The following is a 57,671-nucleotide window of genomic DNA, read 5'->3' as shown; positions in this document are numbered from 1 at the left end:
TTAGATATTTGATTTGGGGAAAGAAATTACAGTTTACTTAAATCAGATTAAAATTTTTACAATTTATTTTCGATCTGATGAAACCTTCATGGTAAAACATCTGTCCAACTAGAACATATAACAACATACAAAAAGTTGTCGGGAGGTCTTGTGAGAGTTTTTCCTGTCTATGCACCAAAGCTAATCGTTAAACACGCGCGTATCTTTTTAACTGGGGTGATCTGGGTAAAAGACCTAGGTCGAATTGAATTTGATAAAGGGCGATTCTTATTACCAAGGAAGAGCTTACCAAAAGTTAAGCAAGCTATATTGGAACTCAATGAGTTAATTGAGACGCAAAATAGTGACATGCAGATGGCATAATAACGGCCTTATGCATTGGCCATCGGTAACATCGCAGCATGGTTTTATCGCGAGTAGTCGATTTGGAACATCAAAGCGGATGCTCGCAGCTCCATAGGATATATCGAAAGGCTGAGCTTAATTGCTCAGATCCACTTTATGGCTAGTAATCATTTTCGCAGGTGTCGCTATGTGAGCATATTTAGCGACACAGCTGCAAAAATAACGATTACGTAAACTCACCTAAAAAGGTTAGCCAACCTCTTCGTTAAGCAAGCCAACCAAACCGGTTACTTTTTCGTTCCAAGAATTCAATTCTTGTTGTAACTGTTGGTTTTGTTCTGTCAAACTGCTGCTCGACTGTTTCTCTTCTTCAAGCTCCATTTTAAGTAGCTCAATCGTTTCAAGCGCAGCTTGGATTTTTGTTTCCAATTTTGACAATAGTTCAAGGCTCATGGCGAGTCCCTTTGGTAGCATGATGATAGCTCCGATTCTAGCAGCGAGGGGGTCTTAGTGAATAGTTAATTATGCTAAATTGACTAAAATCTTATGATAATAGTTGTGAGATTGGCCTTTTTTTGTACTTATTACTAAGTCGTTAGTATTCTTCCCTTTATTTCTACAGGAATTACAGGCATGTGGGCCAATATCTTAATGCTTACTCCGTTGGTGTTAACCTTAGTGTTAGCTCTAGTTTTGCGACGTACGCTTGTTGCCTTAGGGGCCGGTATTATCTCTGGCGCACTTATTATCAGCGAATTTAATCCAGTTAATACGGCTGTGTACTTATCGTCAAAAGCTTGGATGCAATTTTACGCTAATGGTCAGTGGCAAGCTTGGCATCTTAACGTGCTGGCTGCGATGGTACTGCTGGGCGTGATGACACAACTGCTTGCCAGAGGTGGGGCGGTGAAATCATTTGCTGATTGGTTATATCATCGCATTCAAAGCGGTCGGCAAGCGCGAGTGGGCGTGGTGGTGTTGGGTTGGATGGTGTTTATTGATGGGATCTTTAGCTGCCTCGCAGTGGGTCATGTATGCCAGCCACTCAGCCAGCGATATAATATGAGCAAGGAGCAGATCGCTTATCTCGTCGATTCCAATGCCTCCCCCTTGTGTGCATTACTGCCATTTTCCAGTTGGGGCCCCTATGTTATGGCTATTTTAGCCAGCATCACACTATTGCCTCTCTCACCGCTGGAATCTTTTATTGAAATCGCAAAACTCAATTTTTATGCTATTACAGTGATTATATTGTCGCTATTGGTTGCCTGGTTTGGCATCGGTTTTACCTACACCGGGGTAACTGAACAAGATATTACCGAAGTTGAAGCGGGTAACCCATGGTTATTAGGAGTTCCTATGGCGAGCCTGTTGGTTGCGTCCGTGGGCTTTACGTTATGGTCGGGGGCGGCTAACTCTCAATCAGCTGATATTACTCAGTGGATCACCTCGGCAGATATTGGCGCCGCCATGCGCGATGCGTGTATTTTAGCGACGACTATCGCGGTATTGATGTTGAAGCTTTCCGGGCGAACAGCTTTTCAGCTCGTGGTTGACATATTTGTCGGCATTAAGATCATTAGTTTTGCGATATCGATTCTGCTATTTACCTGGATGATTGGCGCGGTGATTGCTGATTTAGGCGTGTCCAAGTTATTGGCAGGTTGGGCGGAGCAATTTATCTCAAGCAATTTGCTCGTCGCTGGCATATTTATTCTATGCGCTGTGATGGCATTCACCACTGGCTCAAGCTGGGGTACGTTCGCGATAATGATCCCCATCGGTGCTGAAATCGCCGCTGCAGTGGATATCGTGTTATTGCTGCCGGTGTTAAGTGCGGTGATGGCAGGCTCTGTATTTGGCGACCACTGCTCTCCGATATCTGACACCAGTGTCATTAGCGCGACCAGTTCAGGTTGTGAACCCCATGCACATGTGGTGACTCAGCTTCCCTTTGCAATGATCGCGGCATTAAGTGCGCTTATCGGTTTTCAGTTAATTAACCTCGGCATTGCCGCTATATGGAGTTGGTTAGTGGTATTGATTAGCGCCGCAACGCTGCTTGGCTTGTATCATAAGCTCAGCACTTATGAGGCTAACTTTACCGTTAAGGCGTAATCTTGAAGTGCTGAAAGCTTGCATCACTGTCGGCCTTGTGTTCATGATTAAATAGAGAGCGGTAAGCCTGCTAGCAGTGAGAAATCTGTAGTGAAACGATATTTACTAAAAGTGATGATATGCTAGCCCTCTAACGAATTAATCAGGTGATATTGATGGCGCTGTTTTTAAGTCTGTCCAACCCAATGTGTAAAATGCTTAAGCAGCCCCTTGAGCGAATGACAGACGCCGATGGCAACAATCCCGGTGTGCAGTCCATTAGTACCAATGCCAATCGTGTGAGCTGGCAAGGGCAGGTTATTCACTTGTCGGGTCGTCAGTGGCAGCCCTACGATGATGGTAGTTGGGTAGTGGTATTTATGGAGTCTTATAGTCGTTATTGCATGGTGCTTCACTACCCATTCAAGCCCAAATGGGAACAGCTACAGATAGATTTTTATAACCATTGGAAATTACATGCAGTTGGTTGGTTTCGAGCCGAAGGGATCATAACAAACGATGATGATGGTATGCAGATACTCGATAATATTGAGCATTATTTTGAGCAAACCAAGCTGCATTGTTTTCGCAATTTAGACCGCAGCATCGGCGCTCATGTCGCAGAGGTACAGTACTATCTGCAATCACTGTTTGAAGATCATCAACCACGCTATTTTGACAGCGAGGAGGCATGGGAGCTGAGTATGTATATCAATCAACAGCCGCGAAAAATCAATGGCCAGCGCAGCAAAAAGCATCAGTTCTTTCCGGTAGAGCGTTTTATCGAAGATAGTTTATATCGCTTCGCAAGCGGGGTTAGCATCAGTGCATACCCGAATGTTGAGCCGGGGAATTTCCCTTGCCCTTATCCAGAAAAACCGATACTACGATTGCTGAAGTGATTGAATAACTCGGGAGTGTGAGCTTAACGATTCAATATTTTGATTTTAAATATCGCTCATATGCTTTATTTGAAATCTTTTTTTTCACACGCTGTAGCGTGTAAAAACCTGTTTAACGGCTATAGCGTGTAAAGTGGGTTTAGGAATTGTTTCTAATCGGTAAAGCTATCAAGAAGGTGATCAACTCAAAGCAGCTTAGCGCGTATCTCAAAGATGTACGATTGAATATAAAATTGTCGCAAGGCAAAGTAGCGAGTAAGGTAGGTATTCGTCAGGATACGATTTCAAGCTTTGAGCAAAACCCCGATCCCACCAAATTAGAAACGTTATTTAAGATTTTATCAGCTTTAAATCTTGAGCTAGACATTAAGGTTAGGAATCCAGAACTGACGAGTAAGCTATTGGACGATAGAACCATGAACTCAGACCGTGAATGGAAGGAAGGGTGGTAATGGCTGTTCTCGATGTTTATATAGTCGACATGAAAGTATGACATGTCGACAGAACACAGAAACATCGACATGTACTTAACTCTTAGGTCTAGGAAGCTTGTTAGCTGTCTCAGACGGCCTTGAAAACAAGGCCACAAATAAAGGGCTTTAAGGTTTCGTCGGCAGTATCAAGCTGCCGAAAACTCTATTCTACGTTCTGGATCTGAATGTGGATTGTTTTCAAGGCCGTCTGAGACAGCTAACAAGCTTCCTAGACCTAAGAGTTAAGTACATGTCGATGTTTCTGTGTTCTGTCGACATGTCATACTTTCATGTCGACTATATAAACATCGAGAACAGCCATTACCACCCTTCCTTCCATTCACGGTCTGAGTTCATGGTTCTATCGTCCAATAGCTTACTCGTCAGTTCTGGATTCCTAACCTTAATGTCTAGCTCAAGATTTAAAGCTGATAAAATCTTAAATAACGTTTCTAATTTGGTGGGATCGGGGTTTTGCTCAAAGCTTGAAATCGTATCCTGACGAATACCTACCTTACTCGCTACTTTGCCTTGCGACAATTTTATATTCAATCGTACATCTTTGAGATACGCGCTAAGCTGCTTTGAGTTGATCACCTTCTTGATAGCTTTACCGATTAGAAACAATTCCTAAACCCACTTTACACGCTATAGCCGTTAAACAGGTTTTTACACGCTACAGCGTGTGAAAAAAAAGATTTCAAATAAAGCATATGAGCGATATTTAAAATCAAAATATTGAATCGTTAAGCTCACACTCCCGAGTTATTCAATCACTTCAGCAATCGTAGTATCGGTTTTTCTGGATAAGGGCAAGGGAAATTCCCCGGCTCAACATTCGGGTATGCACTGATGCTAACCCCGCTTGCGAAGCGATATAAACTATCTTCGATAAAACGCTCTACCGGAAAGAACTGATGCTTTTTGCTGCGCTGGCCATTGATTTTTCGCGGCTGTTGATTGATATACATACTCAGCTCCCATGCCTCCTCGCTGTCAAAATAGCGTGGTTGATGATCTTCAAACAGTGATTGCAGATAGTACTGTACCTCTGCGACATGAGCGCCGATGCTGCGGTCTAAATTGCGAAAACAATGCAGCTTGGTTTGCTCAAAATAATGCTCAATATTATCGAGTATCTGCATACCATCATCATCGTTTGTTATGATCCCTTCGGCTCGAAACCAACCAACTGCATGTAATTTCCAATGGTTATAAAAATCTATCTGTAGCTGTTCCCATTTGGGCTTGAATGGGTAGTGAAGCACCATGCAATAACGACTATAAGACTCCATAAATACCACTACCCAACTACCATCATCGTAGGGCTGCCACTGACGACCCGACAAGTGAATAACCTGCCCTTGCCAGCTCACACGATTGGCATTGGTACTAATGGACTGCACACCGGGATTGTTGCCATCGGCGTCTGTCATTCGCTCAAGGGGCTGCTTAAGCATTTTACACATTGGGTTGGACAGACTTAAAAACAGCGCCATCAATATCACCTGATTAATTCGTTAGAGGGCTAGCATATCATCACTTTTAGTAAATATCGTTTCACTACAGATTTCTCACTGCTAGCAGGCTTACCGCTCTCTATTTAATCATGAACACAAGGCCGACAGTGATGCAAGCTTTCAGCACTTCAAGATTACGCCTTAACGGTAAAGTTAGCCTCATAAGTGCTGAGCTTATGATACAAGCCAAGCAGCGTTGCGGCGCTAATCAATACCACTAACCAACTCCATATAGCGGCAATGCCGAGGTTAATTAACTGAAAACCGATAAGCGCACTTAATGCCGCGATCATTGCAAAGGGAAGCTGAGTCACCACATGTGCATGGGGTTCACAACCTGAACTGGTCGCGCTAATGACACTGGTGTCAGATATCGGAGAGCAGTGGTCGCCAAATACAGAGCCTGCCATCACCGCACTTAACACCGGCAGCAATAACACGATATCCACTGCAGCGGCGATTTCAGCACCGATGGGGATCATTATCGCGAACGTACCCCAGCTTGAGCCAGTGGTGAATGCCATCACAGCGCATAGAATAAATATGCCAGCGACGAGCAAATTGCTTGAGATAAATTGCTCCGCCCAACCTGCCAATAACTTGGACACGCCTAAATCAGCAATCACCGCGCCAATCATCCAGGTAAATAGCAGAATCGATATCGCAAAACTAATGATCTTAATGCCGACAAATATGTCAACCACGAGCTGAAAAGCTGTTCGCCCGGAAAGCTTCAACATCAATACCGCGATAGTCGTCGCTAAAATACACGCATCGCGCATGGCGGCGCCAATATCTGCCGAGGTGATCCACTGAGTAATATCAGCTGATTGAGAGTTAGCCGCCCCCGACCATAACGTAAAGCCCACGGACGCAACCAACAGGCTCGCCATAGGAACTCCTAATAACCATGGGTTACCCGCTTCAACTTCGGTAATATCTTGTTCAGTTACCCCGGTGTAGGTAAAACCGATGCCAAACCAGGCAACCAATAGCGACAATATAATCACTGTAATAGCATAAAAATTGAGTTTTGCGATTTCAATAAAAGATTCCAGCGGTGAGAGAGGCAATAGTGTGATGCTGGCTAAAATAGCCATAACATAGGGGCCCCAACTGGAAAATGGCAGTAATGCACACAAGGGGGAGGCATTGGAATCGACGAGATAAGCGATCTGCTCCTTGCTCATATTATATCGCTGGCTGAGTGGCTGGCATACATGACCCACTGCGAGGCAGCTAAAGATCCCATCAATAAACACCATCCAACCCAACACCACCACGCCCACTCGCGCTTGCCGACCGCTTTGAATGCGATGATATAACCAATCAGCAAATGATTTCACCGCCCCACCTCTGGCAAGCAGTTGTGTCATCACGCCCAGCAGTACCATCGCAGCCAGCACGTTAAGATGCCAAGCTTGCCACTGACCATTAGCGTAAAATTGCATCCAAGCTTTTGACGATAAGTACACAGCCGTATTAACTGGATTAAATTCGCTGATAATAAGTGCGCCAGAGATAATACCGGCCCCTAAGGCAACAAGCGTACGTCGCAAAACTAGAGCTAACACTAAGGTTAACACCAACGGAGTAAGCATTAAGATATTGGCCCACATGCCTGTAATTCCTGTAGAAATAAAGGGAAGAATACTAACGACTTAGTAATAAGTACAAAAAAAGGCCAATCTCACAACTATTATCATAAGATTTTAGTCAATTTAGCATAATTAACTATTCACTAAGACCCCCTCGCTGCTAGAATCGGAGCTATCATCATGCTACCAAAGGGACTCGCCATGAGCCTTGAACTATTGTCAAAATTGGAAACAAAAATCCAAGCTGCGCTTGAAACGATTGAGCTACTTAAAATGGAGCTTGAAGAAGAGAAACAGTCGAGCAGCAGTTTGACAGAACAAAACCAACAGTTACAACAAGAATTGAATTCTTGGAACGAAAAAGTAACCGGTTTGGTTGGCTTGCTTAACGAAGAGGTTGGCTAACCTTTTTAGGTGAGTTTACGTAATCGTTATTTTTGCAGCTGTGTCGCTAAATATGCTCACATAGCGACACCTGCGAAAATGATTACTAGCCATAAAGTGGATCTGAGCAATTAAGCTCAGCCTTTCGATATATCCTATGGAGCTGCGAGCATCCGCTTTGATGTTCCAAATCGACTACTCGCGATAAAACCATGCTGCGATGTTACCGATGGCCAATGCATAAGGCCGTTATTATGCCATCTGCATGTCACTATTTTGCGTCTCAATTAACTCATTGAGTTCCAATATAGCTTGCTTAACTTTTGGTAAGCTCTTCCTTGGTAATAAGAATCGCCCTTTATCAAATTCAATTCGACCTAGGTCTTTTACCCAGATCACCCCAGTTAAAAAGATACGCGCGTGTTTAACGATTAGCTTTGGTGCATAGACAGGAAAAACTCTCACAAGACCTCCCGACAACTTTTTGTATGTTGTTATATGTTCTAGTTGGACAGATGTTTTACCATGAAGGTTTCATCAGATCGAAAATAAATTGTAAAAATTTTAATCTGATTTAAGTAAACTGTAATTTCTTTCCCCAAATCAAATATCTAATACCGACCAGCATAAAAATGTCGCTTGCCAATTTTTTGACACCCTGTTACCGTTTAGGGGTTACTCAGGGTAACGTTGAGCTTTTTAGCTCCGTAGCCGTGTTTCTTGCGACCAAGAAGCACGGTTTTTTTATGGCTGCGATTTGCCGCAGGCACAAAAAAGGAGCCCTCAGGCTCCTCAATACTCGCGAGGACGCATTTACTTCATTGTGGTGAGGTAATATGCGATATCAAGTAGTTCGTCGTATGACTTGATTGCACCGGTTTCTACACGGTACTTACCATTAACGACTAGTGCTGGTACGCCAGAAATCTTGGCATTCTGAGTAGCACGCTTCATTTTCGACATTTGCGCGTTCACCATGAATGAGTTTGCCGCTGCATCGAATGCTTTCCCATCTACGCCATTGGCCACAAAAATAGCTTTTACATCATCACGATTAGTAAAATGCTGCTTCTTGTCGTGAATGGCTGAGAAAATGGCAGTTTCCATTTTCCCATCCACTTTTAGCTGATGTGCCACGGCAAAAGCACGAGACATTTCCACGCCCATGTTGCCATTGATGAAATCAACGTGGTTTTGTTTGAAAACAACCCCTTCAGGTAAGCTAGCCTTAATTTTAGGCACTTCTGATTTTGCAAAGGTGTAGCAATGTGGACAATAGAAAGAGAAAAACTCGGTAATTTCAGGCTTTGCAGTTGCAGGGCCTTCATTAACAACGGTGTAATGAACACCCTCTTTGTAATCTGCTGCCATTGCAGCCATAGGCGCGACTAAAAATGCTAATGCGACCAATAATGTTTTTTTCATGTGAATTCCTTGGTGATGCTTAATGCATCTTGAATTATTTTCAGGATAATTTAATGCCATTTTGAGTCGAGCTCAAGTGCATAAGTTCATTTTTTTGTTACAAGATGAGAGTTATCACAAACTTAATATTGTGGCATCAGACTTAAGGGTGGCTCATCTAGTGCGGCCAACTGCTCTTTGAAAGCTAAGATTTGCTGTTCCCAGTATTTATCTTCCGCAAACCATGGGAAATTCATAGGAAACGCCGGGTCAGCCCAGCGACGGCTTAACCATGCATTGTAATGTAACATCCGCATCGCTCTTAAAGGCTCTATGAGCTGTAACTCTCGGGTATCGAACTCACAAAACTCTTCGTAAGACTCCAGTAGCACTTCGAGTTGCAAAGTCTGCTGCTGCCTATCACCTGCTAGCATCATCCAAATATCTTGTACCGCGGGCCCCATTTTCGCGTCATCTAAATCGACAAAGCCTGGGCCGTCAGGTGTCCACAATATATTGCTTGGGTGCAGATCACCATGGAGCCGAATGTTAGCGTATTTCTTTGGCTGCCACATCGCGCTAGATTTCTCTAGGATTTGCTCAACCACGGTAAAATAGGGTAATGCTAGGCTTCTTGGGATGTGACCGGACTCTTTTAGCCACTTAAGTGAGTCATCACCCAGTAACTGCGGTGACATCGTATCGCGATAGGCAAAATCTGCCTGTTTCGAGAACTGGTGAATACGACCAATAAAACGACCAACTGACTCTAACTGCTCGAGGTTATCAACTTCAAATGCTCGACCGCCAATAGAGGGAAATAGCGCAAACCTAAAGCCTTTATATTCGTGCAGGGATCGCCCATCAACAATAACAGGGGTGGCAATTGGTACCTCTTCCTCCACCAGCGCCGCAGAAAAGTCATGCTCCTCTTGGATCTGTTGATCTGACCAGCGCTCAGGCCGGTAAAACTTCACCACATAACGCTGACCGCTATCACAACGGAATTGATAGACTCGGTTTTCGTAACTATTGAGTGCCAGCAAGCCCGTTTCAGGGTAGATGCCTAACGTTTCAATGGCGGTCAATATAAGATCCGGTGTCAACGCTTGATAATGAAATGCTGAATCTTCATCTGCGGTGACTATCGCGGTCTTAATGGGCTCTATTCTATTCATTTATTCATGCTCTAGCTAAAGGTGACTAGGTGTAACTCATGCTGATGCTATATTTGTGATGCTAAGTAGGGCTTCATCAGCTCGGCTAAATAGACCAGCACATCGAACTCGTCTTCTTTCTCAGTGGAAAGCCAACATATGTCGCCATAAAACTCATAATGCAGTTGCAAGTGGGCGCCTTCAAACTCCAATAACCATTGATGCCTATCGGCTCCCCATTGTCTTTCTACCACTGTGCAATCTATCGCTTGTGCAAATGCTTCTGCAAAGTCGGCAAACAGTTCAAAATCAATATCAGCTTGCACCGACAAGCTCAAGGTTTCACGCTCTAACTTAATAGCATTTAGTTTCATCTAGCTGACGCTCACGACTCTGTTATATTGGAACGACCTGTGACAGTCATCGACAGCCAGTTATTGGGCAGATGATACTAGGTTTTGACAAACCAGTGCTGTTTCATCGGCAACACATAGATGGCCGCAGACATATTCTGCATTGTTATCGCCACTCAAGCGCAATAAGCCTTTGCCTTTAGCATGGCATTGTTCAACCGATGCATAGTAACCACTGATAAACTCACCAGATTGCTCGACACTCGGCTTTGCTGCCGCGTTGGGATAATAGAGTAGTGTCCACTCGGGTGAATCTGTGCACGCTGTTAAACCAAGAGATAATAATGAAATGAAACAGACTAGACGGAGTTTCATGCTAAGGGTCCTCTAAATAAAAAAGGCGAACAAATGTTCGCCTTTTAGTAAGCTACTCAGCTTATTCTACACCGCTTCAACAGCGGAGTATGAACTTTACTGCTATCACTTTATTTATTTGCTTTTGCTTTAGCCTTTTCTATGCGGGTAATACGACCTTCAAAGCCTGTCACGGTACCATCACTTACACCGTGTTTAATGGCTGTTTTGCATATCTCGATAGCAGCATCAAACTCAGCATTATCGTTAAGTAAAGTCGACATATGCATTAGGCCAACCCCTTTGACTTCAGTCTCAGGGCTATCGGCTTTAGTTTCAGCGGCATAAACGGTAAAAAATGCCGTATAACGCTTAGACAAGCTCGCACCATACGTTACATAATCAGCTTGTTTACGCTGCTTATAACACTCAGCAACTGCCACAGACATGGCCGTATATTGCGCCGCGGTATCTGTTGCTGCAGTGGTGTCAGCAATGGCCTGGGTTAACTTGGCATTCGCCCAAGCTAAATCAACCTCTGGCTCTGGCTCTGGCTCTGGCTCTGGCTCTGGCTCTGGCTCTGGCTCTGGCTCTGGCTCTGGCTCTGGCTCTGGCTCTGGCTCTGGCTCTGGCTCTGGCTCTGGCTCTGGCTCTGGCATGATTTCAACAACCTCACCTTCAATATCAAGCTTTTTATCAAAGCTCACCCCTTCATCTGACGGGCTCGATATCTCACCCATCGTATCTGGAGTCACGTCTTTTACTTCTGCCTCAACCGCTTCACTCGCGGCTTGTTCATCTTGAGCTCTTTTATCATTTTCTTCATTTGCTAGTCGCTGAGTACGCTTATAGAGATAAACGCCTATGATAACGAGCAAAATAATGGCAATTACTTTCATTATGTTCCACCAGTGGTTAGCCAGAGACTCAAAATGTGAGTCTTTTTATGCATTAAAAAAACGCGCGAAAATAGAACGTTATTATTAATGCATTCTCTCTCATAAAATCAAGTATTTATATCTCATTTTTAACCGGGTATCAAAAATAGTGCACTATATCGGCTAAATTTAGCCAAAATGCACCTTATTAGCGAACATTCAGTCTATTTTGATTAAAATGGCTAACCGAGAACTAAACTGCATTTAAAAGCACTATTTTGTGCGCACCTTCAAATTTTCAAACATGAATTTTGTTTGTCACGCTGTAGACTTTTATGATGTCAATAACCCAGTAGCTCACTAAGGTATACCATGGCTTTCGAACAACTTTTAAAGGGCAAATTGCTTAGGGAGTTTAGAACCCTCTTTGCTATGGTGGAAATATACTGCAAAGCACACCATGAAAGCGCTACTGATGGCTTGTGCCAAGATTGCCAAGATTTCACTGAGTATGCTCATATCCGATTAGATAGATGCCCTTACGGACAAGATAAGCCCACTTGCAATAAATGCCCGGTGCATTGTTATAAACCCCATATGAAAGCCAAAACTAGAGAAATAATGATCTATGCAGGCCCGAGAATGATGCTGCCTCATCCCATTATGGCAATAAGACATCTTCTATCAGAACGTAAAGACACCCCAGGAAAACCACCAGCGGGATGTTCAAATCGGCACCTAAGGATCAAAGCAAGCATTAAAGATTAAGGTTTATTCGAACATCCAAGTTAACGATTCAGTATAACTACAGCGCTATACTCGCCTAATTTTAAATAGAAAAAACAATAGCTCGCACGATTACTTTAAATAGTATCGTGCGCTTTCTTGTTGTATCTGAATTTCACGTCTAGACTTTTGGGAAGTAAATGGATTTATTTGAACAGCAGCGCATTTAAAGATGTCGCTCGTTGGGAACTATCAGCATGGAGGCTGCCGCTTTGACTAAAGAGATCCTACTCGTAGAAGACAACAAAGTCATGTTGATGATGATGTCACAGATGTTATCTTCCCGTGGATACCGAGTCGTGACCGCTAAACATGGTTTAGACGCGTTAACCCAACTAGACTCGCACCCTGATATTCAATTCGTGCTCAGTGATTGGATGATGCCAGAATTAAACGGTATCGAACTCTGCTATCAACTAAAATCCGCCGAATATAACCGCTACATATTTTTCGTATTGCTCTCGGGTCGTGATGATAAAGAATCCATTGTTGAAGGTATTAACGCCGGCGCCGACGACTTCGTTGCAAAAGATACTAATATCAATGAACTGGATGCAAGGATCAAAGCTGGGTTTAGAACATTAGAGCTGCACAATCAACTCGTTGCCAAGAACATCGAACTCGATTGTGCTTATGCGACCATTAAACAAGATTTAGAATCCGCCAGTGAGCTCATTCAACGCATGCTACCTAACCAAACCCGTTTTAAGGGCGTTGAAATTAACTATACCCATATTCCTAGCGCACAGATTGGCGGCGATATGCTTGGCTGTATGCAGTTAGACGAAGAGCATATTGCAATTTACCTGTTTGACGTGGCGGGTCACGGCGTCGCCTCAGCCTTAATGTCGTTCTCTATTCAACAAAGCATCAGTTCAAATTCCGGTACCGCCTCGAATGTAAAACGTAAAAAAGATACCGACCCTTTTTATAGCCTTATCGAACCCAGCGAAGTGATTGCGCACCTCAATCAAAGCTACATAAGCCAAGACCAAAATAACCTTTACTTCACTATGGTGTATGCCGTTTTAAATACCAAAAGCGGCTTACTCACCTACTCATTTGCAGGACATCCACCAATGATCTGGCTACAAAAATCAGAAAGTCACTGTGAATTTATCGCACAGGACAGCTTTGTTGCTGGCATGTTCGACTTTGCTGAATACCAAACAGAGCAAGTACAGCTTAAGCCTAATGATAGGGTTTTCCTCTATTCAGATGGCATAACAGAAGCGGAAGACCAACAAAAAAACCAGTACTCAGAGGTTGGACTAAAACAACTCGTTCTAGCGCTGAGTAATCAGCCCGGCGATACGCAGACCGACACCATAGTTTCAACAGTTAGCGCATGGTGTGGCGCGGCGCAATTTGATGATGACATAAGCCTCCTTGTCCTTGAATGGCAAGGTGAATAAAGAGGAAATATTATGCAATTTGATATTATTGAGAAAGGCCAATACACCATAGTTCAAGTTAACGAAGGCAGATTTGACGCAAAGCTGGCTCCGGCATTTAGAGAGCAGCTAGAGCAAATCAAAGGCAATGTTCGCACGCACTTAGTGCTTGATTTGGGTGAAGTTCGCTTTATGGATAGCAGTGGTCTAGGGGCTGTAATGGGCGCCTACAAGATGCTGCGCAACACCAAAATTAGCATTGTTAACCCGCAAAAACCAGTCACCGATCTTCTCAAGCTAACGCGTATGGACAAGCTCATTTTGAGCCACCCAACAATTGAAGATGCTCTGGCTCCAACCGCTTAAAGAGGTAGATGTTATGAAAGGAATGATTCTAGCCGCAGGGAAAGGCACTCGTATTAAGCCGATATCTTACGCGATCCCAAAGCCGATGGTACCAATATTGGGTAAACCGGTAATGGAGTCAATGATCCAATTATTCGCTAAAAATGGCATAGATAAAATAGTGATCAATACCAGTCACCTAGCCGAAATCATCGAAAATTACTTTGGCGATGGTCACCATTTCAATGTGCAGTTGTCCTATTCATATGAAGCAAAAGAGGTCGCTGGAAAATTTGTCAGTCAAGCGCTCGGATCTGCTGGCGGCATGCGAAAAGTACAAGATTTCTCAGGTTTTTTTGATGAAACATTTGTCGTTGTATGTGGCGATGCATGGATTGATCTCGATCTTAAGCAAGCCGTCGCTCAGCATAAAAGCCACGGTGGTCTGGCAACGATTATCACCCGTGAAGTGCCCTCATCAGAGGTCTGTAAATACGGTGTGGTTGTTACCGACAAATATGAACAGGTGGTTAGCTTCCAAGAAAAGCCACTGGAGTCAGAGGCACTATCTAACAAGATCAATACTGGGATCTATATCTTCGAGCCTGCTATTTTTGATTTTATCCCTAAAGATGTCGAGTTCGATATCGGCAGCGACCTGTTCCCTCTTCTTGTGGAAAGAAAAGCACATTTTTATGCGGTGAACATGGACTTTCAGTGGCTAGATGTCGGTAAAGTCAAAGATGTTTGGGAGGTGACTAGCGATATTTTAAACGGGAAAGTGAAGGGTTACCCGATTCCTGGCACACAGCTCTCACCGGGTGTTTGGGTGGGCATTAATACTCAAATCGATATCTCTAAATGTAAAATTACCCCTCCGGTAATTATAAGCAGTGGCTGCGAGATCCAAAACGGTGCAACCATTATCGGCCCAGCTGTTGTCGGTGCTAACTGTAGAGTTGATGCCAAAAGCTTAGTCAGCAACACCCTAATTTGTGATTACATTCATTTGGCTGATGACGCCTACATTGCCAATAAAACCATGTTTGGTGATTACCTGCTAGGCCACGACGGCTATACCCAACTGCTGGCCGATTGCCAATACGTACACATTCTTAAAAATCGTAACGTTTCTAGACCCTTGACGGGTAGAGCGAGCATTAACGAAATTTACAGCACTCTGCAGTCACCAAAGGCAGACCCAACGCCGCTACAGCAAATTAAATAGGGCTAACTTATGGATGTGAGCACAGGGACGTTTCACAAACAATACCTTAGTAGCTTAGAGGCATCCAGAGAGGTCGCTGAAGATATTGTGCCCTACTGGAATAGCCTAGGACTTGATGAGTCGATAGTCGGGCAGATGGAGCTTTGCTTAGTTGAAGTCGTTAACAATGTTTTTGAGCATGCCTATGGCAACAGGGACGGTGACAAGTTCGAAGCAACATCGTACCTGAGTAGCGCCAACGTTCTTATCGTCGAGATATCGGATTTTGGTCAATCCATGTCTAATGATGTGCTTGAAGACTTACTCAGCACTGATTTTGTTGAACCGGTAGCGGATGATCCAGAAACCTGGCTACAAAGCCGAAGGGGATTGAAGATCATTCAACAGTTATCCGACAAATTGGAATATTTTTCGCACCAAAATCGCAATACATTAAGGCTAGAGCGTAGCGCCAGCTAACCAAGTAAACAATAACCGTTTAGTCGACAGAGCCCGACTCAATGCTGCTAGGAAGATGGATATGTGCCTTACCAATAAGTGCACGGAGATAAGAAAATGGATTTTTACTTCAATGAGTTTGAGAAACGCACTCCACCTCAACCTGCAAGCTACAGTCCTTCGCGGGAGTTGCTATATCAATATTTGGCGACGTGTAACATTGCACTAGGAGTATGGTACTTGGTTTGGCGTTGGGGCTTTGCGCTCAACTACGATGCAATGTGGTTTTCACTGCCTTTGGCCTTTGCCGAATCTTGCGCCTTTGTTGGTTCCGTCCTATTTGCCTTCAATTTATGGAAAACGGCAGATGAGCCTATCAAAAGCCCACCAGCCACCATTAATGAGTGCATAAATGATCCGCTGGACGATAGGCCTATCGGGGTCGACATCATGTTTCCCACTTATGACGAGGAGCCGGAACTCGTCGCTCTGAGTATTAGAGATGCGCTAAAGGTTCGTTATCCTCATGAGATAGAGATGAGGATCTTTATACTCGATGACGGCAGACGCCCCGAAATGGCGCAACTAGCCGCCGACATGGGAGTTGAATATATCACTCGCGATAATAACGTCGGCTACAAAGCGGGGAATTTACGTAATGCGTTAGAGCAGACCTATGGCGACTTTATCGTTATTTGTGATGCAGATACTCGCCCCTTCCCTAGTATCTTAGAAAATACCTTAGGTTACTTTAAAGATCCAGATGTGGCTTGGGTACAAACACCACAGTGGTTTTTTGACCTGCCCGCCGGTGAACGGCTCCCTGCGTGGCTAAAGAAACGCTTAGGCACACCAGTAGGCTGGCTTGGTAGCGCGTTTGAAAAAATCTACGGCCCAGTGACGTTAGGCCGCGACCCCTATGCAAATGATCCACAAATGTTCTATGACGTCATTCAGCGCCGTCGTAATTGGGCCAATGCGTCATTTTGCTGCGGAGCAGGCTCGATACACCGCCGAGAAGCGGTAATGGAAGCGGCGTTACGCAGCTATAGCAAGCAGATCAGCCAAGAGCATGAAGCAGTAGAAAAGCAGATCCGCAAACTCACAAAAGAGAAGAGGGTCGATAACGATATATCCACTAACTTACGCCAAGAGATCATCTTCGATACTGAGTTTACCCCCTACAAATTCCACGTTTCAGAAGATATCTATACCTCACTCATTCTGCACGGTGATACCGAGCGCGAGTGGCGCTCAATTCAGCATACGCAAGTAGAAAGTAAAATGCTGTCACCACAAGATCTGCAGAGCTGGACGGTACAACGCTTTAAGTACTCAGGTGGTGCAATTGACATCTTTATGAATGACAATCCACTGTTAAAAAAAGGCATGAACCTGAAGCAAAAGCTCATGTATGGCGCCAGTTTTTGGTCAAATCTATCGGCTATTTGGAATATTATCTTCCTTGCTTGCCCTATTGTGTATTTTCTTACCAGTATTGCTCCCGTTAGCGCCTATGACACCACGTTTTATATGCACTTCTTACCCTTTGTGATCACTGCCGAACTAGCCATGATGGTCGGTACTTGGGGGGTCGCTGGCTACGCAGGCAAAACCAATTTCCTCTCTTTCTTTCCGGTCAACTTACGGGCCTTATGGACCGTACTGCGCGGTAAGAAAATTAGCTTCCCGACCACCCCAAAAAATCGACAACAAGGCTTTTTCCTCCACCTAGTTGCTCCGCAAATCGCTGTTTTTTTATTGAGTTTCGCTAGTATGATTTTTGCTTGGTACGCCTACAGCAGCCACTCATTTGGTAATTATTCACTTGGCGGTTTAATTCTCAATAGTTTTTGGACCATTAATAACATGATGGCCATGTGGGGCATGATCGCCGCAGCATGCTGGTCCCCCCCAACAGACGATGTATCCACCACGATAGAAACAACCAAGGAGTTGGATTATGGAATCGAGTAGTTCATTCGTTAAAGCCCGTCACCACATTGTATTCTTAGCGGGGCTGTTTACTGCTTTAGCCGTTGCTTTCAGCATCGAAACTCGTGAATACAATCAGGTAATGGGCAATCTTTCATTTGCTCCAGCAGAGCCTATTCCCTTTCGAAAGACTCGAGTCTTAACCGACCAAGAGTTTCAGTGGGCAAAAACTGCTTGGCAGTACTTTGAAAACAACTATCAAGATAACACCGGTTTGGTGAACTCTGTAGATGGTTATCCCTCAACGACGATGTGGGATACCGCCTCCTATCTTATGGCGCTCATTTCTGCCCATAGGCTCAATGTGATTAGTTTTGATGAGTTCAACCTCAAGATAGAAAAGGCATTAGTGACCCTATCCCGCTTACCGCTAGTTAAAGACCAATTACCCAATAAAGCCTACAACACTCAAACTTTACAGATGGTGGACTACACCAATAAACCTGTCAAAGATGAAAACGGCATTGGTTGGTCAGCTATCGATATCGGTCGAATTCTGGTGCCGATGAACATTTTAGTTTGGCAATATCCCAAGTTTAACAAACAGGTCAACAGCGTTCTGCAGCACTGGCAGGTGGGCGTAATGACTAAAGATGGTTATTTATTTGGCTCCAGACCCGCGAAATCAGGTACCGGTCTTGAGCTAGTACAAGAGGGGCGTATTGGTTACGAAGAGTATGCAGCAAAAGCACTCAGCTTGATGGGGCGGGATGTGTTCAATGCGTTAAAGTACGCTGACTATTTGAAACTGATTACGATTGACGGTATTGAGGTGCCAACCGATAGCCGCGACCCAGCCAAGTATCACGCGCATAATTACGTGGTCAGTGAATCATACATTCTCGATAGCATCGAATTTGGCGCTGATAGTGTGTCCAAAATTTTTGCTTTTCGTGTTTATAAGGCTCAGGAACAGCGCTATAAACGCTCTGGCATTATCACCGCCGTCAGCGAGGATCATATCGACCAAGCCCCCTACTTTGTTTACAACACTGTGTTCTCTGATGGTAAAGAATGGAACACCATCACAGATACTGGCGCAGATGCCTCTGAGTTTAAAACCCTTTCAACCAAAGCCGCCTTCGGCTGGTACGCCCTATATGACACCGCTTATGCCGACGTACTGATAGCGGGTGTCGATGAACTGTATTCCGACAGTAAAGGCTGGTACTCAGGTGTATATGAGACAACCGGCAAAGCCAATAAAGCCACTACCGCCAATACCAACGGTATTGTTTTAGAGTCGCTGGCTTACATTCAAAATGGCGCCTTACTTAATGTCGGTGTAGAAGAACAACTATAGAGGGATGCGTATGCAACTTACTTTAGTCATATGCTTAGCTCTACTGCTTGTTGCGTGTGGTAATAGCTATCAAGGCTTTTCGAACGATATTGTCGAACGTCATACACATTGGGAGGTTCCCAAACCACGCTCAGGAGACCTTACTGAGCAAGAGATGGAAATGGCGACGATCGCTTGGCAGTACTTCGTCAATAACTATCAAGAGTCAACCGGACTCGTTAATGCCGTAAATGATTACCCCTCTGTTACTTGGTGGGACGCCTCATCCTATTTAGCCGGCATGGTCAGCGCGCTAGAGTTTGGCATTATCGAAAAAGAGGAGTTTGATCGCCGTTTTATTCGTTTTATCGCCACATTAAACACCATTGACCTGTTTATGGGTGAGCTACCCAACAAGGCATATAACACCCAAAATGCGGCCAAGGTGGATTATGCAAACCAACCCGGTGAAATTGGCTATTCCGCATTGGATTTGGGCCGATTGCTCATTTGGCTGCATATTATTAAACATCGATTCCCTCAATTTGGCAGCGCCATTGACTCTGCCGTACTGCGGTGGAATTTCTGTAACGTTGTCGATGAAACCGGCACCATGTTTGGCGCCCTTCTGGAACCCGGTAAGCCAGTTCAATACCTACAAGAGGGCCGATTGGGTTATGAAGAGTATGCCGCCAAAGGATTTGAACTTTGGGGATTTAATACTAAACAAGCACTAATGCCTGAGCCCTACGCCACCATTAATATGTATGGTTACGACATTCCCTATGACACTCGCGATCCGCGCAGGCTCAAAGCTCATAGCTACGTCGTCACCGAAAGTTATGTGCTCGATGGTATTGAGTTCGGTTGGGACGTCACTGCGGACCATAGTGCACACGACAACAATTACAGCCATGCTTGGGTGGCTGAATTTGCACTGCAGATCTATCGAGTGCAAGAAAAACGCTATCAAGAAACTGGCATCATCACCGCCAGAACCGAGCATCAACTCGACGGGGCACCCTACTTCGTCTACGACACCATTTACACCGATGGTTTTGCTTGGAATACAATTTCTGAGGTCGGCGCTTTTTTACCGCAATACTCCGCCGTGGCGATCAAGGGGGCGATGGGGATGTGGGTACTGTGGGACACCGAATATACCGATCTTCTTTTTGACCACGTGAGCCATATTTACGACCGAGAAAAAGGCTTTTATGAGGGCATATTTGAGAATGGTACCGGACTGATTAATACATTCACCTCAAACAACAACGGTATTTTGCTCGAAATCTTACTGTATAAAAAACAGGGTAAGTTACTACAGTATCAAGCGACTACCGCACCTAGCCTTTGGGAGAAAGCACTACAAAGCCCATTTGGATATGAAGGGCAATGCTTACCGAGAAAGACTGCAGCAAACTAATTCAGCTTTCTGACTGGAGTCATATGCTACGACAATGTGTTCTGCTGTTATTGCTGTTTTGCCTTCAAGCTTGTGGTCTTGTCTACCAGGGAGTGCAGTCTGGCGTATCTGGCGTTAATGGATCTCAGTTCATAAGGCAAGGTAGACACGGTGAGTTAACCGAAAAAGAGCTTAGCTGGGCAAACACCGCATGGCAGTATTTCGCCAATAATACTCAGCTATCCTCAGGCCTAGTTAACTCCATAGACAATTATCCAACGATGGATATGACCTCACTGGCCGATTACCTTATCGCTCTGCAAGCGGCGCTGCAGTTCGAGTTAATCTCAACCAAAGCCCATGACGAACGACTCACTATGGTGATAGATTTTCTGGTCAAAATGCCTTTAACACGTCAAGGAGTGCCAAATAAAGTCTACTCCACCCACTCTGGCAGCATGGTTAACTACGCCAATCAAGCTGCGGAATTAGGTTGGTCTGCAATTGATATTGGTAGACTACTGATTGCATTAGCCATTACAAAACAACACAACCCTGAGTTTTCTGAATATATCGATAAAGCAGTTCTCCGTTGGAATTTTTGCGCCCTAGTCTCAGAGAAAGGCGAGCTGTATGGCGGCAATATCAGTAATGGACAGGTTAATAGCTATAAAGAGGGACGCTTAGGTATCGAGGAATATGCTGCATATGGTTATTTAGATTGGCAGATAATCCCTAAAAAATCCATGACACTCGAGCCTTATGAAGTGGCGACCATTAATGGAATCGACCTGCTTTTTGATGGCCGAGATCCGCGCTATTTTGATGTACTAAGGCCGGTTTTTAGCACCCCTTATCTATGGTTGGGGCTTGAATTTAACTGGGATGATATCGACGATCTACATTCGCTGGACGCACAACATACCAATGTGCCGTTAGCAGCAATGGCAGATTCCATCTATCAAGTACAGCAGAGTCGCTGGGATATTGAACGGATCTACACCGCGAGAGCGGAACATGTGGTCTCCGGCGAACCCTATTTCGTTTATGACGCTATCTATGCTTTAGGCACCCCTTGGATCACCGTCGCAGAAGATGGCAGTAGCCACGACCAGCTTGCTCTTATCTCTACCCGAGTCGCTTTTCAAATGTGGGCGCTATGGAAAACCGACTACACCGAACGCCTAATAACACTGGTGCAAGAGCTATATCATCCACAACGAGGTTGGTATGAAGGGCGCTATGAAGTATCAAGTGCCTATGAAAAAAGCATCACTTTAAAAACGAATGCGGGTGTGCTAGAAGCTTTGCTCTACAAGGTCAACGGCAAACTTTATCAAGCCAAAGAAAACAAGGAATATCGTGATGTACGCTTTAACTCACGTTTCAATCATCCCGGTAAATGTTTAGTGGAGACGTTCGATGAGTCATAAATATCGATTTATACTAGCCTTATCTCTTATGCTGTTATCAGCAGGCAAGCCTGCATTTGCAGAAGCGCTGAACCTTGAATTGCGACCCTTTAGCAAAGGCAACTACCTACTTGCAAAAGGTCGCTATCCACAAGCAGCTACCCATTGGCATAAGTTAAGTGCTGTACTGCTCAGTAATCCCAACAAAGTGTCTCGACAAGAGATGTGGCAGTCGGCTGGACTGGCTGCATCACTGGCGGCTATTGCAGCAGATAAGGCAGAGGACCCGATAGCGTACCAATATTGGTCTGACAGCACTCGTTACCTCTTAACTGGGGGGACTAATTGGTCGCAAATACAGCAACAACTACATCAACGTTTGGAAACTGCGAACACTCAGCTATCGGTGGCAATGCAGGTTAGTGATGTTACCAGTGCTATAGACGAGAACCTCGATATTGAACTGACGGCACTGCAATTGTGGCAAGAGAAACTAAACTTTTTCTCCTTCACCACCCCCAAACTAGGCCTCAACCGCTATGACGCAAACATCGATTACAGGGTAGACCAACCTACCCAGACCTACACTCCCAGCACAGTGCAATCACAGCAACCAACTTCGGGTAAGAAGCTCTCCGGCTACGACGCTAATTTCTCCCACTCACCCTCTTTTGCCCCAACAGCACAATCTACGGCACCCGCTAAAGTGCAATTAGAAAAGGAAGCTGAAAATAAAGTCATTAATGCTTCTGACGCGGCGCTTGCTTCTGCAGCTCAGTCTCAGGCAAAGGAGAGCAAAAGTACCGATGTAAACCTGCCGACTGAAGCGCCACAAGCGACCAATCTACTGGGCAAGGGGGGTATTAATCAAGCCCAAGAGATAAAAGTAGAGTCGCTGCAAAAACGGCAAATAGAACCTATTTCAGTCACCGAAAAACCTAAGAATGCAGACAAGATTGATCCCAAAGAAAATGACATAGAACCACCGTATTAAGCTTTTAAAAATAGATAGATAACTGAGCGACAGAGGCCACCAACTTAGTCATACCTAAATAGCCGTAAACTGAGAGGAATATCACCTTGCTGTTTTGCACATTTATTACTACATTTTAGACATGCCCAATGTTGATGCAGTGTCAATATTACTGGCGCTCAGGATGAGCTAATCAATGAAAGGATTCATTATGAAAATGCACCAAGAAGATCTCCAACAAATTTATCGCGCGGCTAGCAACCAATTTGATTTAACTGAATCTTCGCATCAAATCAGCCTACTTGAGCTCGCAGACTCTTTATTGGATCTAAAACACACCTCTCCAGCGCAACTTGCCTCATTGGCACAAAGAGAGGATTGCCCTCTTGCCTTTAAATTAGCCGTTAAGCTGGTGCAATCACGCAAATACTTGCGACAAATAACCACACCTATCTCCATTGGCGTTGTCTTTGCTATGTGGGGAGAACATCATCGCTTGCTAGAAAAGAGCGCCGCCAATATCAATGGCGAAAACTCACTGCTAACCAAGGTGACTCAACTTCAATGGGCATGCAAGGGGACTAAAGTGGACTGGCATTTGTATCCCGTTGACGATGGCTGCCCCCACAGCAGTTTCGATATTGCCAACCGCATTGCCGATAGAAGCTCACAGCCCGAAAAAATATCTGTGCTCGACCTAAAAGATGGGATCAGTGCAAAACAGGGGCCTTTAGCCAAGCTCAATGATGTTGATGACTCCAGAAAAGGCGGCGCTATCATTCATGGTTGTATGCAAGCCCTCTCTGACGGTGTTGATGCCGTTATTTATACCGACGCTGATAACTCTGTTCATATGGGGCAACTGGGGCTCATATTGGCCCCCTTTGTGGCAAACCATGCTCAAGTCGTGCTGGGAAATCGTAAAGATCCACTCTCTATTTTAGTCAAACAAGAGCAGCGCTGGGGGATCGGTATTAAGACCCTCAGACACATGCAAAGAATGGTCGGTTCAGCTGTTTTTTCAAAGGGAATTCACGATACTCAGGCCGCTTACAAACTCTTCAGTCGCGATGCACTACAGCATATTCTCGCTAAACCGAGCGTATTTGACTTTTCATTCGATACCGATTGGATCTTAGCTGCCATGCAACATCAACAGAGCATTGCCAGCGTGCCTTTCGCCTTTATTGATTCCGCTGCCGAATCAGCCTCAATAACCCAAGGGCCAATGAGTACTTGGTTAACATTATTACAAGGCCTAGTTAAAGCGCTACGAGCCAGAGAAGCTGATTACAACAAAGAGATGGCGCAGTTAATTGATAAAGAAATACAAACCGCTGAAGATTTAGAGCGCATTATTAATTTGCTCCCAGATGAACTTGTGCATGCAAAAGACGCTGAGCTCGGTGATATACAACTTATGAGCCCTAAAGCACTGGCAACTTGGTTAACCAAGGTTAAAGCAGAGCAACTCACTGCAACCGCCTAATAAGCTAATTCAATAAACACATACCGTATACACGCCAATATTTGCACCGCTGTCGCCCCACATTGAGTACCTGGCGTCAGCAAACAGATAAAGAGCAAAGGATGTAAAAATGATAGAAGTTAACGAATTAAGGGCACTGTGTGGCGATGATGACTCCATGGTGAAAATGTTGCTCACCATTTACTTAGAAGAGTATGGCGAAAGTGATAGCATCATCCAACATCGCTTTTCCAGTGACGATGTCAATGGCTTGTTTCAGATATCCCATGAGCTTAAAGGCATGTTCGGTAATTTATGCGCCAAAGAAGCTATGACATTAGCCCAAGCGGTAGAAGCTAGCTCCCAAGCCGGCTCTTTACCAAATCAAACGGCTATCAATGATCTTTGCGGCAAAATAAAAGAGATTAATCAGCAAATAGAAGGGATTTTGCAATAGGCCGCCTATTGCAAAAAACCATGTTAGATAAGAGCACACTCTATATCGCGCTGTGCTCTTTCGCTACGGTAGCGAGTCAATTTGCGTGGGGAAATAGCACCCAGAATGACGCTGCAATACAAATACAGCCCGAGCAACAGCAGTCACAATCGCAGTTAAATCCCCCCGAACCACAAAGGGTGTCAAGAGTGATATTGGGCTCTGATACCTCGACTCAAACTGCTATCAAATTTCAACGTAGAGCGGTGATCCCGCAAAGTATGAGTCTCCCCGTAGCACAAGAGACTGCTCCTCAATATTCAGATACACCTAGGGTGCTTGCCGATGAAGTAATGAAAAAAGTTGCCACAGCAATACCGGTTGCTCTAACTCGCTACGAGAAGTTACTGATAAGCAAAGCACAGCGATACATCGATAAGAACTGGAACGAAAGCACTGGGCTCATCGATTCCGTTCAAGGGTATACGCACGCCACCATGTGGGACATTGCCAGTGGTATCGCTGCCATTATGGCTTTGGAGGCGTTGGAAGTCAGTAACCAACAAGTCACCGATCTAAGACTAGGGAAATTACTTTCAACCCTATATGAATTGCCACTTTACAAAGGCAAGCTCCCCAATAGACAGTACAATACCGTAACAGGACAGCCCTCTGGTCGGTTTAGTCAAACCTCGTCCCACGGTAATGGATGGTCAGCTTTAGATCTGGGTAGGCTCTATATTTGGTTAGCGATTGTCGCAAAAAAAAAGCCTCACCTCGCAGCCAATATTGAGCTCATCAAGAAAAAGTGGCAGCTTAGTACTGCGGTTCATAAAAAAACATTATATGGCACTAAGCTAACGTCTAAAAAAGAGTACTTTCGCCAGGAAGGGCGACTGGGTTACCTGCAATATGCAGCAACGGGTTACCGCCTGATGAACCTAGATGTGGATAATGCATTTATGTGTAATCAGCTAGATAAAGTGACGCTTGATAACGTTTCCCTACAAATTGACCCTCGTAATCTACCTTTTCTAACCCTAGATCCTTTTCTGCTCTACACCATTGAGATCAGCAATGACGCCTCTTGCTGGAATCAGCTAAATAAACTCTACCAACTGCATGAAGCCCAATACAACCTCAATAACAGGTTAACCGCCTACGCTGAAGATTCGCTGAGTAAGTCCCCTTGGTTTTTATATAACAACATCTATTACCAGGGCAAAGCTTGGCATAGCGTTTCTCATTCAGGTAAGCCTCTTGGCGAATCGCAAACCTTCAGCAATAAAGCCGCTTTTGCTCTGAGTGTTATCTATCACAGCGAGTACAGCCAAAGCTTAGCGACACAGGTGATAACGAATAGTGCTCGGCATACAGAGATCCCCACAGGACTTTACCGCAATGGAAAAGCAAACACCGCCTATAACATAAACACTAACTCACTGATCTTGGTCAGTCTCTGGTATAAAACTCGCAATAGACGGGCCATTTTTGAAGAGTGAAAAATTAGTAATACTCACGCATAATAATAGATAGTTTTGTTAGGGATGACTCATTTGAGAAAGCACCACGGATGGACAATCAACACCACCTTATGGGTAATAACCCTAAGCAGTGCAGTGGCAGATTGCCAGGCAAATGAGCACCAAACCGAGATGGCAAAACACGCGCCCAGAACAGCAGAGGCAACCCTAATCAATCAAGCTGCCGCCAAAGAAACAGAGTCAAAAACAGCAGTGGATCTCATCTGGAAGGGTGCTACCAGCTCATTTATGCTGCCATTTGAAAGCTGGGACTCCGATACTCCTTGGTACAAACGCTGGAGCGCCAGTGTCAGTATTGGCTACCCTTTGGTCGATACAGCTGCCGTTCTACCCGCAAATGCCACCACAGGCCCAAGTAATCAAAACCTAACAGCAAGCTTGTCACTTAAGTATTCGATTATCGGAAATTGGTTTATCTCGGCAACCGCATATCACTATTTTGATAAAGAGCTTCAGCAAGCGTGGAACCCCGATTTTACCTATGTATTTGGTTACAGTGATTGGCATCCGTATACATTTAGCCTGCTCTACTCCAATTACGGCGGTAACCGTTTCTCTCCCGAGCCTAGTGGTAAACATACAGAGTTTTCACAGGGAACATGGGCATTAGGGTGGAAATTCCCAATAAACAAACCTTTTGTCGATTGGTTTTCTTTTACTGATGAAGGTGCAGTTGGTTGTCAATTTGATTATAACTACACACCTGAATACTTCGATTTAGCGAGTATCGAATATAAGAGCAGTCACCAAACAATAAGCTTAGGATGCAAATACTCGATCATCGGCAATTGGTATGTCAACGCAACTGCCTTTTACTATTTAGACAGTAGCCAGAAGCAGCCGTGGAACCCTGATTTCACTTACGGATTTGGTTACTTTGATTGGCATCCAGGAACAATAACCATTCAATATAACAACTACTCTGGCAACCGCTGGAATAGTGCCGATAGAGGGCCCGATACAGGTCGATTTAAGGATGGCTCCTTGAGTATCAGCTATTCATTCAACTTCTAACATTTTACTTTTAAGCTGTGAGCAATTATTGCTACGACTCTAAGCGATTAAGCACTTTCTGATGGCACTTAGGACACTTATAAGAGTGTCGATGGATTTTACTGCCACACTCGGGGCATGGCAGCATTTTTCTATCCTTGCTAAACAGTAAAATTAACACGCCAATGGGCCCTAATACATAACCCAACAATGCTCCTGCAACGATGTTGCCTTTACGATAACCAATGAGGGTAGAGGCCAATAACATCAGCAGATAAAAGCCAAGCCAAAATACAATATTATCCATAATCAAAAGACAAAGTTTAAAGTAAGGCTGAGTATGTCGACATCATCTTTCTCGCCGTATAAGAGTGGCGAGGTGACAAACTGAGCACGATTACCCTTTTCCTGTGAGAATATAGATTGGAACTCAGCATTAAGCGATATTGTCGACGTCACATCATAGCGAACCCCCACAGTAACGCCTTTGGTCTTCCTTAACTCATGGCTCTCAGCATAGACAAGGTAAGGTGTGAAGTCATCAAGCGCATAGGCAGCACTGGCGTACCAGTTGGTTTGAAACTTATCGTACTCGACTTCAGCCATCCACTGCCAAGCATCCAAACTGTACTCAGCCCCCAAAGTATAAATATCCAGTTTTTGTGTCGCAGGGAATGGACGCTGACTATATTTAGCCTGCATAAAACCGCTATGGATCCGATAATTAAAGCCGACTACATCAACGTATATTCCTGCCATATACTCGGTGTCAAATTTAAGTAAATTGGCTCCAAACTGCACCTCATTAAGTCGGTCAAACCCGTAATATGGTGAGATAGTTAGCGATATTTCGTCAGAAATATCATAATCCCAAGCCAGAGAAATACCGTCGTAGGAGGTAAAACCTAAAATGGCATCGTAAACCTCTTCAGGTGGCCTTGCCCATGTATAGGCTTGGCCAACATAGTAAAATTCAGACACTAGAAATAGCGGCAAGCGCAATCGCCCCGCCCGCACTTCGAAATCAGCAAACTCGTAGCCCAAATAGGCCCACTCCAGTTCGGGATCGCTCCAATCATCCTGGGTACGTTTAACAACCTGCGCAGAGGCATTGAACCCTTCAAAAACATCGATATCAAGCTGCAATCCAAATAAGGTATCGCAGTCATAACAGGTTTCATCAAAAATCTCTCGGTTAACAAATAGCGGTGTTTTATTGTCAGTTTTACTAATAGATGTTGTACCGAAACCACTCAGCATAATGTTATCTGTGAGTTCGACTCCAGCTTCAACGTTTGCAGTGATACCTAAGCTTAATATCAAAATTGTATATTGACGACTTAATAACATGGCTACTCTCCTTGTGGCACTGTAATTAAGATATTTACTTCTTCAGGCACCGACTCGATCGGAGCATATGCAATACCATTTGGGTTGTCATTTAGCCACTTTAGGATCTGTTTTATATCATCACCATCGAGCTCTTCTGGTGGAGAGCCTTTGCCAGAGAAAGCTAACCCCGCCCAATAACCATTCATCTGTGACACCGATTTTCCCAGCAGCATGCTGTAAAATTCTTCGCGATGCATGGACGTTTCAGGTAGATCGACCAAAACGATTTTAAGGCTACCATTGATTTTTTTAGACTTGCCGCGATATAGCATTCTCGCCTTACTCTTACTTAAGGGAGGTAAGTCGTCATTAAGACTAAAAATCGCAAATTCGATGTCGGTGCCTTCATCTGTGTCAGATTCTAATGCCCAGAGTGGACATGATAGGGAGAGAGCCGCCGTTAAAACGACTAACCTTGTATTTAAAAAAAATGCGCTGAGGTTTAATCCATTAAACATATAAAAACCTTCAATCCTAGATAGTTTTTTGTACTAAGCTGAATATAGTCAAGAGTCGGGAAATTCACAACTTTATGATTGAACCGTTCAATTCAAGGAGCAGAAATGAACTTATTGAATCGTATTTCAATAAAAACAAGGATGTTAGCATTAGTGTTACTCCCGTTATTGTTCACTGCATTTTTATCCGCACTGGAGATAAAAAAGCAAGCCAATAATGTGCAAGCACTCAATACTCTCAACCACCAAATTATCTTTTTAGAATCTTTTTCTGCACTGAATATAAAAATAAATCAAGCTAGAGAACAACTCTACGCGCAAGGTAACCCTTTCTTATTAGCAGACTTCACCCCTATGGTCGCTGAATTTCCACCGCTACTTTCCAAAGCGTTCACGGTCAAAAACAGCGATGATATCCAAGCATGGTTTGATAGCACTAAAGATGCTTTAACCGAATCGCCTGAGCTAACAAAAGAGAGTGTTGCTGATTGGTCAACTTGGATGAGTGAACTGCAAGCGCAAGCGCTAATTGTTTTAGAAAAAGATAAGCTAGATGTGCCAGCACAGATTAACCAAAATCTCACCATACTATTTCAGTTGCAATGGTTGTCACTTTGGTCAGCAGAAGAGAAGTGGCTTATTAATCAGTTGCTCACAAATAGGAGTGACGCTGAGCTACTCACTCAATTAAACATGAGCGCTGAAAGACAGCAGCTTTACGTTGAACGCTTTATCAATATTAATGCCAAACCAGAGCAAGTCGATCTACTGTTGGCGACATTTTCAGACAAAGCATTTGAGCATAGTTATCAATTGCGCAGCGATATTTTACGGGGCAATATGTTAGTCGATAGTCCCGAATCCAATTTGGAGGCTTTTAGTCAACGCCTAAGTCTAATTCAGTTTGTTGTAACCACATTTTCAGAACAGTTGACCCGTAAAATTCACAGTGAAATAGCACAATCAAAAAATCTGATCATCATTTTCTGTAGCGCCTTATTTGCATCACTACTCATCATAGGAACAATAGGTGCCAACCTTTACCGCCGAATTCTCAATTATCTAAACCACGTGATTAAAACCATGTCAAAAATTGAGGAAACACATGACTACTCGAATAAAATAAATGAAAGTGGCAACGACGAATTTAGCTTGTTTTCTAAAAAGCTCAACAACCTGATCCATGAGCGCTACTTAAATGATGAGAAAATTTTGCGCGCTAAATCTGATGCAGAAAATGCCAATAAAGCCAAAAGCTCATTTCTTGCTAATATGTCTCATGAAATCAGAACGCCATTGAATGGCATTATTGGTATGTCTGAAATTCTTGCAGGCACCAAACTGACGCCAGTACAAAATGAGTATTTGGAAACCATAGAAACATCGTCGCACACCTTACTATTACTGATTAACGATATATTGGATCTGTCGAAAATTGAGTCTGGTAACCTTACCATTGCCAACACCGACACTAATATTACTGAAGTCGTCTACGACACGTTAACAATGGTGCTCGCTAAGGTGGTTGAGAAAAATCTCGATCTGCAAATTGATATCCCGACAAATACGCCTTACCTCGTTTCACTTGACGAACATCGCATGCGTCAAGTACTAATGAACTTACTGTCAAATGCGGTCAAATTTACCCCTGAAGGTTTTATCAAGGTTACTGTTAGCTGTCAGTTTGATGAAAAGCCCTACGCCAATATGCAGATCAAAATTTATGATAGCGGCATTGGTATCGATAAAGACAAGCAACAACAGATCTTCTCTCCGTTTATTCAAGAAGATGGCTCTATTACCCGTGAATTTGGCGGCACAGGCTTAGGTCTTGCTATATGTAAACAACTAGTCGAATTAATGGGTGGTGACATCAAGATCAGTTCAGAAAAAGGTAAAGGCAGTTGTTTTTCTGTTGAATTTAAAGCGCGTATTATTGCGCAAGAAGCGCCTATACAGGATGAGTTTAAACACCTTACCTCAGCGCTTATTTCCAGCAATGATGACACTATAGAAACCCTTGATGACGCCTGCATCAGACAGGGGTTCAAGCTCAATTATCGTTATCCATCCTGCTTTGATCTTCTACAAGATAAACAATCATTCGATGTGCTTTTTGTTGATAACTCCTCTATCACTAGAGAGGCTTTAGCGACTTTACCTGAGTTATTGTCTCAACAAGATATCTTTACCATTGCCATCAACACGCCCTCAGAGCAACGTGTCCTTGAGAATATAGACGCCACTATTACCCTGCCATTACTGGGTAGACGCTTTAACAACGCCATTCGCCACGGTTTAGAAAATAGAGAACTACGCACAAAAGTAGTATCTGAAACGGATCTGGTAGCGGACAGCAACATCGCTGAAGAAAAAGTAAAAGTCGTTATTCTGATTGTCGAAGACAATCTGGTAAACCAGAAGGTGGCATCTTTACTGGTGAAACAAGCTGGGTTTGACTTTATTATTGCCAATAATGGACTCGAAGCATTCGAGTTCATTACCAAAGGTGAAGTCATTAACGCTATTTTAATGGATTGCATGATGCCCATTATGGATGGCTTCACCGCAACAGAAAAAATCAGAGAATGGGAAAAGCTAAACTCTCAACAGCGCTTACCTATCATTGCACTCACCGCCAGTGTCTTAGATCAAGATATCGAAAAATGCTTTGAGTCAGGTATGGATGACTACTTGGCGAAACCCTTTAAAAAAGAGGTGTTACTCGACAAACTAAAGTTAGTCTCTAAACTTGCCAGCTAAAACTTCCACATATACAAGTCGCCCGCTTCGGTGATCGCCACGATCACCGCCAGCGACTGCTCAGTTCAGAAGAGCTTGCTTACCTGCAAAAGTTAATGCTAGACGAAAAGAAATAACCTTAATAGCTGACATATTTCATGGCTTTTATAACACCACTTGCGCTAGTGTATTAGCGCTTATCTCATTATAAAAATTACAGAAATATTTGAAGGGTAGGAACAACAACATGAAAAACTTCAACAAGCTAACCCTGCTTGCTACTGCAATGGCAACATTGCTCGGTACCAGTATGGTCACCTCAGCAGCAGAAAGAACTCACGACATTATTATCGATGATTTCTTTGATATTGGCGGCATGAGCTCAGTGACATTAAGCCCCAATGGTAAGAAGGCACTTTGGCTAGAAGCCCGCTGGGACAAAGAACTGGATAAAAGCCAACGAGATCTGTGGCTGCTCGACACCAAAAGTGGTGACAGTAAACGCCTTACATTCACTAATGAAAGTGAATCCAGCCCACAATGGAGTCCTGACGGGCAACATATCTACTTTCTGGGTAAGGTAAAACAAGAATCAGCCAAGGCACCATACAACGGTAAGACACAGGTTTTCCGCATTGCAGTCGCAGGCGGTGACATGCAACCGATGACTAAAGAGGTTGAAGGTGTTAACGGGTTTCAGCTCAGCAATGACGGCAACAGCGTTTATTTCTTAGCCACTAAAACAGTAAAAGACAAAGATGATTGGGCCTCGATGCGAGCCGGTCACTCAGCGCCTAAATATGGCCATGGCGAACGTAAAACAAACCCGTTATACCAGCTCAATCTTCAACACTTTAAGCAACAGCTATTACTCGATGACGATAAAGTAGTTTGGGAGTTCAAGGTCAATGACGATGGCAGCAAAATAGCGCGGATCACGACTGACGATAACGAGCTGGTTAGACTGGAAGGTTGGTCTGACGTTGAAGTCTTCGATACTAAAACAAAAACCAATAGCATCCTCGCAGATAAGCAATGGCGCGACCAAGCTCCTTCGCCATATGGTTGGTTATTAGGGCTAAGTTGGCAGGAAAATAACAACCAACTCGCCTTTAGAATCGATTTTGACGGTCACCCAGGTAAGCTCTTCATCGCCAATGCACAAGCAACTGATGCACCATCGCTTGAAGTGACGCGCAGCGGAGATGTCACCTTAAACTCCGGCGACATAAAGTGGCGACCAGATAGCGACGAGATCTGCTATCGCGGCGCTGATCATGCTCGAGTAAAGCTATTTTGTACCGAAATTGATGATGGCGAACAGGGAGATACTCGTACTGTAATTAATGGCGATATGGTCATTGGTAGCTACAGCTTTAGCCAAAATGGTAAACGCGTCGCCTTTAGCCACAACGGTTTAGATCACTTTTCAGATATGTTTATTGCCGATGCTAATAGCAGCCGCGCTAAAGCGAAACGCCTGAGCAACATCAATCCACAAGTCGATAGCTGGAAACTCCCTCAAGTGTCTATCGTTAGCTGGAAGGCGCCTGACGGTAGTGTTGTTGAAGGTATATTGGATCTACCCGCAGACTATAAAAAGTCTGATGGTCCGTTACCATTAGTGGTGCAAATTCACGGCGGACCGACATCAGCAACGCCTTACGCTTTACAGCATCGCTCTTATGGACGCTCAACATTTACTGCCAAAGGCTGGGCATTGCTGTCGCCTAACTATCGTGGTTCTACCGGTTATGGTGATAAGTTCTTAACTGATTTAGTTGGTAAAGAGCACGACATCGAAGTTAAAGACATTATCGCTGGTGTCGATCAACTTATTAGCGACGGTATTGTTGATGGTGACAAAATGGCAGTGATGGGCTGGAGTAACGGTGGTTACCTGACTAATGCTTTGATCAGCACCACTGAACGCTTTAAAGCGGCAAGCTCTGGCGCGGGTGTATTTGATCAACGTCTGCAGTGGATGCTCGAAGACACACCGGGTCACGTGGTTAACTTTATGGAAGGCCTACCTTGGGAAAAGCCAGAGGCCTACACCCATGGCTCATCACTTAGTTATGCAGACAAAATCAAAACACCTACGCTTATCCATATCGGCGAAAACGATCAACGAGTGCCCGCAGGGCATGCACAAGGTCTGTATCGCGCCCTAAAGCACTACCTAAACGTGCCTGTTGAGCTCATTGTTTATCCTGGCGAAGGCCATGGATTAAGTAAATATCAACATCGAAAAGCCAAGATGGAGTGGGATCAGCAATGGTTCGAGCACTATGTTTTAGGCAAGCCAGTCGAATAAGTTAACCAGTAGCCATTAATAGAAGCGCCTCATTAGGCGCTTTTTTAATGAGATACAAACATCAGTATAAAAGGCATTCACTTTCCGTTCAGGATGGCTATGCTAAGGTTGATACCAATCAGTATAAGTCCAGTTTGCTCGATAAGGATAACTCAATGACAAGCTTCATCAAACGGATCACCGCCAGTTTATGTTTACTCGCCAGCATGATGATCATGCCACAAGCTTTAGCTGAAGACGGCTATAGCCAAGCCAAAAGTACTTTCCAGCAAGCGAACCAAACCCAAAAGTTCTTCGATACCGCATACGGTTACGCACTATTTCCGACCATAGGTAAAGGCGGAATTGGTATCGGTGCAGCTTATGGCAAGGGGCGCGTCTATCAAGGTGGCAATTACCAAGGTGACACCAGCCTGACTCAAGTCTCTTTTGGTTTTCAGTTCGGCGGCCAAGCCTATAGTGAAGTCATCTTCTTTAAAGATAAAGCCGCTTATAAAGATTTCACCAGCGGCAGCTTTGAGTTCGGTGCACAGGCTTCTGCAGTGGCGATTACCATCGGCGCCAACGCACAAGCTGGTACTACAGGTAATTCAGCTGGAGCTGGTAAGAAAGCCGCTACAGCGTCTTATATTAACGGCATGGCCGTGTTTACCGTGGCCAAGGGTGGCTTAATGTTTGAAGCCGCATTGGCAGGCCAATCCTTCACCTTTGAAGAGAAATAGGCTGGTTGTGGCTTAAGGAAATGCAGCGACGAGGGCGTGCGAGATAAGCTAAGACGGCAAAATTCGGACAATCGTTCTAGGCTCGAGTATTAGAGGTTCTAGGTTCTAGGTTCTAGGTTCTAGGTTCTAGGTTCTAGGTTCTAGGTTCTAGGTTCTAGGTTCTAGGTTCTAGGTTCTAGGTTCTAGGTTCTAGGTTCTAGCAATGATATTGAAAGCTAAAACCTAGACGCATCACACCCCTTCACTTAAACAGGATGCCTTACTTATGCCCCCAAGGTGCAGGCGGCAGTGCAACCGGTTTAGTCAGATCAAAATCGACTCTGAAATCACGATTTTCACGAGTTAAGCGATAAGTAAACTCTCCAGGGTGACTGTACATATGCCACACGTTAGTAATCGAAACATCTAAACCGTTGTCTCTAAAATTGTTAATTGAATAGGCATCAACTGGAAAGGATTGCTCGGTAGTGCTGCCCATACTCGCCGTCATGCCGCCGTACATGGTGACCTTATCTTCACTGCCATCTTGATGGCGATGGTCGTGCGCTAGATGCAAACCGTATTGCGTTTTAGTGATCACCCAGGTGCGAGAGTGATCGTCACCGACGTGAAATGGCACCTTAAGCACGGTGTCACTGCATTCGCGTACATGCATAATCAGTTTCTTACCGCTAAACGCCGAATCAGCGCTATTACCCGCCGTCACTGTACCTTCAAATGCTTTGCCACAATGGGCTGCAATACTATCAAAAAAGGTTGTTTGTTCGGTGGTTACAGCCGTAGCAGGCAAGGCAAAAGTCGCAGCCGTTAACAGGCCAATCTGTGAGTATTTTGTTATTTTCATTATTATCTCCAATGATTTGTGACTAACTCTATCATAAAGAGATAAATTTTAACTTAAGCAGAGTAAAGACATAATCCACGCCAATAAGCAGGGGAAACGTCTAGTTAAAATGAACTAGTCACCAGCATACTTTCGACTGATATGAAGACAATATACAAAATCCACATTGCTATCGATTATCTCAACTGTTAGCTTCCATAATTAGTGAAATTCAACGTTCGATAATATTTAATATTATAAAACCTATCGAGACAGTAGAGTGAAATCAAAAATACTAAATAAGACAAGAAACATTATTGGTTATATCTTTATTATTACTGCTGGATTTAGCATTGGCATTGGGACTAAGTATGGTTTTGACCTATACAATCAGCAACCAAATCTAATTGCAACAAACACTAGTCATCATTATCAAGGCATTGATAGTAAGGTGATTATCTACACCACCCAGTGGTGCCCTTTCTGTAAAAAAGCTAAGCAGTACTTAACAGAGCATAACATTGATTATATTGAAAGAGATATTGAATCAGGCAATAGAGAAACCATAGAACTATATGAGTCTATGGGCTACCCAGGAGTTCCAAAGATAGTCATCGGCAGCATAATAATAAATGGGTTTAATGAATCATTATTATCAAAAGAACTCAAGTCGCAAAATTTACTTTAGAAAAAATCTTTATCCTCACTATAAACAAACTAATAATCGGCTCTGTTTAGTAAAAAGCATCCATTTATGTTTAATAAAACTAAACAATGGCTTATTTAAAGCAAACCATAACAATTCATCATTTAATTAAAGGGAAGTATCATGATTAATAAAAAACTAGCAGTATTAGCGGCAAGCATAGGCCTAGGCTTAAGCTCATTCTATGCTATCTCGGCACCAACATGTGATATGGCCGCAAGATGTTACTATCAAAACGATCGTGATGTTAGTAATTGCACGCGAGCCACAAATCCAGTAGTGATCGATGGGGTGCGTTACGATAGATATAACACTCGCGCCGAATGTGAAGCGGCGTACGCCGGTGATTTACAACAATGTCTAGCCGGTGATTGGGATGGTCCAGGAAAGCCATTTGGGTGCTAATTAGATAAAGAGTCGATGGGTGTAACTCAAATGACTTACACCCATCATCATTTTATTCTCAACAAACTCAAACAATCATCTCATCTGTGAATAATTATCTTTGATGTTTCGGTGTAGTGCCCCAGGCATTTTTCTTTACAGGACGCTGGCCACCAGATTTCGATTGAGCACCTTTTGACTGGGCTGGTTTAGCTTGCCCTGACTTATTTGCACCACCGGCTTTCTTAGCTGTACCGCCCTTGTTGCCATCTGCTTGCTTACGGTCATCAAACTGATCGGCTGAGAAACGGGTGAAAGCCTTCTTACCTTTACCATCATCTTTAGTGACTAGCTTCTTTTTACTGCGCAATGCTTCTCGCTCTTGACGCGATTCAGCGGGCACTAGGCATGAAGGGCTGTTTCCAATCAGTTTCTCTTTACCCATCTCAATTAGCGCTTCACGGATCATTGGCCAGCCAGCTTCATCGTGATATCGCAGCAGAGCTTTATGCAGTTTTCGCTGTCGTCCCTTCTTGGGAACAGAGATATGCTCACTAGTGTGTTTCACATTTTTCAGCGAGTTAAGTTCTGTATGGTAGACCGTGGTCGCATTGGCCATCGGTGATGGATAGAAGTTCTGCACCTGATCGAGTTTAAACTTTTCCGCCTTTAACCATAGCGCGAGGTTAACCATATCTTCATTGGTTGTTCCTGGATGCGCCGAGATAAAATAGGGGATCAGATACTGCTTCTTACCCGCTTGCTGCGAATATTTGTCGAATAACTCTTTGAATTTGTCATAGCTGCCCATACCGGGCTTCATCATCATATCGAGAGGACCTTTCTCGGTATGTTCTGGTGCAATCTTCAGGTAGCCACCCACATGATGGGTCGCTAATTCTTTGACATAGCGAGGATCTTCGATCGCTAAATCATAACGAACCCCTGACGCAATCAAGATCTTTTTAATACCTGGAATTTCTCTTGCGGCGCGATATAGATCTATCGTTGGCTGATGATCAGTATCCATATGGCCACAAATATCGGGGAAGATACAGGAGAGTCGACGGCAGGTTTGCTCCGCCTTTTCACTCTTACAGCCTAAGTGATACATGTTGGCCGTGGGGCCACCAAGATCTGAAATCACCCCAGTAAAACCAGGGACCTTCCCTTGAATATCTTTAATCTCTTTCACAATAGAGTCTTGTGAACGGCTTTGAATAATGCGGCCTTCATGTTCGGTGATCGAACAAAATGAGCAACCACCGAAACAACCACGCATGATATTGATCGAGGTCTTGATCATGTCATAGGCCGGGATCTTCTCGCTACCATACGAAGGGTGAGCGACACGCTGATAAGCCAGATCAAACACACCATCCATCTCATCGGTATTAAGTGGCAAAGCGGGAGGATTGACCCAGATAGCGCGCTCTGCATGAACTTGAAATAGTGCTCTAGCACAACCCGGGTTTTGCTCCTGATGCAAAATACGCGAAGCATGGGCATAGAGATACTTATCGCTTGCGACCTTTTCATAGCTAGGCAGCTGAATATAACTCTTCTCCCAAGGCTTAGGCTTGGGCGGTTGAACAGTGATAACCTTAGGGGCGTCGTTATCGAATATTTTCTCATCGGTTGGGCCGGAAAGATTTTTACAGCCGACATCATCGGCGCCATAAGGGTTGGGAATAGCATCAATCTTATGTTGCTGATCGATTTTACGTGAATCGATTCCGCTCCACTCCGGTAGCGGCTCCTTACGGATCACCGTGGTACCACGGATATCATGCATATCTGCCATCAACTCACCGGCGCCCAGCCGATGGGAGATCTCAACCAGGGGTCGTTCAGCGTTACCGTAGACTAAAATATCGGCCTTAGCATCTAAAATGACTGAACGGCGAACCTTATCTGACCAATAATCATAATGTGCCGTACGGCGCAGACTGGCCTCAATACCACCAATCACCACCGGCACTTGTTTGAAGGCCTCTTTACAGCGCTGAGTATAAACGGTCACCGCGCGATCGGGGCGCTTGCCACCAATATTGCCCGGCGTATAGGCATCATCATGGCGCATTCGTCGCTCTGCGGTATAACGGTTGATCATCGAATCCATATTGCCAGCAGTAACCCCAAAGTAGAGGTTTGGCTTGCCTAGCTTCATAAAGTCATCTTTATTAGACCAGTCAGGCTGTGAGATGATCCCCACTCTAAAGCCCTGAGCTTCGAGCATGCGGCCAATGATGGCCATGCCAAAACTTGGATGATCCACATAAGCATCACCTGTGACTATGATGATGTCACAACTATCCCAACCTAGCTTATTCATCTCTTTACGAGACATAGGTAAAAACGGCGCTGGACGAGTAAGCTCAGAGCGATACTTGGAATGAGTAAATAATGTGGATTCTACTTGCATTGATTAGACAGCCTAACTTAGAAACAAAAAATACGGGTTACACGCCCCAGTGCCAGCTCACATCGGGGACGCGGAGTATAACAGGCTCCGCTCCGCAGGTGTGACTAAAAAAGCATCGAATTGATGCTTTTTTTAGTATAGCTGCTAAGCCCTTTAATTGGCTGTGGGTATTGCTAGGCGGGACTTGTTAGCTTTTAGCACGCTAATATCTAAAACAGGATGATGTCTATTGCTGTGATTACAGGCTACTCGCAAATGCAGCAAGATTAACCACCACTAAACCCACAATAACCGCCCATGTCATCAATACCCCCCAGAAACGGCCAAAATGATAACCGCCTTTGCCTTGGGTTAAACCTATGGCATGCATCAAGCGTGATACCAGCCAAAGCGTACCAAAGCTATGCAGTACCGCAGCGCTGGTACCGTTGCTCTCTGCAACCACAAATAACAACATCGCCATCGCTGCGTTCTCGAGTAAATTTTCATGTACTCGACGCGCTAAGCTTAATGTTTCGTTGCCAGCAGAACCAATGCCAATTTTATGCACTCTTCTGAGTTTTATCACTCTATAAGCTAACGTAATAATAAGCAGTGCAGTTAGGCTAATATACAGACCTGATATCGCGAGTGGCATGGAACATCCTATTTGTGATTGCTATATAAGTGCACAGCATTACAATTTACGAACATGAAGTAAATAAATCACAACTTTTTTTGAACAAATCAGGTAAGATGCGCTCGTCAATAATATGCCAATAAACAGTGCCGAATAGCAGTGACAAGCAAGCTAAATTAACATCCGTTTATTGATAATAATTAAGCCTTACAACTAAGATATAAATAGCGAACAACTATTGTGAACAATCAAGAGTTTTTAGAAAAGCGACGTTTTATCATTCGACTCGGTAAAGCACTGCATAAATTTGGTACGCCAGCCTATCGGCTTGAAGCACATCTACAGGCGGTATCAAAACTGCTCGGCATAGAGGGTTATTTCTTGGTATCGCCAACGGCAATGACTTTCGTACTGCAACACGATGAAGATCAAGAGTATAACCACGTGGCACGGGTCAACCCTGGTGAACTCGATTTAGGCTCCTTAGCGCGAACCGACGAACTCGTTGAAGAGCTAATGTCCGGCAAACGCACATTAACCGAAGCTCTTGAACGGTTAGAGGAAATTTCCAATAAGCCTAACCCTTACGGCACAGGCCTAACGCTATTGGCTTTTGGCAGCTCAGCAGGTGCCTTTGCCATGTTAATGGGCACCAGTTGGAACGATGTATTTTGGTCGGCGATGTTGGGCTTAATGGTTTATGGCTTGGTCTATCGTGCTGAGCGCTCTAAGCGTATGGCCGAGATGCTCGAACCCCTAGCCGCGATTTTGTGCGCAATTGCCGCGAGCGGTATTGCACAATTTGACCCCAGTATGAATATTCCGGTGGTGATACTCTCTGGTATCATCATTTTTATTCCAGGTTTAGCGTTAACACTCGGTTTAGCAGAGCTAGCCGCAAGAGATCTAATCTCTGGCACAGCAAGGGTGATGGATGCATTCATGCTGCTGTTTAAGCTCTATTTCGGGGTTATCCTAGGTCTGACAATAGGTAAAACACTGTTTGGTGAAACCACCTATGTACCACCTGAATCACTGCCTGAATGGGCCATTTGGGCTGCAGTACCGATTCTCTCTATGGCGCTAGTGATTATCTTTAAAGCACGAATGAAAGACTCTCCTTGGGGGGTCCTTGCGGGTATTGTGGCGTTTTTCTCCGCTATGATCGGCGGCATTTACTTTGGTGAGTCTATTGGTATTTTCTTTGGCGCATTAGCGGTAGGTGTATATTCAAACCTATATGCTCGCTGGATGAAAGCACCAGCAACTATTGCGCTGTTACAAGGCATCGTCATCTTAGTGCCCGGCAGCAAAACTTATATTGGCCTCAATACCTTAATTTTAGGTGAAACCATTTTTAACCAGTCACACCTTGGCACGCAGGTATTTCTTATTTTTATGTCCATTGTTGCAGGGTTGATCTTTGCCAATGTGGCCGTGCCTCCACGCCGCACCTTATAACCGTTTACGAGTTACAAATTAAACATGCGGGCGCCTCAGCGCGCTCGCATCCTCTGCGTTATATTCAATTCTCCTCAAGTAAAATCATCATCTTATCCTTGACTAACCCCCACGTTCCGTGTGCTATGGTTATGTAACCCAATTGTAAGTATTGTTACTTATTAGGATGCCATCCTGCCTATGACTCGATTTAGCTGTTCGACGTTAGCCTTGTTAACTTGCGCACTAACCAGTGCCGTTAGTGCTGAAGAGATAACGACACCAAAAACAGCAGCTAAAACCGAAGATTACCAGCAAAAAAAGCAGATAAAAAACATTGTAATCAAAAGTAATGACATCTTTGATCTGTCTGATCCCGAGACCTTTTTCATTCATCGCTGGGCTAATTACCTACATATCAATACTCGTGATTCAGTCATTCGTGACAAGCTCAGCTTTAAAGAAAATGAAACTGTAAGCCAGAAAGATCTCGATGAAGTACAACGAATATTACGGGCAGAACCCTATATTCGTGACGCTAATATTGAGTTTGCTACGCCTGCACCAGATGCCGATCTAGCCAGTGACGATAGCGAAAACATTTTAGTAGAGACATGGGATAATTGGTCATTACTCCCCACAGTCAGTGTCAGCCGCAGCGGTGGCGAAAGTAAGTACTCTATCGGCATTAAAGAGGATAACTTGCTCGGGTTAGGGATCCGAACTCGTTTCAAGTACCAATCAAATGCCGACCGTACCGGCTACAAATTTGCGATTGAAGCCCCGATAAACTTTATTGAGCATGCCACCATAGCGGCTGATTTTTACGATAACAGTGACGGCCAAGCAACCCATCTCTATTTTGAGAAACCTTTCTATACACTCGATGGCAGCTACATGTATTCTGCCGAGTATTTAGATGATCTGCGCGTCGATACCTTAAAGCAAAATGGCCAAGAGTTTAATGAATTTGAACATGGGGTCACGTACAACAGCGCCCGATACGGCTGGTTATTGAATCGCAGCAGTGATGAACTTTCTCGCATCATAACGGGACTGACACAAGATAAGCATGAGTTTGATAATATTGCAGAGTACCCAACATCAGAACTGCCTCAAGATCGTGATTTTCTCTACCCTTGGCTAGCCTATCAATACCTGCAAGATGACTTTAAGGTCCTTAATAACATTCACCTCATTAACGATAACGAGGACTTTAATCTGGGTTGGCAACACTACGTTAAACTAGGGCTTGAAACTCGTGATACCGATGACGACTCACCCGTTGGCTATCACGTCAATTGGCGATCTAGCCGTGGTTTCCAGGCTGAAGATCATTTGCTGCTGCTGGAGATGGATGGCGAGGGCGTATTTGCCACGACTCAAAAAGATTACTATAAGGTCAATGTTGCCGCAGAATACTTCTACCACATCACCCCTAAATGGACCGCTTATTCCAAGCTAAGATTAAGTAGTTCTCAGAACAATTATATTGATAGGCCTTTCGCGCTTGGCGATGACACCGGGATCCGTGGTTACCCAAACAACTATCAATATGGTGACAATCAATGGGCATTTACCGCAGAAGTGCGTAATTACCCTAATATTAACCTTTATCAATTAGCAGAGCTTGGTTGGGCAGTCTATAGCGATGTGGGTCAAGCAACAGGCGGAAACGATGCCAACAACGAAGTTGCTGGCGTTATTGGCAGTGTCGGGATTGGCGCTAGGATCTACTCCTCTAAATCAAGCTATGGCAACGTCGCCCATATTGATTTCAGTGTCCCTTTTACCACGGGTGTCGAAGTGAACAGCTGGGAATGGCGCTTCTTAGTGAAGAATCGATTCTAAGTGCTGAGATTCTAGTGACGAGCTGCTAACGAAACACTGTAAATATCAGCATCATTAATCCCCAACATACTCACCACAATGGTATTGTCAGCTGCTTTCGCCAATGCATTGCCGTCGGCTTTTTTCTGTCTGTTACAAGTCGTGTTAGAACTTATAATCGAGCGTTAAGTACACTTGCTGGCTGTTATCAATAGTGATCCCATGACGTTCGTAATCTTGCTCTAGATAGCGATAACCGAGATCGGACGAAAAGTGCTCGCTCCATTGATATTGCATACCCACTTGGCCACCCCAGACAGGAGCAGTATCGGCACGTCCAGCAATTTTATTATCGTTAACGCCTACAGTAACGCCGGCGAACAAGTTAACGTTCTTATGCACTGGGATGAGATAGTCATATGAGATCAACCAGCTGTATTGCTCCTGCTTATAATCGCTGCCCGCTTGAGAAAACTCATCTTCCATATAGCCAAAGGTACCTGTGATCCGGTGCTGCTGTTCAATCAACACCCCCACTCGCCCTTGCCACGACATGTCTTCAGTATCATGCTGTATCTTGCCATCAACCTTGTCTGTTTGATAACCCGCAGCGGCACCGACAAAGAATTCAACTTCAGCTGCATTAACGCTACCGACCAGTAACCCTGAACATAGAACACCTGCTAGCATTGTTTTAATTTTCATAACAAACCTCACTAATGACTTATCTGTTTCTTGTCGTAATCGACGTTGAGAACAGATTAACCCTAAGATTAACAATGAAAAAGTGCCTATCGCCAGCCAGTTTGTATTGAATAGCGTGACAGTCAATAAAGCTATCAACATCCATTGATGTGCTGTTTTTAATCCTTTAACAAGTAAACTAAGCTAAATTGAACCTACTCTATTGGCTATTAATGACTATGCCCTTGGGACAAATTGATCATTATCACGCCAGCAGCCACAAGACCCATACCCACCCAAGTGGTTAAATCCAGATGTTGACGGTAAAATAGCGCGGACAACAAGGTGACAGTGACGATAGCAAGACCCGCCCATAGCGCATGTACCACACCGACCGGCATGCCCTTCATCGCTTGGCCTAGAAAGATAAATGCCGTCAAATGTCCCAGTATGACCATTGCAGCTGGCAACGGCTTGCTAAAGCCATCAGTCGCCTTAAGCGCCACATGAGATAAAGCTTCAGCCATGACACCCAGTAATAGAAAGATCCAACTCATAATGTAAGCCTTAAATTTAAAAGTGATCGGCAGGCAAAGCCTGCAACATAGATTGGGATAGTGATTTTACTGCAGCTATTATATTGATAATCAATCAGATGATAATCTGCTGAAATGGCAAATCACTTTTACTGGAGAGTAATAAAGGAATGTGATCGAACTGAAAAATAAGCCAACTGATCGCAGCGTCAATGACGTTGTTTGGGTGATACCAGCCAATAAGTTACCCCAAGTGCGATAATGACCGCCGCAGAGGCCCATACATATTCTGGCTCCACCTCTTTAAAGTCTAAGACGATAATTTTTCGGGAGATCGCCATTAATGCAGTCGCAATCACAATCTGCACATGGATCACCTCCTCTTTAAGGTAGATGGTAATATTTTGGAAAATTTCAATCGCGATGAGCACCGCGAGGAAAGAGCCAAAGATAACCAGTATGTCCTTCATATCAATCAAGCCGTATGGCGGCGTCATGATTTCAATAAACAACACCCGTCCCACATCAATCACACTCCATAGAATGACCAAGGTCATCAACACGGCTAATATCCGCACCGCATAGTGCACAACTTGGCCCAACATATTAATCAGTGGCTCTTTGTCTATTTTTTCCATCTAGCGCTCCGGTTTTAATCAGATAAAGCGTTTTAAGTAGTTATTCATACTATTAGACCAACTCCGCTTTGATGGGAGTATTATATTTGTTTATGCCGAGATGATAATCCACCTGAAATACAATTATCTTTTACCAGATAGAAACAATTAGTAGCGACGTGATCCCATAAAAGGCCCCATCCACTCAAATGGTTATAGCTTTCCTATAGATAATGGCAGCCAAAAGTACAATTTTCCGAGAGAGGGTTGCGCGAATATTAGTCATAAAAAAAGCGCCGAAGCGCTTTCTATCATGTCCAATAATACTGACATCCATATATCAATCTGTTTTAGCCGTTATTGGCAACATGGGCTGCGATAGCATCCATCAAAACAGGGGATAGGCAATCATATGGCGCCAATCCTAAATCGGTTAATGTATTGCGAACATCAGCCATAGCTTCAGGTGCAGTACCTGACTCGATGATTGAAGAGACAAATGCAGCGAATTCAGGTGCAGACCAACCTTGTTGCTTAGATAGCTCTGTATGGACAAAGTCTAAACCATAGAAGGGGTGGCCAGTGTTTTCGATACGGCCATACATATGAGTACCACACTCTTTGCAAGCATGACGCTGAATTGCCGCTGACTCATCAATGATCTGTAATTTATCAGCGTTAGCAGTCACACTAACCATCTCTTTTGCAACCACAGCTATCTGAGCAAACAGCGCGCCTTCAGGCTTCCAGCATTTGCTGCAACCACAGACATGGTTATGTGCCGTTTGCGCCGCGACGGTAACTTCTACCGGGTTATGTGAACACTGGCATTGTAATGAACCTCCAGTAAAACCTTCCGCTGCTGCTGGGATGCCGTTATCGACCTGTGGGTGAATTAATGTTGTCATAATGTTTACTCCAAAAATGTGGCTAAGCTCTGTTCAACAAGGCTTAGCCTGCTACTTACATAGCTTGTTTAAAAATATTGATAATCTCTTCAGTGGTGCCTTTTCTTGGGTTGGTTAAAGAACACGCGTCGTTTAAGGCATTAATCGCCATAAACTCAAGTTTGTCCTCTGTGACGCCAAGATCGGCTAGTTTTCGTGCAGTACCACCGGAGGCTGAAAGTCACTCAATTTTGACAATGCCCGCTTCTGCTGCATCGGCAGCGGTCATATTTAACGACTAAAACTTGAGACTGGATGACACCAGGGTCATTCGATGGCAGTGATTATATTCCTTGCTTAAAAGTTGATAATCCCTATTTTTAGCAAATAACTTTTTACCGTGAGTAACAATAAATCTAAGCAGAAGAGCTATTTTAGTGATAGAAAAGCGCGAGCAAAGGCTCAAATAAAATCGGAGGGTGCATTAGAGAGGATTGGACAATTAGCAGACTCAAGCATGATGGCCAAGAAGTTAAGTACACGAACTCAATCGCCAACCCGAGGAGGGTATTTGGTCTATCTATCCACAAAACCGTCACTTATCACCCAAGGTGAGTATGTTACTCGACTACCTCAACACAGCCCTCAAATGAGTATTTAATCTCCCCGCACTGCTCTGCAACAGATTCACACCTCGTCTCTTATAGACAATGAAACGTATATTCATACACTTACTATTACCTCCACCTCTATTATTACTGTTTGGTAAAAGTAATTTACCTTTTAGGCTGATTGTTCCAAATACGATGATAACTATAATGAGCCCCATCTTAAGTCCTGAGGACGAGTGCACCCCTGTCGGAGCGCTCAACTCCTAAGGCAATTGTCAAAAGTATTACAGCACCTATTACGGTGCACAGAGGAACTATTATGTCTCGTATTGTTATTGTTGGCGGCGGCGCTGCCGGCCTAGAAATTGCTAGCCTTTTAGGACGTTCAGTCAATCGTCAAGATGAAGTCATACTCGTCGAAGGTGAAACTCATCACTACTGGAAACCTCGCTTCCATGAGATAGCCGCCGGTACCTTTGATAGTGACCTCGACAGCCTGTGCTATTTCAGTCATGGCGCCAAGAATGGCTACATGCATTACCAAGCGTGGATGACCGATATAAAGCGCGAAGATAAGCAGTTAGTGGTCCGTAAACCTAACGGTGAAACAGATGCTATCGAATATGATTACCTAGTGATTGCTATCGGTGCCATTAGCAACGACTTTGCCACCTTAGGCGTGCAAGAGCACTGCTTGTTCCTCGATACACCAGAACAAGCGCGAGATAGCTGGCACCAAATAAGTACCTTGCTACGCTCAGGACAAGAGCGCAGCATTAATATCGTCGGTGCTGGTGCTACCGGGCTTGAACTCGCAGCTGAATTAGCGAAAGTAAGCGCTAAATTAGCCAAAAACCCTTATGCGGCAAAGCTCAACATTAATCTAATTGAAGCTGCTGATAGAGTGTTACCGAACAGCCCGCTTAAAATGTCACAGCAAGCGCAAAAGCGACTCGAAGAGTATCAGGTCAACATCATACTCAATACCCGTATCGCCAGCGTCGAAGCTGCACGCATGACCACCAGCGATGGCAAAGTATTAGCTGCTGATGTTCAGTTTTGGGCTGCTGGAATTAAAGCACCAGACTGGCTTAAAAACATCGGTGGTCTACAGAGCAATAATGCTAACCAGCTGATGGTTGAGCAAACACTGGCAACCACTGCGGACTCGTCAATATTCTCCTTAGGTGATTGCGCTGCGATCCCACAAGCTGATGGCACTCAAGTACCGCCAAAAGCCCAGGCCGCTAACCGCGCAGCGGTGCACCTAGCAAAGAACTTAGTGGCGCATTTAGAGGGGAAACCGCTAAAACCTTTCGTCTACAAGGATGGCGGAATGGTGGTTGCCATTGGGCATAACTTTGCCATCAGCACCATGCTGAACGACAGATTAGTGTTAAAAGGCCGACTAGTACGCCGCCTGTACGATACGATTTTCCGTCTACATCAAAAAACCGTTAGCGGCCTATTTACCATGTCACGACTGATCATTATCAAACGCTTAAAGTGTATATTTAAGCCCGCTTAACACGGCTTACTCCGCAGGAGGTAGAGGCTCGCCACACTGAAAAGCAATGGCGCCGACTAACCCATGGAACGTGAAAAGGAGGTTACCCCTCCTTTTTCACATTGTATTATTGCCTCTGCAAGTCTCTGTCTATAGCCATAATGGCTGCACTAACCTAACTAGTCCTATCAGTGCATGGACACACTTAATTTGTTTTGTCGCCGGTAATACTAGCGGTTTGAGCTCCAATCTGATTTAATCTTGCTTGCTATATTATCTTTGAGACTAAACAAACTGAGCAGCAAAACCATCAAGGTAAGGTTAGCCCTAGCCGCTAACCACCAATCCAGAACCACACTAGTCGTAATGCTAGTGCTGATGGTGTGCCAGTTTTTTGTGATGAGTTCAGCCTATTCAGTGCAGTATCCCAATGGTAAGCACCCTATGGGCAGCAGTGTGAGCCATCATCATAGTCATGAAAGCCTCCTTGCCTCAAAGGCGCACCATCATGGCAGCGATAATGTTTCCGCTTTCAATACTACTGAATCGATTACCGATATTGTTGATCGCAATAGCAGCTTAACGGCTGACAATGGCGAGCACGATCATAATAATCATTCACACACACCATCGCACCTGCCACTCGAATCGCGCTTTAATAGCGACTTCTATCAAGCAGGCACCCTAAGCGATGCAGATGTACTGTTCAGCAACCATAGATACGCACCACCAAACCCACCGCCACACAGCTAATTACTTTTCAATAACGCGATCCGTTCGCACATTAAAACGTTATAGCGCATCAGTCATTAATTAATGACTGTGCTCGCCGCGTATAACAAAAATAAATAATTGGAGTATCTGTAATGAGCCAACCTTTGGCGAAAGCCATGGCTACCACCACGAAGCTAGTGGTGATTTTTTTGGGGCTATTTGCCTCTTTCTCTCTGTTTGCACACGGCGTAGATGAGGGGACTCGGCAGTTTTTAGCCGCTAACCAAGGGGTTTCTATTCTGCCCTTTATCTATATCGGCGCTAAACACATGGTCACCGGATATGATCATCTGCTGTTTTTAGTTGGGGTGATTTTCTTTCTATACCGCACCAAAGATGTATTGCTATATGTCAGCCTTTTCACTATCGGCCACAGCATTACCTTGTTGTACGGCGTGTTTTCTGACATCCAGGTCAATGCTTATCTTATCGATGCCATCATTGGGTTTTCAATTGTTTATAAAGGCTTTGATAACTTAGGCGGATTTAAGCGGGTGTTTGGTTTTCAGCCCAATACCAAGGTCGCAGTGATGATCTTTGGCCTATTCCATGGTTTTGGCCTTGCCACTAAAATTCAAGAATTTAATCTGCCACAAGAGGGGTTATTAGCCAATATTATTGGCTTTAATGTCGGTGTCGAAATTGGGCAGTTCTTAGCCTTAGGCGTGGTACTTATTGTCATGAGTTTTTGGCGTAGACACCAGAGCTATCTTAAGTTTGCAACCACTGCCAACACGCTGTTAATGAGTGGTGGCTTGATGTTAGTTGGCTACCAACTCACGGGTTACTTTACCAGTTAACGCTTAACGAGATAGCCGCGTTCAACGGCAAAATACAGCTCAATACGCATGCGTAATTACTCTTTTAGGAACTACAATGAAAAACCAAACTAACAATCAAGCAACTGACACCGTAAGCAACACCATTAGCGTACCCGTCCACTCTAATGCCACTTTACTGAAAGCAAGCATCGTCGCCACCGTCATAGCAGCTGTGGTATTGGTCATGGCAATTTTACCCGCCGAGTACAATATTGACCCGACAGGGATCGGTAAATCACTCGGGCTAACAGAGATAGCCACTGCAGCGACAGCTGCGATTATTCCAAGTGCTAAAGCCGCGACCAATGTCATGAAAAGTACTGACTCCATTGTGATAACCGATGCGCCGTCAGTGGCAGAGATAAAGCAAGCTAGAGTAGAGGTACCTGGACTGCGCCAAGATACGGTCGACATAGTGATTGCAGCAGGCAAGGGCTTAGAATACAAACTGCTGATAAATGAAAACCAGCATTTAGAGTATGAATGGCGCACCGATGGTGCTCCATTGTATTTTGACTTTCACGGTGAACCTCAAGGTGATACCACCGGCTTTTTTGAAAGCTTTACCATCACCACATCCGATCAAGTAAAGGGCACGCTTACTACGCCTTTTGCTGGCTCTCACGGCTGGTACTGGAAAAACAAAACCAGTGAGCCCATTACTGTCACGTTAACCACTAAAGGGGCTTACCTGATTAAAGGCTAGATTCAGTAACAAAAAAGCCCGCTTACTATTTATAAGTGAGCGGGCTTTTTTGGTGAGTTAGCAAACTGTTTTATTCGGGGCTGCTCTTATCGGCTTCTTTTTCATCAACGTCAGCAAAGCCGATGATTTTCTGTTTTATCGCCTCTTTCTCGGCCTTATCTTTTAAACGGTAGATACGCTTTATCTGCGATTTCTGCATTGGCTCTTGCGGAGTCGATACTGAATCGAAGCCGACCTCCACCTTTCCCAAGGTTGAAGTAATCAACAACCCTTGGGCAAACTTCAAAGTATTCAAGCCACCGCTCAATACCAATAAGTAACTCTGTCGCGGTCTAGAGTTAACGATGACCGTATATTTATCGACATTTTCCCAGCCATCCATTCTAAAGTTATCGATAGAATTAACCTGCTCTAATTCAGGAAAGGTATACATTGCAGCTCGTTCCTTCGAGGCCTCTGATGATGCGCAACCCGCTAAAAATATTGCAAAACCGAGCACTAGGATATTCCATAGCTTCATTGTTATCTCCCTAAGCATTGTTATCAATTATATGAGCTAGCTTAACTCTAGCGTGAAAACAGCAGAGTGCCAATACTCGTCTCGTCGATGAGTTAACCACAAAATGACCCAATAGCACTAGCGCTCTTCACCACCCCAGGTAACAACAATAGCTGAACCCCATCAATGCAGAGGCCGAAGCAGCAGAGGCGATTCCCGCCCATAAAAAATGCCGCTATAGAGCGGCATTTTCATAATATGGCAGCGTTAAACTAATCGCTTAAATGCGCGGCATGAAAACGCATATGCTGCTCAATAAAGCTGGCGATAAAGTAGTAACTATGATCATAACCTTCATGCATATTAAGCGTTAACGGATAGCCGCTCACTTTAGCCGCAGCCTGCAACATTTCAGGTTTAAGTTGCTCAACTAAAAAGTTATCGCCTTCACCTTGATCAACTAACGCCGGCACAAAGTTAGTCGCTTTACGCATGAGTAGACTCGCATCGTAGTCAGCCCAGGCATTAGTGTCGCGGCCAAGATAGGCGGTCAGTGCTTTTTTGCCCCAGGGACAATTAACCGGATTACTGATCGGGCTAAAGGCAGAAACAGACTGATAAGCGTCGCTATTACGCATGGCGATAACCAAGGCACCATGTCCACCCATTGAGTGACCGGCGATTGAACGCTTGTCTGACACTGGGAACATTGACTCGATTAGCTTTGGCAGTTCACTGACCACATAGTCATACATTTGATAATGACGACTCCAAGGTGCTTGAGTCGCGTTGACATAGAATCCCGCACCTTGACCTAAGTCATATCCAGCATCATCCGCCACACCTTCACCACGTGGGCTAGTGTCTGGCGCCACAATGGCAATTCCCAATTCAGCCGCTAACGCTTGCACACCCGCTTTTTGCATGAAATTTTCGTCAGTACAAGTCAAACCTGACAACCAATACAGCACGGGAACTTTTTGGCCGTTTGACGCTTGAGGCGGTAAATAAATAGCAAATCGCATGGCACAGTTTAACGATTCTGATTGGTGAGTATATTGCTTGTGCCAACCACCAAAACTCTTATTCACACTAATATTTTCAATTGTCATACTTACATCTCTTGTCGCGCTTTATTATCACTTCCGCCATGGGCGGAAGTGATAGCAAAACGACTGAATTGGTTTAAATTATCTTTCGAATGGCAGTGTTAACTTACTTATCGAAATGGATAACAGTACGAATACTCTTACCTTCGTGCATTAGGTCAAATGCATCGTTAACTTGCTCAAGTGCCATAGTGTGGGTAATAAAGTCACTTAACTTAAACTCACCCGCCATATAACGCTCAACGTATTCAGGTAGCTCAGAGCGGCCTTTAACACCACCAAATGCGCTGCCTCTCCATACACGGCCAGTCACTAGCTGGAATGGACGAGTTGAGATCTCTTGACCAGCACCTGCCACACCAATAACCACTGATTCGCCCCAACCTTTATGACAACACTCAAGTGCACTGCGCATGACGTTGACGTTACCGATACACTCAAATGAGTAATCAACGCCGCCATCAGTCAGCTCTACAATCACATCTTGAATTGGCTTGTCGTAATCTTTTGGGTTGATGCAATCAGTCGCACCCAGTTGACGGGCTAGGTCAAACTTGCTTTCGTTAATATCGATAGCGATGATACGTGATGCTTTAGCCATTTGTGCGCCAATAACCGCTGATAGACCAATACCACCCATACCAAATATAGCAACAGTAGCGCCCTCTTCAACCTTGGCAGTATTCATTACTGCGCCCATACCGGTTGTAACACCACAACCCAATAGACACACCTCTTCAAGTGGCGCTTCAGGGTTTACTTTTGCAAGTGAGATTTCAGGTAATACTGTGTACTCAGAAAAGGTTGAACATCCCATGTAGTGGAAAATATCGACACCATCTTTAGAGAAACGCGTCGTGCCGTCTGGCATTAGGCCTTTACCTTGAGTTTCACGGATTTTCTGGCATAAGTTAGTCTTACCTGACTTACAGAACTTACACTCGCCACACTCTGGCGTGTATAGAGGAATAACATGGTCGCCGACTTGAACACTGGTTACGCCTTCGCCTATAGACTCAACGATACCGCCACCTTCGTGACCTAAAATACAAGGGAAGATCCCTTCTGGATCATCGCCAGAGAGTGTGAATGCATCAGTATGGCAAACACCCGTAGCAATCATCTTGACTCGAACTTCGCCTTTTTGCGGCGGCATAACGTCGACAATTTCCATTGTCAGTGGCTGGCCAACTGCCCAAGCAACTGCGGCTTTAGATTTAATAGTCTGTGCTGTCATGTGTAATTCCTACTTTATATAGCGTTAAAAAACGGTCTTATCTACACGAGTGCCGCAATGTTTATGCGAGCATTATAGCGAGGACTCATAAAATGATAATCCCACCATTATGCAATTAACTTTTACCATATGGTAATAATGGTGATCCTTTGGTCTCTTTTACCATTACCTGATTAGCCAGTGCACTTATTGTCGTTAGCGCAACTGGCTGTCTTTACTGCCTCGCCTGTTAAACAGGGGGACTTTTTTACTTTGTTCATCCAGCTCACTTTGGCAAGTAACACAATAGCGCACCCCTTGAATCGCCTTTCGACGCGCTTCAGGGATCGGGCTGCCGCACTCCTCACAAAATAGTAAGCTGGCTTGCTGTGATAATCCGCTACGAATTTGAGCGACGCCATCGGCGACACTATTATCAATCTGATCTTGCACCGCGCCATCACGGGCCCATCCACCAGCCATAAGGGCTCCTTTATCTAGCACGCTGGTTACGTGGCAGAGTTAAAGTTTAGAAGAACATGGGCGAATTACCACGTCCCTTTGATTGGTTGAATTATACCCAGCGGGGTGGGAATGATAATCCCACTAAAGCGAAAATTTCTTTTACCACACAGTAATAATTTGCCACGGACAGGTAAGATAACTTTGCATTTCAGCTAGAGTTGGTAATAATTGACGCCATTAAAGAGTGACAATAGTAGAGAGCGTATATGTTCAATTGGGAAGGCGTGAGTGAGTTTGTTGCAGTAGCAGAAGCCGAAAGTTTTACTAAGGCTGCCGCGCGCCTAGGCATATCGACGGCTCAAGTCAGTCGTCAAGTGAGTGCTCTGGAAACACGACTTGCTGCTAAGTTGTTTCACCGTACTACCCGCAAGGTATCGGTAACTGAAGTTGGCCGCATCTATTATCAGCACTGCCGCCAAGTCTTAGATGGTTTAGATGAAGCAGAAAGGGCCATCACCAATTTACAGACCACCCCTAGAGGCTTACTCAAGATCACCGCGCCGGTAACCTATGGCGAGGGCATGATTGCGCCACTCATTAATGATTTTATAACTCAATACCCAGAGCTTGAAGTACAGATAAACCTCACCAATTTGAAAGTAGACCTGATTGATGAAGGCTACGATCTCGCCATCCGTTTAGGTCAGCTAGAAGACTCAAGCATGATGGCAAAACGCTTAGGGTCTCGTACGCAATATGTCTGCGCCTCACCCAGCTATCTGTCCACCTACGGCTTACCACATTCATTGTCTGAACTTGAACAACACAACTGTTTAGTGGGCACCATGGACTACTGGCGCTTTCAAGAAAAAGGTAAAGCCCGTAATGTACGCATCAAAGGTAACTTAAGCTGTAATAGCGGTCACGCCTTGGTCGATGCTGCTATAAAAGGGCTAGGCATCATCCAGCTACCCGATTATTACGTTAGCGAATTTATTGAGTCAGGAAAACTAGTGCCACTACTGGAAAACAACCGCCAAGCGGTTGAAGGAATTTGGGCGCTCTACCCGCACAATAGACATCTATCACCTAAAGTGCGCATGCTGCTCGACTTTTTAGGAGAAAAACTCGTTTAGCCATTGAGACTAAGCAGCTAAAAGGTTTTGCCCAGAGTGGTGCTGCAGGATATTTTAATGCTCTACCTCACTCATCAACAAAGACATCTATCACCTAAAGTGCGCATACTGCTCGACTTTCTGAGTGAAGGACTAGCTTAGCGCCTAATACTCTTCAATTAAAAGAGTTTTGCTATTGTTATGCAGCAAGGTGATTGGACACTCTACCCCACTCTTCACGATAGACACCTATCACCTAAAGTGCGCATGCTGCTCGACTTTCTGAGTGAAGGACTAGCTTAGCGCCTAATACTCTTCAATTAAAAGAGTTTTGCTATTGTTATGCAGCAAGGCGATTGGGCACTCTCCCCACTCTTCACAATAGACATCTATCTCCTAAAGTGCGCATGCTGCTCGACTTTTTAGGAGAAAAACTCGTTTAGCCATTGATACTAAGCTGCTCAAAGGTTTTGCCCAGGGTGATGATGCTGGGTATTTTGATGCTCTACCCCACTCCTCACGATAGACACCTATCACCTAAAGTGCGCATGCTGCTCGACTTTTTAGGAGAAAAACTCGTTTAGCCATTGAGACTAAGCGGCTAAAAGGTTCTACCTAATGTCAGGTAAAGGGTTTTATGTTGCAAGTCATCAATACCAAAACCGAGAACGGCTGGACCAAACTCGGTTTCAGTGCCGATAAATATGCTGCTGGCGTAAATCAAATCATCAAGCCCACGCTGATCTTTATATTGCCAAACATTACCCGCTTCGGCAGAAACGCCCAAGTAAAGTGGTTTGTTCATGCCACCGAATCCTTGCCAGTTAATACGATACTGATACACCAGTGATCCATACGCGAGCTGTGAGCCCACCAGCGCATTTTTATGCATGCCTGACAGGTTTAAAAAGCCCCCTAGTTTATGAGTGTGTATTAAGCTCACCTCATCACTATCGGTACCGCTAATTTTGAGCTTACTGATCAGCGTATGCTGCTTGAGGCTACGGGCATGTTTGAGGGAAAACTCATAATTGAAAAGTGCAGTATCACCAAATACATCACCGACAATAGGCAAGACAAAAGAGTCCAGCTTATCGTCGTTATAGGCACCCTTAAAATAGATCTGACTGCCGCGGCTCGGAAAACTATAACTGTCTAAGCTATCGTAACTAACAATGACGAAACCAGAATAGCTCTTATAATCAATATCAAGGTCAATCATTGATGGGCCTTCTATATTGCCCGATTCAGCGGCTATACCTAGTTCAATAATCATATCGTTACTCAGATTAATGCCTATTGATGAGCTAATATTATGCGATTTAGTCAGCGTTTTTAAACTGCGCTGGTTATCCCAAAAATACAGCAGCTCATCTTGTGAGTATTGATACCGATTTTTCCAATAATAGTGCTCTAATGGGTCGAGCTGCAAACGGTACTCGGTCGCCAGGCGCTTCTCTTTGCCAGACGTAAACTCAAAACGCAGCTGTCCTTGGCTATCTCCAACGTTATTCATCGTATAAGCAAGGTCGAGCTTAACATCGGATATTTCGGTAAAGTCCTCTTCCAATGAAAAACCAATATCAAAAAAGTTAGGCCCCCAACTTTTTTCATTGGCGGTGATCAGCAGTGTTTTTTGATCTTGTTCGTCCATCACAATTTCAGCTTCGACTCGCTCAAAGCTATTGAGCGCATAGACACGATCAATCGCATCGACTAATTCGGGGGTATTGACGCTGTCACCGGCATTAACGGCTAGCGCGGCACTGATTTTCTCTGGCGTCTCATGGCTATTATTAACCACAATAACTCTATCGATAGGCCGCTGCTGAAAAGTCAGTAACGCTTGCTTATAGCGCTGTCGATTTGCTTGATATTGCGCAAACTCCTCGGCGCTGCTTTGCAATGGAATAAGCCTATCAGCATGAGCGAGTGCCGCCTGTTCTCCTTTTTCAAAACCCAGTGGCATACTGCTAAAATCGGTGGTGCCTAACAAGCTGATATCAGGGCGAATGAGAATATCCTGCGGCTGTAGATTCTCTACCTGTTCTACCGCATTGGCCCGTGTCATCATGGTGGATAGTTGCGACAGTATCGCAAAACTATCTTGCAACTCCTCTTTCGGTGCTAGCTCGGCACCAATATCAATTGCAATAACAATATCAGCGCCCATTTCGCGTACCGTATCCGCTGGCATATTGCTTACCATGCCGCCATCGGTTAGGTATTTGCCATCAATCTCTATCGGCTGCAAAATACCCGGCACGGACGCCGACGCCTGCATCGCCGCCAGCAGGTTGCCTGAATCTAACACCACAGCCTGCCCTGTGGCAATGTCAGTACTGATCGCCTTAAAGGGAATGGCTAAATCATCAAATGAAGCTTGCCGCGGCACCATGCCGGCAGAGAAAATATAGAGGTTTGCCATCGACTGGCCGCGTAAGACACCTTGCGGCAATAGAATTTCACCGTCTAGCGAGCCAAACTCAAAGGGTAAGTTAAAGCGGTCGAAATCTTGTTTATCATGATAATTCAACGCCGTTCTCGGCACCGTATCATCGAAGCCACTGACCCAGTCAAGTTCAAGCATGATGCGCTCGATATCATCGACACTGTACCCCAGCGCGTATAGCCCACCAACATAGGCACCAATACTGGTACCCGCAATATAATCGACCCGTATATGCTGCGACTCTAGATAACGCAGCACGCCCACATGCGCAGCCCCTTTCGCGCCACCACCACTCAGCGCTAGACCAATTTTGCCGTGAACTGGCTTTGACTCTCTAATATCGGCGTGCAGCAGCAGTTCTTGCTCACGAGCAGACACAGCCGCAGAATTCAGCGCTACTGCCGTCATGAGGAAAACACCTGCGCTCGCTAAATAATGACTCAAACCCATTACACCATCATGAAAATAGAGCGGCTATTTTAAGATGTAACTGATTGACTCATTAAGTGCCGACTGTGAGTTTTATTGTCTCAAATATAGAGACAATATGACTACTGATACTATATTACCAATTTTTACAATTACTTATGTAACTTCGATTTGAGTCGTGGTGACTATATTATTTCGATTAAGTCTACGGCGACGGGCAG

Annotated in this window: 56 protein-coding genes and 3 pseudogenes; 33 read left to right on the top strand and 26 right to left on the bottom strand. The window is 44.5% G+C overall.

The features are described from left to right. Positions 1–150 precede the first annotated feature (150 nt). Positions 151–363, top strand: a complete 213-nt coding sequence (locus L2755_RS06705) for a DUF1107 domain-containing protein (RefSeq protein WP_248979959.1) — start codon at positions 151–153, stop codon at positions 361–363. Between the two features lie 231 nt (positions 364–594). Here L2755_RS06705 and zapB (L2755_RS06700) read toward each other — a convergent pair whose 3' ends face one another. Continuing rightward, positions 595–798, bottom strand: coding sequence for a cell division protein ZapB (gene zapB / locus L2755_RS06700; RefSeq protein WP_248979960.1), 204 nt, complete (start codon positions 796–798; stop codon positions 595–597). Between the two features lie 180 nt (positions 799–978). Between zapB (L2755_RS06700) and L2755_RS06695 the strand changes: the two genes are divergently transcribed. The 3 genes from L2755_RS06695 to L2755_RS06685 all read left to right on the top strand — a co-directional run bounded on the left by L2755_RS06695 (position 979) and on the right by L2755_RS06685 (position 3,796). Then, complete coding sequence (locus tag L2755_RS06695) at positions 979–2,463, top strand: Na+/H+ antiporter NhaC family protein (RefSeq protein ID WP_248979961.1); 1,485 nt, start codon at positions 979–981, stop codon at positions 2,461–2,463. Positions 2,464–2,618: 155 nt separating this feature from the next. After that, on the top strand, positions 2,619–3,344 hold the full coding sequence (locus tag L2755_RS06690) for an amino acid adenylation (RefSeq protein WP_248979962.1): 726 nt from the start codon (positions 2,619–2,621) through the stop codon (positions 3,342–3,344). A 167-nt stretch (positions 3,345–3,511) separates the two neighbouring features. Further along, positions 3,512–3,796: a helix-turn-helix domain-containing protein gene (locus L2755_RS06685; RefSeq protein ID WP_346348078.1), complete on the top strand. Its 285-nt coding sequence runs from the start codon at positions 3,512–3,514 to the stop codon at positions 3,794–3,796. A 342-nt stretch (positions 3,797–4,138) separates the two neighbouring features. On the opposite strand, the gene L2755_RS06680 is transcribed toward L2755_RS06685, so the two are convergent. From L2755_RS06680 to L2755_RS06670, 3 genes are all read right to left on the bottom strand, one after another. After that, positions 4,139–4,423, bottom strand: coding sequence for a helix-turn-helix domain-containing protein (locus tag L2755_RS06680; RefSeq protein ID WP_346348078.1), 285 nt, complete (start codon positions 4,421–4,423; stop codon positions 4,139–4,141). 167 nt (positions 4,424–4,590) lie between these two features. After that, complete coding sequence (locus L2755_RS06675; RefSeq protein ID WP_248979962.1) at positions 4,591–5,316, bottom strand: amino acid adenylation; 726 nt, start codon at positions 5,314–5,316, stop codon at positions 4,591–4,593. A gap of 155 nt (positions 5,317–5,471) precedes the next feature. After that, positions 5,472–6,956, bottom strand: a complete 1,485-nt coding sequence (locus tag L2755_RS06670) for a Na+/H+ antiporter NhaC family protein (RefSeq protein ID WP_248979961.1) — start codon at positions 6,954–6,956, stop codon at positions 5,472–5,474. Positions 6,957–7,136: 180 nt separating this feature from the next. On the opposite strand from L2755_RS06670, the gene zapB (L2755_RS06665) reads away from it, so the two are divergent. Further along, positions 7,137–7,340, top strand: coding sequence for a cell division protein ZapB (gene zapB, locus L2755_RS06665; protein ID WP_248979960.1), 204 nt, complete (start codon positions 7,137–7,139; stop codon positions 7,338–7,340). A gap of 231 nt (positions 7,341–7,571) precedes the next feature. Here the strand turns inward: zapB (L2755_RS06665) and L2755_RS06660 are convergent, their stop codons facing one another. The 6 genes from L2755_RS06660 to L2755_RS06635 all read right to left on the bottom strand — a co-directional run bounded on the left by L2755_RS06660 (position 7,572) and on the right by L2755_RS06635 (position 11,486). Beyond that, on the bottom strand, positions 7,572–7,784 hold the full coding sequence (locus L2755_RS06660) for a DUF1107 domain-containing protein (protein WP_248979959.1): 213 nt from the start codon (positions 7,782–7,784) through the stop codon (positions 7,572–7,574). Between the two features lie 348 nt (positions 7,785–8,132). Next, positions 8,133–8,744: a thiol:disulfide interchange protein DsbA/DsbL gene (locus L2755_RS06655; RefSeq protein WP_248979958.1), complete on the bottom strand. Its 612-nt coding sequence runs from the start codon at positions 8,742–8,744 to the stop codon at positions 8,133–8,135. A gap of 122 nt (positions 8,745–8,866) precedes the next feature. Beyond that, positions 8,867–9,901: a serine/threonine protein kinase gene (locus L2755_RS06650; protein ID WP_248979957.1), complete on the bottom strand. Its 1,035-nt coding sequence runs from the start codon at positions 9,899–9,901 to the stop codon at positions 8,867–8,869. A gap of 47 nt (positions 9,902–9,948) precedes the next feature. After that, complete coding sequence (locus tag L2755_RS06645; RefSeq protein WP_248979956.1) at positions 9,949–10,254, bottom strand: DUF3630 family protein; 306 nt, start codon at positions 10,252–10,254, stop codon at positions 9,949–9,951. Between the two features lie 60 nt (positions 10,255–10,314). Continuing rightward, complete coding sequence (locus tag L2755_RS06640; protein WP_248979955.1) at positions 10,315–10,608, bottom strand: hypothetical protein; 294 nt, start codon at positions 10,606–10,608, stop codon at positions 10,315–10,317. 110 nt (positions 10,609–10,718) lie between these two features. Next, on the bottom strand, positions 10,719–11,486 hold the full coding sequence (locus tag L2755_RS06635; protein ID WP_248979954.1) for a hypothetical protein: 768 nt from the start codon (positions 11,484–11,486) through the stop codon (positions 10,719–10,721). 351 nt (positions 11,487–11,837) lie between these two features. On the opposite strand from L2755_RS06635, the gene L2755_RS06630 reads away from it, so the two are divergent. From L2755_RS06630 to L2755_RS06565, 14 genes are all read left to right on the top strand, one after another. After that, positions 11,838–12,233 carry a nitrous oxide-stimulated promoter family protein gene (locus L2755_RS06630; protein ID WP_248979953.1) on the top strand — a complete coding sequence of 132 codons (396 nt, stop codon included), beginning with the start codon at positions 11,838–11,840 and terminating at the stop codon, positions 12,231–12,233. 215 nt (positions 12,234–12,448) lie between these two features. Continuing rightward, positions 12,449–13,666 (top strand): PP2C family protein-serine/threonine phosphatase, encoded by a 1,218-nt coding sequence (locus tag L2755_RS06625; protein WP_248979952.1) that lies wholly within the window; start codon positions 12,449–12,451, stop codon positions 13,664–13,666. A gap of 12 nt (positions 13,667–13,678) precedes the next feature. After that, a complete protein-coding gene (locus L2755_RS06620) occupies positions 13,679–14,011 on the top strand; it encodes an STAS domain-containing protein (protein ID WP_248979951.1) in 333 nt (110 codons plus the stop codon). 13 nt (positions 14,012–14,024) lie between these two features. After that, the gene (locus L2755_RS06615) at positions 14,025–15,218 is read left to right on the top strand and encodes a nucleotidyltransferase family protein (protein WP_248979950.1); all 1,194 of its coding nucleotides are present in this window, start codon (positions 14,025–14,027) and stop codon (positions 15,216–15,218) included. 9 nt (positions 15,219–15,227) lie between these two features. Further along, positions 15,228–15,677, top strand: a complete 450-nt coding sequence (locus L2755_RS06610) for an ATP-binding protein (RefSeq protein ID WP_248979949.1) — start codon at positions 15,228–15,230, stop codon at positions 15,675–15,677. Between the two features lie 96 nt (positions 15,678–15,773). Continuing rightward, positions 15,774–17,633, top strand: a complete 1,860-nt coding sequence (locus tag L2755_RS06605; protein WP_248979948.1) for a glycosyltransferase family 2 protein — start codon at positions 15,774–15,776, stop codon at positions 17,631–17,633. Further along, entirely contained in the window at positions 17,620–18,954 is a 1,335-nt protein-coding gene (locus tag L2755_RS06600; protein WP_248979947.1) for a DUF3131 domain-containing protein, read from the top strand. Before L2755_RS06605 ends, L2755_RS06600 begins: the two co-directional genes overlap by 14 nt. A gap of 10 nt (positions 18,955–18,964) precedes the next feature. Then, complete coding sequence (locus L2755_RS06595; RefSeq protein WP_248979946.1) at positions 18,965–20,359, top strand: DUF3131 domain-containing protein; 1,395 nt, start codon at positions 18,965–18,967, stop codon at positions 20,357–20,359. Next, positions 20,329–21,771, top strand: a complete 1,443-nt coding sequence (locus L2755_RS06590) for a DUF3131 domain-containing protein (RefSeq protein WP_248979945.1) — start codon at positions 20,329–20,331, stop codon at positions 21,769–21,771. Before L2755_RS06595 ends, L2755_RS06590 begins: the two co-directional genes overlap by 31 nt. Beyond that, the gene (locus L2755_RS06585; protein ID WP_248979944.1) at positions 21,761–22,744 is read left to right on the top strand and encodes a hypothetical protein; all 984 of its coding nucleotides are present in this window, start codon (positions 21,761–21,763) and stop codon (positions 22,742–22,744) included. The genes L2755_RS06590 and L2755_RS06585 overlap by 11 nt, the downstream gene beginning before the upstream one ends. Before the next feature lie 190 nt (positions 22,745–22,934). Then, positions 22,935–24,212: a glycosyltransferase gene (locus L2755_RS06580; RefSeq protein ID WP_248979943.1), complete on the top strand. Its 1,278-nt coding sequence runs from the start codon at positions 22,935–22,937 to the stop codon at positions 24,210–24,212. Between the two features lie 109 nt (positions 24,213–24,321). Next, complete coding sequence (locus tag L2755_RS06575) at positions 24,322–24,648, top strand: Hpt domain-containing protein (protein ID WP_248979942.1); 327 nt, start codon at positions 24,322–24,324, stop codon at positions 24,646–24,648. Positions 24,649–24,668: 20 nt separating this feature from the next. Continuing rightward, positions 24,669–26,129 carry a DUF3131 domain-containing protein gene (locus tag L2755_RS06570; protein ID WP_248979941.1) on the top strand — a complete coding sequence of 487 codons (1,461 nt, stop codon included), beginning with the start codon at positions 24,669–24,671 and terminating at the stop codon, positions 26,127–26,129. Between the two features lie 54 nt (positions 26,130–26,183). Then, positions 26,184–27,185 carry a hypothetical protein gene (locus tag L2755_RS06565; RefSeq protein ID WP_248979940.1) on the top strand — a complete coding sequence of 334 codons (1,002 nt, stop codon included), beginning with the start codon at positions 26,184–26,186 and terminating at the stop codon, positions 27,183–27,185. Positions 27,186–27,216: 31 nt separating this feature from the next. Here L2755_RS06565 and L2755_RS06560 read toward each other — a convergent pair whose 3' ends face one another. Genes L2755_RS06560 through L2755_RS06550 form a run of 3 tightly spaced genes read right to left on the bottom strand, consistent with a single transcriptional unit; the run spans position 27,217 to position 29,014 of the window. Further along, the gene (locus tag L2755_RS06560) at positions 27,217–27,471 is read right to left on the bottom strand and encodes a hypothetical protein (RefSeq protein ID WP_248979939.1); all 255 of its coding nucleotides are present in this window, start codon (positions 27,469–27,471) and stop codon (positions 27,217–27,219) included. Between the two features lie 2 nt (positions 27,472–27,473). Next, positions 27,474–28,514 carry a hypothetical protein gene (locus L2755_RS06555; RefSeq protein WP_248979938.1) on the bottom strand — a complete coding sequence of 347 codons (1,041 nt, stop codon included), beginning with the start codon at positions 28,512–28,514 and terminating at the stop codon, positions 27,474–27,476. 2 nt (positions 28,515–28,516) lie between these two features. After that, positions 28,517–29,014, bottom strand: a complete 498-nt coding sequence (locus L2755_RS06550) for a hypothetical protein (RefSeq protein ID WP_248979937.1) — start codon at positions 29,012–29,014, stop codon at positions 28,517–28,519. Positions 29,015–29,119: 105 nt separating this feature from the next. Here L2755_RS06550 and L2755_RS06545 point away from each other — a divergent pair, with 105 nt between their 5' ends. From L2755_RS06545 to L2755_RS06535, 3 genes are all read left to right on the top strand, one after another. Then, positions 29,120–31,777 (top strand): ATP-binding protein, encoded by a 2,658-nt coding sequence (locus L2755_RS06545; RefSeq protein WP_248979936.1) that lies wholly within the window; start codon positions 29,120–29,122, stop codon positions 31,775–31,777. 226 nt (positions 31,778–32,003) lie between these two features. Then, a complete protein-coding gene (locus tag L2755_RS06540; RefSeq protein ID WP_248979935.1) occupies positions 32,004–34,073 on the top strand; it encodes a S9 family peptidase in 2,070 nt (689 codons plus the stop codon). Positions 34,074–34,228: 155 nt separating this feature from the next. Next, entirely contained in the window at positions 34,229–34,795 is a 567-nt protein-coding gene (locus L2755_RS06535; protein WP_248979934.1) for a lipid-binding SYLF domain-containing protein, read from the top strand. Between the two features lie 259 nt (positions 34,796–35,054). On the opposite strand, the gene L2755_RS06530 is transcribed toward L2755_RS06535, so the two are convergent. Then, the gene (locus L2755_RS06530; protein ID WP_248979933.1) at positions 35,055–35,639 is read right to left on the bottom strand and encodes a hypothetical protein; all 585 of its coding nucleotides are present in this window, start codon (positions 35,637–35,639) and stop codon (positions 35,055–35,057) included. Between the two features lie 259 nt (positions 35,640–35,898). On the opposite strand from L2755_RS06530, the gene L2755_RS22270 reads away from it, so the two are divergent. Together L2755_RS22270 and L2755_RS06520 are read left to right on the top strand one after the other, a co-directional pair. After that, positions 35,899–36,306, top strand: a complete 408-nt coding sequence (locus L2755_RS22270) for a glutaredoxin family protein (RefSeq protein ID WP_248979932.1) — start codon at positions 35,899–35,901, stop codon at positions 36,304–36,306. Between the two features lie 141 nt (positions 36,307–36,447). Continuing rightward, the gene (locus tag L2755_RS06520; RefSeq protein ID WP_248979931.1) at positions 36,448–36,729 is read left to right on the top strand and encodes a hypothetical protein; all 282 of its coding nucleotides are present in this window, start codon (positions 36,448–36,450) and stop codon (positions 36,727–36,729) included. A 94-nt stretch (positions 36,730–36,823) separates the two neighbouring features. Here the strand turns inward: L2755_RS06520 and L2755_RS06515 are convergent, their stop codons facing one another. Together L2755_RS06515 and L2755_RS06510 are read right to left on the bottom strand one after the other, a co-directional pair. After that, positions 36,824–39,133, bottom strand: coding sequence for a YgiQ family radical SAM protein (locus L2755_RS06515; protein WP_248979930.1), 2,310 nt, complete (start codon positions 39,131–39,133; stop codon positions 36,824–36,826). A gap of 238 nt (positions 39,134–39,371) precedes the next feature. Continuing rightward, a complete protein-coding gene (locus tag L2755_RS06510) occupies positions 39,372–39,770 on the bottom strand; it encodes an MAPEG family protein (RefSeq protein WP_248979929.1) in 399 nt (132 codons plus the stop codon). A 222-nt stretch (positions 39,771–39,992) separates the two neighbouring features. Between L2755_RS06510 and L2755_RS06505 the strand changes: the two genes are divergently transcribed. Both L2755_RS06505 and L2755_RS06500 read left to right on the top strand, forming a co-directional pair. Next, on the top strand, positions 39,993–41,213 hold the full coding sequence (locus L2755_RS06505; RefSeq protein WP_248979928.1) for a threonine/serine exporter family protein: 1,221 nt from the start codon (positions 39,993–39,995) through the stop codon (positions 41,211–41,213). 180 nt (positions 41,214–41,393) lie between these two features. Next, positions 41,394–43,043: a BamA/TamA family outer membrane protein gene (locus tag L2755_RS06500; protein WP_248979927.1), complete on the top strand. Its 1,650-nt coding sequence runs from the start codon at positions 41,394–41,396 to the stop codon at positions 43,041–43,043. 144 nt (positions 43,044–43,187) lie between these two features. Here L2755_RS06500 and L2755_RS06495 read toward each other — a convergent pair whose 3' ends face one another. The 5 genes and pseudogenes from L2755_RS06495 to L2755_RS22455 form a co-directional block, all read right to left on the bottom strand. Continuing rightward, entirely contained in the window at positions 43,188–43,727 is a 540-nt protein-coding gene (locus tag L2755_RS06495) for an outer membrane beta-barrel protein (RefSeq protein WP_248979926.1), read from the bottom strand. A gap of 209 nt (positions 43,728–43,936) precedes the next feature. Then, positions 43,937–44,263 (bottom strand): DMT family transporter, encoded by a 327-nt coding sequence (locus L2755_RS06490; protein WP_202286953.1) that lies wholly within the window; start codon positions 44,261–44,263, stop codon positions 43,937–43,939. 188 nt (positions 44,264–44,451) lie between these two features. After that, positions 44,452–44,880 carry a phosphate-starvation-inducible PsiE family protein gene (locus L2755_RS06485; protein ID WP_248979925.1) on the bottom strand — a complete coding sequence of 143 codons (429 nt, stop codon included), beginning with the start codon at positions 44,878–44,880 and terminating at the stop codon, positions 44,452–44,454. A gap of 329 nt (positions 44,881–45,209) precedes the next feature. Further along, on the bottom strand, positions 45,210–45,767 hold the full coding sequence (gfa, locus tag L2755_RS06480) for an S-(hydroxymethyl)glutathione synthase (protein ID WP_248979924.1): 558 nt from the start codon (positions 45,765–45,767) through the stop codon (positions 45,210–45,212). A gap of 55 nt (positions 45,768–45,822) precedes the next feature. Further along, positions 45,823–45,966: pseudogene (locus L2755_RS22455) on the bottom strand (L-threonine dehydrogenase); the annotation flags it as partial. Between the two features lie 322 nt (positions 45,967–46,288). On the opposite strand from L2755_RS22455, the pseudogene L2755_RS06475 reads away from it, so the two are divergent. The 5 genes and pseudogenes from L2755_RS06475 to L2755_RS06455 form a co-directional block, all read left to right on the top strand. Then, a pseudogene (locus L2755_RS06475) lies at positions 46,289–46,399 on the top strand (LysR family transcriptional regulator); the annotation flags it as partial. Positions 46,400–46,676: 277 nt separating this feature from the next. Then, entirely contained in the window at positions 46,677–47,885 is a 1,209-nt protein-coding gene (locus tag L2755_RS06470; RefSeq protein ID WP_248979923.1) for an NAD(P)/FAD-dependent oxidoreductase, read from the top strand. A gap of 258 nt (positions 47,886–48,143) precedes the next feature. After that, complete coding sequence (locus tag L2755_RS06465; RefSeq protein WP_248979922.1) at positions 48,144–48,617, top strand: hypothetical protein; 474 nt, start codon at positions 48,144–48,146, stop codon at positions 48,615–48,617. A gap of 113 nt (positions 48,618–48,730) precedes the next feature. Beyond that, a complete protein-coding gene (locus L2755_RS06460; protein WP_248979921.1) occupies positions 48,731–49,438 on the top strand; it encodes a HupE/UreJ family protein in 708 nt (235 codons plus the stop codon). Positions 49,439–49,514: 76 nt separating this feature from the next. Continuing rightward, positions 49,515–50,165: a hypothetical protein gene (locus tag L2755_RS06455; RefSeq protein WP_248979920.1), complete on the top strand. Its 651-nt coding sequence runs from the start codon at positions 49,515–49,517 to the stop codon at positions 50,163–50,165. Between the two features lie 70 nt (positions 50,166–50,235). Here the strand turns inward: L2755_RS06455 and L2755_RS06450 are convergent, their stop codons facing one another. The 4 genes from L2755_RS06450 to L2755_RS06435 all read right to left on the bottom strand — a co-directional run bounded on the left by L2755_RS06450 (position 50,236) and on the right by L2755_RS06435 (position 53,472). Beyond that, entirely contained in the window at positions 50,236–50,685 is a 450-nt protein-coding gene (locus tag L2755_RS06450; RefSeq protein ID WP_248979919.1) for a DUF6491 family protein, read from the bottom strand. A 251-nt stretch (positions 50,686–50,936) separates the two neighbouring features. Continuing rightward, positions 50,937–51,776 (bottom strand): S-formylglutathione hydrolase, encoded by an 840-nt coding sequence (gene fghA / locus L2755_RS06445; RefSeq protein ID WP_248979918.1) that lies wholly within the window; start codon positions 51,774–51,776, stop codon positions 50,937–50,939. Positions 51,777–51,879: 103 nt separating this feature from the next. Continuing rightward, entirely contained in the window at positions 51,880–53,010 is a 1,131-nt protein-coding gene (locus L2755_RS06440) for an S-(hydroxymethyl)glutathione dehydrogenase/class III alcohol dehydrogenase (RefSeq protein WP_248979917.1), read from the bottom strand. Between the two features lie 195 nt (positions 53,011–53,205). Then, positions 53,206–53,472, bottom strand: a complete 267-nt coding sequence (locus L2755_RS06435) for a DksA/TraR family C4-type zinc finger protein (protein WP_248979916.1) — start codon at positions 53,470–53,472, stop codon at positions 53,206–53,208. A 248-nt stretch (positions 53,473–53,720) separates the two neighbouring features. Here L2755_RS06435 and L2755_RS06430 point away from each other — a divergent pair, with 248 nt between their 5' ends. Continuing rightward, positions 53,721–54,590: a LysR family transcriptional regulator gene (locus tag L2755_RS06430; protein ID WP_248979915.1), complete on the top strand. Its 870-nt coding sequence runs from the start codon at positions 53,721–53,723 to the stop codon at positions 54,588–54,590. Between the two features lie 183 nt (positions 54,591–54,773). Then, positions 54,774–54,872 (top strand): annotated as a pseudogene (locus tag L2755_RS22365) (LysR family transcriptional regulator); the annotation flags it as partial. A 298-nt stretch (positions 54,873–55,170) separates the two neighbouring features. On the opposite strand, the gene L2755_RS06425 reads toward L2755_RS22365, so the two are convergent. Then, positions 55,171–57,429, bottom strand: a complete 2,259-nt coding sequence (locus L2755_RS06425) for a patatin-like phospholipase family protein (protein WP_248979914.1) — start codon at positions 57,427–57,429, stop codon at positions 55,171–55,173. Positions 57,430–57,671: the final 242 nt, after the last annotated feature.

It is taken from the genome of Shewanella abyssi (genome assembly GCF_023284025.1).
Taxonomy (GTDB): domain Bacteria; phylum Pseudomonadota; class Gammaproteobacteria; order Enterobacterales; family Shewanellaceae; genus Shewanella; species Shewanella abyssi.
This window is presented reverse-complemented; position numbering and strand designations above follow the sequence as displayed.

Bases quoted from the DNA above. Each gene is read 5' to 3' on its own strand.
- gfa (WP_248979924.1), bottom strand. From the start codon at position 45,767: ATGACAACATTAATTCACCCACAGGTCGATAACGGCATCCCAGCAGCA.
- L2755_RS06590 (WP_248979945.1), top strand. From the start codon at position 20,329: ATGCTTACCGAGAAAGACTGCAGCAAACTAATTCAGCTTTCTGACTGG.
- L2755_RS06460 (WP_248979921.1), top strand. From the start codon at position 48,731: ATGAGCCAACCTTTGGCGAAAGCCATGGCTACCACCACGAAGCTAGTG.
- L2755_RS06625 (WP_248979952.1), top strand. From the start codon at position 12,449: ATGGAGGCTGCCGCTTTGACTAAAGAGATCCTACTCGTAGAAGACAAC.
- fghA (WP_248979918.1), bottom strand. From the start codon at position 51,776: ATGACAATTGAAAATATTAGTGTGAATAAGAGTTTTGGTGGTTGGCAC.
- L2755_RS06550 (WP_248979937.1), bottom strand. From the start codon at position 29,014: ATGTTTAATGGATTAAACCTCAGCGCATTTTTTTTAAATACAAGGTTA.
- L2755_RS06555 (WP_248979938.1), bottom strand. From the start codon at position 28,514: ATGTTATTAAGTCGTCAATATACAATTTTGATATTAAGCTTAGGTATC.
- zapB (WP_248979960.1), bottom strand. From the start codon at position 798: ATGAGCCTTGAACTATTGTCAAAATTGGAAACAAAAATCCAAGCTGCG.
- L2755_RS06560 (WP_248979939.1), bottom strand. From the start codon at position 27,471: ATGGATAATATTGTATTTTGGCTTGGCTTTTATCTGCTGATGTTATTG.
- L2755_RS06425 (WP_248979914.1), bottom strand. From the start codon at position 57,429: ATGACGGCAGTAGCGCTGAATTCTGCGGCTGTGTCTGCTCGTGAGCAA.
- L2755_RS06495 (WP_248979926.1), bottom strand. From the start codon at position 43,727: ATGAAAATTAAAACAATGCTAGCAGGTGTTCTATGTTCAGGGTTACTG.
- L2755_RS06535 (WP_248979934.1), top strand. From the start codon at position 34,229: ATGACAAGCTTCATCAAACGGATCACCGCCAGTTTATGTTTACTCGCC.
- L2755_RS06650 (WP_248979957.1), bottom strand. From the start codon at position 9,901: ATGAATAGAATAGAGCCCATTAAGACCGCGATAGTCACCGCAGATGAA.
- L2755_RS06615 (WP_248979950.1), top strand. From the start codon at position 14,025: ATGAAAGGAATGATTCTAGCCGCAGGGAAAGGCACTCGTATTAAGCCG.
- L2755_RS06455 (WP_248979920.1), top strand. From the start codon at position 49,515: ATGAAAAACCAAACTAACAATCAAGCAACTGACACCGTAAGCAACACC.
- L2755_RS06655 (WP_248979958.1), bottom strand. From the start codon at position 8,744: ATGAAAAAAACATTATTGGTCGCATTAGCATTTTTAGTCGCGCCTATG.
- L2755_RS06430 (WP_248979915.1), top strand. From the start codon at position 53,721: ATGTTCAATTGGGAAGGCGTGAGTGAGTTTGTTGCAGTAGCAGAAGCC.
- L2755_RS06610 (WP_248979949.1), top strand. From the start codon at position 15,228: ATGGATGTGAGCACAGGGACGTTTCACAAACAATACCTTAGTAGCTTA.
- L2755_RS06435 (WP_248979916.1), bottom strand. From the start codon at position 53,472: ATGGCTGGTGGATGGGCCCGTGATGGCGCGGTGCAAGATCAGATTGAT.
- L2755_RS06450 (WP_248979919.1), bottom strand. From the start codon at position 50,685: ATGAAGCTATGGAATATCCTAGTGCTCGGTTTTGCAATATTTTTAGCG.
- L2755_RS06440 (WP_248979917.1), bottom strand. From the start codon at position 53,010: ATGACAGCACAGACTATTAAATCTAAAGCCGCAGTTGCTTGGGCAGTT.
- L2755_RS06595 (WP_248979946.1), top strand. From the start codon at position 18,965: ATGCAACTTACTTTAGTCATATGCTTAGCTCTACTGCTTGTTGCGTGT.
- L2755_RS06640 (WP_248979955.1), bottom strand. From the start codon at position 10,608: ATGAAACTCCGTCTAGTCTGTTTCATTTCATTATTATCTCTTGGTTTA.
- L2755_RS06500 (WP_248979927.1), top strand. From the start codon at position 41,394: ATGACTCGATTTAGCTGTTCGACGTTAGCCTTGTTAACTTGCGCACTA.
- L2755_RS06585 (WP_248979944.1), top strand. From the start codon at position 21,761: ATGAGTCATAAATATCGATTTATACTAGCCTTATCTCTTATGCTGTTA.
- L2755_RS06605 (WP_248979948.1), top strand. From the start codon at position 15,774: ATGGATTTTTACTTCAATGAGTTTGAGAAACGCACTCCACCTCAACCT.
- L2755_RS06470 (WP_248979923.1), top strand. From the start codon at position 46,677: ATGTCTCGTATTGTTATTGTTGGCGGCGGCGCTGCCGGCCTAGAAATT.
- L2755_RS06515 (WP_248979930.1), bottom strand. From the start codon at position 39,133: ATGCAAGTAGAATCCACATTATTTACTCATTCCAAGTATCGCTCTGAG.
- L2755_RS06510 (WP_248979929.1), bottom strand. From the start codon at position 39,770: ATGCCACTCGCGATATCAGGTCTGTATATTAGCCTAACTGCACTGCTT.
- L2755_RS06630 (WP_248979953.1), top strand. From the start codon at position 11,838: ATGGCTTTCGAACAACTTTTAAAGGGCAAATTGCTTAGGGAGTTTAGA.
- L2755_RS06675 (WP_248979962.1), bottom strand. From the start codon at position 5,316: ATGGCGCTGTTTTTAAGTCTGTCCAACCCAATGTGTAAAATGCTTAAG.
- L2755_RS06545 (WP_248979936.1), top strand. From the start codon at position 29,120: ATGAACTTATTGAATCGTATTTCAATAAAAACAAGGATGTTAGCATTA.
- zapB (WP_248979960.1), top strand. From the start codon at position 7,137: ATGAGCCTTGAACTATTGTCAAAATTGGAAACAAAAATCCAAGCTGCG.
- L2755_RS06580 (WP_248979943.1), top strand. From the start codon at position 22,935: ATGAAAATGCACCAAGAAGATCTCCAACAAATTTATCGCGCGGCTAGC.
- L2755_RS06695 (WP_248979961.1), top strand. From the start codon at position 979: ATGTGGGCCAATATCTTAATGCTTACTCCGTTGGTGTTAACCTTAGTG.
- L2755_RS06520 (WP_248979931.1), top strand. From the start codon at position 36,448: ATGATTAATAAAAAACTAGCAGTATTAGCGGCAAGCATAGGCCTAGGC.
- L2755_RS06670 (WP_248979961.1), bottom strand. From the start codon at position 6,956: ATGTGGGCCAATATCTTAATGCTTACTCCGTTGGTGTTAACCTTAGTG.
- L2755_RS06620 (WP_248979951.1), top strand. From the start codon at position 13,679: ATGCAATTTGATATTATTGAGAAAGGCCAATACACCATAGTTCAAGTT.
- L2755_RS06485 (WP_248979925.1), bottom strand. From the start codon at position 44,880: ATGGAAAAAATAGACAAAGAGCCACTGATTAATATGTTGGGCCAAGTT.
- L2755_RS06530 (WP_248979933.1), bottom strand. From the start codon at position 35,639: ATGAAAATAACAAAATACTCACAGATTGGCCTGTTAACGGCTGCGACT.
- L2755_RS06690 (WP_248979962.1), top strand. From the start codon at position 2,619: ATGGCGCTGTTTTTAAGTCTGTCCAACCCAATGTGTAAAATGCTTAAG.
- L2755_RS06600 (WP_248979947.1), top strand. From the start codon at position 17,620: ATGGAATCGAGTAGTTCATTCGTTAAAGCCCGTCACCACATTGTATTC.
- L2755_RS06575 (WP_248979942.1), top strand. From the start codon at position 24,322: ATGATAGAAGTTAACGAATTAAGGGCACTGTGTGGCGATGATGACTCC.
- L2755_RS06645 (WP_248979956.1), bottom strand. From the start codon at position 10,254: ATGAAACTAAATGCTATTAAGTTAGAGCGTGAAACCTTGAGCTTGTCG.
- L2755_RS06635 (WP_248979954.1), bottom strand. From the start codon at position 11,486: ATGAAAGTAATTGCCATTATTTTGCTCGTTATCATAGGCGTTTATCTC.
- L2755_RS06570 (WP_248979941.1), top strand. From the start codon at position 24,669: ATGTTAGATAAGAGCACACTCTATATCGCGCTGTGCTCTTTCGCTACG.
- L2755_RS06490 (WP_202286953.1), bottom strand. From the start codon at position 44,263: ATGAGTTGGATCTTTCTATTACTGGGTGTCATGGCTGAAGCTTTATCT.
- L2755_RS06540 (WP_248979935.1), top strand. From the start codon at position 32,004: ATGAAAAACTTCAACAAGCTAACCCTGCTTGCTACTGCAATGGCAACA.